General features: G+C 35.6%; 59 protein-coding genes, 1 tRNA gene and 2 pseudogenes (2 of these 62 only partly in view). 29 read left to right on the forward strand and 33 right to left on the reverse strand.

The window, feature by feature from the left end; all coding sequences use genetic code 11:
- Positions 1–4919 carry the 3' portion of a beta strand repeat-containing protein gene (locus CINF_RS06030; RefSeq protein ID WP_179974870.1) on the forward strand. The gene continues 4387 nt to the left of window position 1, outside the view, so the window shows 4919 of its 9306 coding nt (coding positions 4388–9306); its start codon lies beyond the left edge, outside the window; it ends in the stop codon at positions 4917–4919.
- 272 nt (positions 4920–5191) lie between these two features.
- Here the strand turns inward: CINF_RS06030 and recR are convergent, their stop codons facing one another.
- From recR to CINF_RS06045, 3 genes are all read right to left on the reverse strand, one after another.
- Complete coding sequence (gene recR / locus CINF_RS06035; RefSeq protein ID WP_179974871.1) at positions 5192–5752, reverse strand: recombination mediator RecR; 561 nt, start codon at positions 5750–5752, stop codon at positions 5192–5194.
- A gap of 286 nt (positions 5753–6038) precedes the next feature.
- On the reverse strand, positions 6039–7280 hold the full coding sequence (locus tag CINF_RS06040; protein ID WP_179974872.1) for an ArsS family sensor histidine kinase: 1242 nt from the start codon (positions 7278–7280) through the stop codon (positions 6039–6041).
- Positions 7281–7288: 8 nt separating this feature from the next.
- Positions 7289–7960, reverse strand: a complete 672-nt coding sequence (locus tag CINF_RS06045; protein WP_178695288.1) for a response regulator transcription factor — start codon at positions 7958–7960, stop codon at positions 7289–7291.
- A 115-nt stretch (positions 7961–8075) separates the two neighbouring features.
- Between CINF_RS06045 and dnaJ the strand changes: the two genes are divergently transcribed.
- From dnaJ to CINF_RS06105, 12 genes and pseudogenes are all read left to right on the forward strand, one after another.
- Positions 8076–9179: a molecular chaperone DnaJ gene (dnaJ, locus tag CINF_RS06050; RefSeq protein WP_179974873.1), complete on the forward strand. Its 1104-nt coding sequence runs from the start codon at positions 8076–8078 to the stop codon at positions 9177–9179.
- A gap of 50 nt (positions 9180–9229) precedes the next feature.
- A complete protein-coding gene (locus CINF_RS06055; protein ID WP_178695290.1) occupies positions 9230–9733 on the forward strand; it encodes a hypothetical protein in 504 nt (167 codons plus the stop codon).
- Between the two features lie 21 nt (positions 9734–9754).
- Positions 9755–11185: an acetyl-CoA carboxylase subunit A gene (locus CINF_RS06060; RefSeq protein ID WP_178695291.1), complete on the forward strand. Its 1431-nt coding sequence runs from the start codon at positions 9755–9757 to the stop codon at positions 11183–11185.
- Positions 11182–11397, forward strand: a complete 216-nt coding sequence (locus CINF_RS06065; RefSeq protein WP_179974874.1) for a hypothetical protein — start codon at positions 11182–11184, stop codon at positions 11395–11397. The genes CINF_RS06060 and CINF_RS06065 overlap by 4 nt, the downstream gene beginning before the upstream one ends.
- A 140-nt stretch (positions 11398–11537) precedes the next feature.
- Positions 11538–11729 (forward strand): 50S ribosomal protein L35, encoded by a 192-nt coding sequence (rpmI, locus tag CINF_RS06070; protein ID WP_178695293.1) that lies wholly within the window; start codon positions 11538–11540, stop codon positions 11727–11729.
- Positions 11730–11803: 74 nt separating this feature from the next.
- Entirely contained in the window at positions 11804–12160 is a 357-nt protein-coding gene (gene rplT / locus CINF_RS06075; protein WP_178695294.1) for a 50S ribosomal protein L20, read from the forward strand.
- Positions 12161–12208: 48 nt separating this feature from the next.
- Positions 12209–12934 (forward strand): uracil-DNA glycosylase, encoded by a 726-nt coding sequence (ung, locus tag CINF_RS06080; RefSeq protein ID WP_179974875.1) that lies wholly within the window; start codon positions 12209–12211, stop codon positions 12932–12934.
- A 289-nt stretch (positions 12935–13223) separates the two neighbouring features.
- On the forward strand, positions 13224–14585 hold the full coding sequence (locus tag CINF_RS06085; RefSeq protein WP_179974876.1) for a sodium-dependent transporter: 1362 nt from the start codon (positions 13224–13226) through the stop codon (positions 14583–14585).
- A gap of 37 nt (positions 14586–14622) precedes the next feature.
- Positions 14623–15093 (forward strand): 6,7-dimethyl-8-ribityllumazine synthase, encoded by a 471-nt coding sequence (gene ribH / locus CINF_RS06090; RefSeq protein ID WP_179974877.1) that lies wholly within the window; start codon positions 14623–14625, stop codon positions 15091–15093.
- A pseudogene (gene nusB / locus CINF_RS08990) lies at positions 15094–15480 on the forward strand (transcription antitermination factor NusB); the annotation flags it as partial.
- 275 nt (positions 15481–15755) lie between these two features.
- A complete protein-coding gene (gene pyrF, locus CINF_RS06100) occupies positions 15756–16436 on the forward strand; it encodes an orotidine-5'-phosphate decarboxylase (RefSeq protein ID WP_179974879.1) in 681 nt (226 codons plus the stop codon).
- Positions 16437–16843: 407 nt separating this feature from the next.
- A tRNA-Ser gene (locus tag CINF_RS06105) sits at positions 16844–16935 on the forward strand.
- 101 nt (positions 16936–17036) lie between these two features.
- Here CINF_RS06105 and CINF_RS06110 read toward each other — a convergent pair.
- From CINF_RS06110 to CINF_RS06175, 14 genes and pseudogenes are all read right to left on the reverse strand, one after another.
- Positions 17037–17147, reverse strand: a pseudogene (locus CINF_RS06110) (DNA cytosine methyltransferase); the annotation flags it as partial.
- Between the two features lie 9 nt (positions 17148–17156).
- Positions 17157–18041: a tyrosine-type recombinase/integrase gene (locus CINF_RS06115; RefSeq protein ID WP_179974880.1), complete on the reverse strand. Its 885-nt coding sequence runs from the start codon at positions 18039–18041 to the stop codon at positions 17157–17159.
- Between the two features lie 11 nt (positions 18042–18052).
- The gene (locus CINF_RS06120) at positions 18053–19492 is read right to left on the reverse strand and encodes a replication endonuclease (protein ID WP_179974881.1); all 1440 of its coding nucleotides are present in this window, start codon (positions 19490–19492) and stop codon (positions 18053–18055) included.
- A complete protein-coding gene (locus CINF_RS06125; RefSeq protein ID WP_179974882.1) occupies positions 19482–19709 on the reverse strand; it encodes a hypothetical protein in 228 nt (75 codons plus the stop codon). Before CINF_RS06125 ends, CINF_RS06120 begins: the two co-directional genes overlap by 11 nt.
- Positions 19710–19719: 10 nt before the next feature.
- Complete coding sequence (locus CINF_RS06130) at positions 19720–20901, reverse strand: type II secretion system protein GspD (protein ID WP_179974883.1); 1182 nt, start codon at positions 20899–20901, stop codon at positions 19720–19722.
- Positions 20840–21985, reverse strand: coding sequence for a zonular occludens toxin domain-containing protein (locus CINF_RS06135; RefSeq protein ID WP_179974884.1), 1146 nt, complete (start codon positions 21983–21985; stop codon positions 20840–20842). The genes CINF_RS06130 and CINF_RS06135 overlap by 62 nt, the downstream gene beginning before the upstream one ends.
- The gene (locus tag CINF_RS06140) at positions 21985–22476 is read right to left on the reverse strand and encodes a hypothetical protein (protein WP_179974885.1); all 492 of its coding nucleotides are present in this window, start codon (positions 22474–22476) and stop codon (positions 21985–21987) included. Before CINF_RS06140 ends, CINF_RS06135 begins: the two co-directional genes overlap by 1 nt.
- Positions 22477–22487: 11 nt before the next feature.
- The gene (locus CINF_RS06145) at positions 22488–24599 is read right to left on the reverse strand and encodes a hypothetical protein (RefSeq protein WP_179974886.1); all 2112 of its coding nucleotides are present in this window, start codon (positions 24597–24599) and stop codon (positions 22488–22490) included.
- A gap of 10 nt (positions 24600–24609) precedes the next feature.
- Complete coding sequence (locus tag CINF_RS06150; RefSeq protein WP_179974887.1) at positions 24610–24828, reverse strand: hypothetical protein; 219 nt, start codon at positions 24826–24828, stop codon at positions 24610–24612.
- Positions 24829–24960: 132 nt separating this feature from the next.
- Positions 24961–25152, reverse strand: coding sequence for a hypothetical protein (locus CINF_RS06155; RefSeq protein ID WP_179974888.1), 192 nt, complete (start codon positions 25150–25152; stop codon positions 24961–24963).
- A gap of 39 nt (positions 25153–25191) precedes the next feature.
- A complete protein-coding gene (locus CINF_RS06160; RefSeq protein ID WP_179974889.1) occupies positions 25192–25653 on the reverse strand; it encodes a hypothetical protein in 462 nt (153 codons plus the stop codon).
- A 20-nt stretch (positions 25654–25673) separates the two neighbouring features.
- Entirely contained in the window at positions 25674–25817 is a 144-nt protein-coding gene (locus tag CINF_RS06165; RefSeq protein ID WP_179974890.1) for a hypothetical protein, read from the reverse strand.
- Between the two features lie 163 nt (positions 25818–25980).
- Complete coding sequence (locus CINF_RS06170; protein ID WP_179974891.1) at positions 25981–26196, reverse strand: hypothetical protein; 216 nt, start codon at positions 26194–26196, stop codon at positions 25981–25983.
- An 88-nt stretch (positions 26197–26284) separates the two neighbouring features.
- Positions 26285–26674 (reverse strand): hypothetical protein, encoded by a 390-nt coding sequence (locus CINF_RS06175; RefSeq protein ID WP_179974892.1) that lies wholly within the window; start codon positions 26672–26674, stop codon positions 26285–26287.
- 252 nt (positions 26675–26926) lie between these two features.
- Between CINF_RS06175 and CINF_RS06180 the strand changes: the two genes are divergently transcribed.
- The gene (locus CINF_RS06180) at positions 26927–27226 is read left to right on the forward strand and encodes a helix-turn-helix domain-containing protein (RefSeq protein WP_179974893.1); all 300 of its coding nucleotides are present in this window, start codon (positions 26927–26929) and stop codon (positions 27224–27226) included.
- Positions 27226–27672 carry a restriction endonuclease gene (locus CINF_RS06185; protein ID WP_179974894.1) on the forward strand — a complete coding sequence of 149 codons (447 nt, stop codon included), beginning with the start codon at positions 27226–27228 and terminating at the stop codon, positions 27670–27672. The genes CINF_RS06180 and CINF_RS06185 overlap by 1 nt, the downstream gene beginning before the upstream one ends.
- A 569-nt stretch (positions 27673–28241) precedes the next feature.
- Here the strand turns inward: CINF_RS06185 and CINF_RS06190 are convergent.
- From CINF_RS06190 to CINF_RS08890, 10 genes are all read right to left on the reverse strand, one after another.
- Positions 28242–31094 (reverse strand): DEAD/DEAH box helicase family protein, encoded by a 2853-nt coding sequence (locus CINF_RS06190; RefSeq protein ID WP_179974895.1) that lies wholly within the window; start codon positions 31092–31094, stop codon positions 28242–28244.
- Between the two features lie 77 nt (positions 31095–31171).
- Positions 31172–32191, reverse strand: coding sequence for a beta family protein (locus CINF_RS06195; RefSeq protein ID WP_179974896.1), 1020 nt, complete (start codon positions 32189–32191; stop codon positions 31172–31174).
- Positions 32191–32724: an ImmA/IrrE family metallo-endopeptidase gene (locus tag CINF_RS06200; protein ID WP_179974897.1), complete on the reverse strand. Its 534-nt coding sequence runs from the start codon at positions 32722–32724 to the stop codon at positions 32191–32193. Before CINF_RS06200 ends, CINF_RS06195 begins: the two co-directional genes overlap by 1 nt.
- Positions 32725–32728: 4 nt before the next feature.
- The gene (locus CINF_RS06205) at positions 32729–33250 is read right to left on the reverse strand and encodes a hypothetical protein (RefSeq protein WP_179974898.1); all 522 of its coding nucleotides are present in this window, start codon (positions 33248–33250) and stop codon (positions 32729–32731) included.
- The gene (locus tag CINF_RS06210) at positions 33247–33840 is read right to left on the reverse strand and encodes a sce7726 family protein (protein ID WP_179974899.1); all 594 of its coding nucleotides are present in this window, start codon (positions 33838–33840) and stop codon (positions 33247–33249) included. The genes CINF_RS06205 and CINF_RS06210 overlap by 4 nt, the downstream gene beginning before the upstream one ends.
- A gap of 460 nt (positions 33841–34300) precedes the next feature.
- On the reverse strand, positions 34301–35566 hold the full coding sequence (locus tag CINF_RS06215) for a restriction endonuclease subunit S (RefSeq protein ID WP_179974900.1): 1266 nt from the start codon (positions 35564–35566) through the stop codon (positions 34301–34303).
- Positions 35556–36317: a CAAX protease gene (locus CINF_RS06220; RefSeq protein ID WP_179974901.1), complete on the reverse strand. Its 762-nt coding sequence runs from the start codon at positions 36315–36317 to the stop codon at positions 35556–35558. The genes CINF_RS06215 and CINF_RS06220 overlap by 11 nt, the downstream gene beginning before the upstream one ends.
- A 131-nt stretch (positions 36318–36448) precedes the next feature.
- Positions 36449–37183 (reverse strand): hypothetical protein, encoded by a 735-nt coding sequence (locus CINF_RS08880; protein WP_205195794.1) that lies wholly within the window; start codon positions 37181–37183, stop codon positions 36449–36451.
- Positions 37095–37808, reverse strand: coding sequence for an HsdM family class I SAM-dependent methyltransferase (locus CINF_RS08885; RefSeq protein ID WP_205195795.1), 714 nt, complete (start codon positions 37806–37808; stop codon positions 37095–37097). Before CINF_RS08885 ends, CINF_RS08880 begins: the two co-directional genes overlap by 89 nt.
- The gene (locus tag CINF_RS08890; RefSeq protein WP_205195796.1) at positions 37781–38434 is read right to left on the reverse strand and encodes a type I restriction-modification system subunit M N-terminal domain-containing protein; all 654 of its coding nucleotides are present in this window, start codon (positions 38432–38434) and stop codon (positions 37781–37783) included. The genes CINF_RS08885 and CINF_RS08890 overlap by 28 nt, the downstream gene beginning before the upstream one ends.
- Before the next feature lie 212 nt (positions 38435–38646).
- Here CINF_RS08890 and CINF_RS06230 point away from each other — a divergent pair, with 212 nt between their 5' ends.
- The gene (locus tag CINF_RS06230; RefSeq protein WP_179974902.1) at positions 38647–39222 is read left to right on the forward strand and encodes a nitroreductase family protein; all 576 of its coding nucleotides are present in this window, start codon (positions 38647–38649) and stop codon (positions 39220–39222) included.
- A 116-nt stretch (positions 39223–39338) separates the two neighbouring features.
- On the opposite strand, the gene CINF_RS06235 is transcribed toward CINF_RS06230, so the two are convergent.
- The 6 genes from CINF_RS06235 to dsbI all read right to left on the reverse strand — a co-directional run bounded on the left by CINF_RS06235 (position 39339) and on the right by dsbI (position 44266).
- The gene (locus CINF_RS06235) at positions 39339–41048 is read right to left on the reverse strand and encodes a hypothetical protein (protein WP_179974903.1); all 1710 of its coding nucleotides are present in this window, start codon (positions 41046–41048) and stop codon (positions 39339–39341) included.
- Positions 41045–42244 (reverse strand): MFS transporter, encoded by a 1200-nt coding sequence (locus tag CINF_RS06240; protein WP_178697039.1) that lies wholly within the window; start codon positions 42242–42244, stop codon positions 41045–41047. The genes CINF_RS06235 and CINF_RS06240 overlap by 4 nt, the downstream gene beginning before the upstream one ends.
- 1 nt (position 42245) lies before the next feature.
- Positions 42246–42773, reverse strand: coding sequence for a hypothetical protein (locus CINF_RS06245; protein WP_179974904.1), 528 nt, complete (start codon positions 42771–42773; stop codon positions 42246–42248).
- Complete coding sequence (locus CINF_RS06250) at positions 42766–43032, reverse strand: AtpZ/AtpI family protein (protein ID WP_178697037.1); 267 nt, start codon at positions 43030–43032, stop codon at positions 42766–42768. Before CINF_RS06250 ends, CINF_RS06245 begins: the two co-directional genes overlap by 8 nt.
- 48 nt (positions 43033–43080) lie before the next feature.
- Positions 43081–43560, reverse strand: a complete 480-nt coding sequence (locus tag CINF_RS06255) for an N-acetyltransferase (protein ID WP_179974905.1) — start codon at positions 43558–43560, stop codon at positions 43081–43083.
- Positions 43561–43642: 82 nt separating this feature from the next.
- Complete coding sequence (gene dsbI, locus CINF_RS06260; protein WP_179974906.1) at positions 43643–44266, reverse strand: protein-disulfide oxidoreductase DsbI; 624 nt, start codon at positions 44264–44266, stop codon at positions 43643–43645.
- A 291-nt stretch (positions 44267–44557) separates the two neighbouring features.
- Between dsbI and CINF_RS06265 the strand changes: the two genes are divergently transcribed.
- From CINF_RS06265 to CINF_RS06325, 13 genes are all read left to right on the forward strand, one after another.
- The gene (locus CINF_RS06265) at positions 44558–48598 is read left to right on the forward strand and encodes a tape measure protein (protein WP_179974907.1); all 4041 of its coding nucleotides are present in this window, start codon (positions 44558–44560) and stop codon (positions 48596–48598) included.
- Between the two features lie 258 nt (positions 48599–48856).
- On the forward strand, positions 48857–49201 hold the full coding sequence (locus CINF_RS06270; protein ID WP_179974908.1) for a hypothetical protein: 345 nt from the start codon (positions 48857–48859) through the stop codon (positions 49199–49201).
- Between the two features lie 55 nt (positions 49202–49256).
- On the forward strand, positions 49257–49883 hold the full coding sequence (locus tag CINF_RS06275) for a DUF4376 domain-containing protein (RefSeq protein ID WP_179974909.1): 627 nt from the start codon (positions 49257–49259) through the stop codon (positions 49881–49883).
- Between the two features lies 1 nt (position 49884).
- Positions 49885–50241 (forward strand): DUF1353 domain-containing protein, encoded by a 357-nt coding sequence (locus CINF_RS06280; RefSeq protein ID WP_179974910.1) that lies wholly within the window; start codon positions 49885–49887, stop codon positions 50239–50241.
- The gene (locus tag CINF_RS06285; protein WP_179974911.1) at positions 50238–50588 is read left to right on the forward strand and encodes a hypothetical protein; all 351 of its coding nucleotides are present in this window, start codon (positions 50238–50240) and stop codon (positions 50586–50588) included. The genes CINF_RS06280 and CINF_RS06285 overlap by 4 nt, the downstream gene beginning before the upstream one ends.
- Positions 50533–50757: a hypothetical protein gene (locus CINF_RS06290; protein WP_179974912.1), complete on the forward strand. Its 225-nt coding sequence runs from the start codon at positions 50533–50535 to the stop codon at positions 50755–50757. Before CINF_RS06285 ends, CINF_RS06290 begins: the two co-directional genes overlap by 56 nt.
- 2 nt (positions 50758–50759) lie before the next feature.
- The gene (locus CINF_RS06295) at positions 50760–51095 is read left to right on the forward strand and encodes a hypothetical protein (RefSeq protein ID WP_179974913.1); all 336 of its coding nucleotides are present in this window, start codon (positions 50760–50762) and stop codon (positions 51093–51095) included.
- Positions 51088–51540 carry a glycoside hydrolase family protein gene (locus tag CINF_RS06300; protein WP_179974914.1) on the forward strand — a complete coding sequence of 151 codons (453 nt, stop codon included), beginning with the start codon at positions 51088–51090 and terminating at the stop codon, positions 51538–51540. The genes CINF_RS06295 and CINF_RS06300 overlap by 8 nt, the downstream gene beginning before the upstream one ends.
- 2 nt (positions 51541–51542) lie before the next feature.
- The gene (locus tag CINF_RS06305) at positions 51543–51965 is read left to right on the forward strand and encodes a head-tail connector protein (protein WP_179974915.1); all 423 of its coding nucleotides are present in this window, start codon (positions 51543–51545) and stop codon (positions 51963–51965) included.
- Between the two features lie 3 nt (positions 51966–51968).
- On the forward strand, positions 51969–53915 hold the full coding sequence (locus CINF_RS06310) for a sialate O-acetylesterase (protein WP_179974916.1): 1947 nt from the start codon (positions 51969–51971) through the stop codon (positions 53913–53915).
- Between the two features lie 11 nt (positions 53916–53926).
- Positions 53927–54322, forward strand: coding sequence for a phage head completion protein (locus tag CINF_RS06315; RefSeq protein WP_179974917.1), 396 nt, complete (start codon positions 53927–53929; stop codon positions 54320–54322).
- Positions 54270–55223 carry a hypothetical protein gene (locus CINF_RS06320; RefSeq protein ID WP_179974918.1) on the forward strand — a complete coding sequence of 318 codons (954 nt, stop codon included), beginning with the start codon at positions 54270–54272 and terminating at the stop codon, positions 55221–55223. The genes CINF_RS06315 and CINF_RS06320 overlap by 53 nt, the downstream gene beginning before the upstream one ends.
- Before the next feature lie 71 nt (positions 55224–55294).
- Positions 55295–57671, forward strand: the 5' portion of a protein-coding gene (locus tag CINF_RS06325) for a hypothetical protein (protein WP_179974919.1). The gene runs 155 nt beyond the window's last position; only the first 2377 of its 2532 coding nucleotides appear in the window; the start codon lies at positions 55295–55297; its stop codon lies off the right edge, out of view.

Consider the following 57671-nt stretch of genomic DNA (forward strand, 5'->3'; position numbering starts at 1 on the left):
TAACAGTAGGTCAAGACACCACGCTTAAAACATTCACAGCCGGCTCAGGCGATGATACTATCACCATAGCAAATGGCGGTAAGCTAAGTGGCGACAAAATAGGATTAACAAACGGCAACAATACACTAAATATAGCAAGCGGTGGTAATGTGAGTGCGCTTACAACTATTACAACAGGCAACGGCACTAATAAAATCACCATTGATAAAGACGCCACAGCCAGCCAACTAGCCAACATCAACCTAGGCAATGGCACTAACACCCTAGATCTTAGCGTTAGCGGAGCTACAAACGGCATTACCGTAAGCGGTGGCAGTGGCACTGATAATATCAACCTAAGCGGAACAAATGGCAAGATTGCTACCCTAAACGCCGGCGCAAACTCTACAAACATAAGCTTAAAAGCAAATGATAACACCATTACAACCATAAACGCAAACGACAAAGGTAGCACCATAAATATAGCCTCTGGCTCAGGCACGATCACAACCATAGAAGGCAAAAGTGGAGCCGATAGCATATCAATAGGCAAAGGCAACACCATCAGCGAGATCAAAACCGGCACGGGCGCTATTAGCATTGATGGCGAGGGCACTATCACCAAAGTAACAGTGAGCCAAAACGCCTCAGGCGACATTAGCATAGGCAACGGCACCAAAACCACAGTTAATGAGCTAGTCGCAGGCAATAACAGCACAAATCAAAATATAAATTTTGATCAAGGCTCAGTCATTACCACGCTAAAAGCAGCAAGTGGTGGCACCCTAACCCTAAACGGCAACGGCGAAGTAACTACCCTAAATCTAAGTGGTGCCACAACCGAAAACATCACCATAGCAAACGGCGCAAGCGTTAAAAATTTCACCACCGATCAAAATGGCTCAGACAATATAACCGTAGCAAATGGCGGTAAATTAGATGTTACCGATACTAGCAAAACCCTAAATTTTAGCGGTGGTAATGACAAGCTAGAAGTCCAAAGTGGCGGCGATATAAGCACCATTACAACAATCACCATGGGCGATGGCTCTGGCTCAGTAACCCTAAAAGATGGCGCAAAGGCCGATAAGCTAGCCACCATCAACCTAGGCAATGGAGATAACAACCTAGATCTTGGCATTAGCGGAGCAGCAAACGGCCTTACCGTAAGCGGTGGCAGTGGCACTGATACCATAAAAGTAAGCGGAGCAGGCAAAATCACCACCCTAAACGCTGGCCAAAATGCAACAAATATCGAGCTAAAAGATGGCGGCAGCATAAGCACCATACACGCAAATAACACCGCAAGTAGCACCATAAGCGTTTCAGGCTCAGGATATATCGATAAAATAGCAGGCAATACCCAAGATGATACCATCACGCTAGGCAAAGATATCACAGTAGGCACTATTGACGCCGGCGTAAATAAAACTACAACCATAAATGGCGGTAATATCACTACCCTAAGCACAAAATCGACAGGAAATGTAAGTGTAAAAGTAGATCAAAAAGCAAATATTAAAACCATAGACACTAGCTCAACAGGTGGGCCAGTAACAATCAGTGGCGCAAGCACAGTAGATAGCCTAACAGTAGCTGGCGAAGTAACCATCAGTGGCGCAAGCACGGTTAATAGCCTAACAACAACATCATCTGGCGCAATAACAATCAGCGGTGCTGGCACAACCCTAAAAAATGATTTAAACGGCAAAAGTGGCGCAAATAACAAAATCACCATAGCAGATGGAGCCAAAGTAGATGGCACTATAAATCTAAAAGCCGCCGGAGACGATACTCGTGGTGCTAGCACATCAGGTGATGTGGTAAATATCTCAGGCGCAAACACAGTGGTAAATAAAATCGACACAGACTCAGGCGTAAAAACTATCACCCTAGAAAACGGCACCATAAACACCATAGATGCAGGCTATAAAAAGAACGATATTTTACTAAGTGGCTCTGGCACGGTTAAAGAGCTAATCACAGGCGATACCGCAAGTAGCGATACCCACAAAATCCAAATCGGTGGTAATGATACAAGCAAAATGCTAAGCGTTGAAAAATTCACAGCCGGCACAGGCAAAGATGAAATCACCGTAGCAAGTGGCGGTAAAATTTTAAACCAAGAAATAAACCTAAACAATGGTGATAATACATTTAGCGTAAGTGGCGATATAAGCGGGGCTAATAAAATCCTAACAGGTAGCGGAGCAAACACCATCACCCTAAGCGATGGCGCAAAATTAAAAGACAATTTAATGGTAGATTTCTCAAATGCTGGGGATAAAGCAAGCACACTCGCCATGAACGCCTCAGGCTCTATTAGCGTTACAGCTAGCAAAAATACCACAATCAGCGTATCAGGGGCAAATACCGACAATAGCAAGGCTAAAATCGACACCCTAAAAGCAGGTACAGGTACCACTACAATTAATTTCACAGATAATGCTAAGATTAAAACTATCAACGCAAACGAGCAAGCAGATAGCACAATCACAGTAAGTGGCACCGGCACCATAGAAAACATAAGCGGTAGCGATACAAAAGACACCATAAACATCAATGATGCTAATTCTAAAATCACCAACCTATACGCAGGCGCAAGTGGCACAGATATTACTTTCTCAGGTGGCGCAACGATAACTACTCTAAATGTAAGTAAATCAGGTAGCGAGATTAACATACGCAACACAAGCACAACAGACGCTACTATAACTAAACTAAGCACAGCAAACGGCACAGGCACACATAAAATCGATGTAGATAATAAAGTTAAAATCGCAGGCTTTGAAGCAGGCTCAGGCGATGATAGCATAACCGTAAAAAGCGGTGGCACCATTTCGGCGACTTCGCTAGACTTTAAAAGTGGCACTAACACCCTAGATCTAAAAAGTGGCGCAAACATAGCAAGTCTTACAACCTTAAAAATGGGCGATGGTGGCAACGCTAATCTAACCATAGAAGATGGCGTAACATTTGGCACAAGCGCTTTAAACATTAGCCTAGGCACAGCCAGCAACGAGCAAGGCGCAAAAAACACCTTTACCCTAAAAGCAAGTGGCGATAAAATCACGCTAAGCGGTAGTTCAAGCCTTGATGACATCACCGTAGCAGGCAATAACGCCAAGCTAGGCACGCTAAACGCTGGCACAGGCACAACGCAAATCACCCTAAACGATAACGCCACCATAACCACCATAAACGCCAAAGACACAGAAGGTGGCACTATAAATATATCAGGCTCAGGTAGCATTACTACAATAGTAGGCAATAGCGGTGCAGATACCATCACCCTAAGCAAAGATATCAAGGTTACAACCTACACAGGTGGCACAGGCGATGATAATATCAACCTTTCGGGTGCTACTATCACCACCCTTGATACCAACACAGGCAACACAACCATTTCAGGCGATACCGCAAATCAAGGCACAGTTAATGAGCTAAAAACCACCTCAGGCGATTCTCACACTATCACAGTAAGCAACGCCACTATAAAGAAATACACAGCCGGACAAAAAGATGATACCTTGATAGTTTCAAACGGTGGAGTAATAGGCGATACTACTAACAACACACTAAATTTCAGTGGTGGTAATAACACCCTAATGGTTAAAAGCGGTGGCGACATAAGCAAGCTAAGCACAATCACAATGGGCGATAATGGCAACGCTAATATCACCATAGAAAACGGCGCAACGCTTGGCACAACAACTATCAATCTAGGCACAGCAACAACAACGAATGGCAAAAACACCTTTACGCTATATGCCAGCGGTGATAATCTAAGCCTAAGCGGTAGTTCAAGCTTAGACGAAATAACCGTATCGGGCAACACTGCTAAATTAAAAACAATTACAGCCGGAGCAAATCAAACGGATATTAAACTAGGCGGTTCTAGCTCTATTACCACAGTAGATGCAAACACCGAAGCAAACACTATCAATATAATAGCCTCAGGTTCAAGCACAACATCTAACCAAACAGGCACGATAGATAGCATAACAGCCTCTGGTTCATCCAAGCATATAATTAATATAAACGATAAAACTCTCGTTTATAGCTACTCTGGCAGTGGAAACAGCCAAAATGAAATCAATGTGAAAAAAGGTGGAGCTATTGGCGATATCACAACAGCTAGCGGTACTGATACAATCACACTTGAAGCTGGTTCGTTTTTTATGCTCAACAAATCAAACCAAGCTCCTACAATAAACACAGGCAGTGGCGATGATACTATCACCATAAATGGTATTTTAAGCACAACTGGCTCTAATGTTACAATAGACTTTGGCGATGGCACAAATGATACATTAGTATTAAGCGGTGATGCTGTAATTAGCAATAAAATTACTGCGATTAAAAATGTTAATAAAATCGATTTAACAAATTCTACTGCTACTAATATAGATTTTAGCAATGTAAGCGGTTCAGCCAATAGCGAAGTAACAATAGATAAAGTAAATTCAAATAGCACCATAACACTAAGTAAAGATAATAGCACAAAAACAAAAGTTGTGTTAGAAGGTAAAAATGCAACGATTTTAAATGTAACCTCTGGCGATAAGATAGATTTTAGCAAAGTATCAACCGAGCTAAGCACGGCCATAAACACAGGTAGCTTTACTTCTGCTAATACAACAGGTTCTAGTATCTCAGCTAGTGGCACATATGTATGGCATGAAGGAATGAATGATTTTAGCAACGCAGAACAAGTTAAAGCTAAAATCAAAGATGCCGCAAGCAATTTAACGAGCGGTCAAAAAGCCCTTGTCGCCATTAATAATAGCGGTGGCAATACCAACGATAATAAATCAGCTATTTATCTAGTAGAAGGTGGCAACAACAAAGAAATAACCCTAGATCTTTTAGGCATAGTAGGCCATAAAATAGACAACCAAGACAAACTAGCAGCAAGTGGCGTTATAGAGTTTAACTAATCCATAACTTAAACTATATCAAGCCTAAACTTAATATAGTTTAACCCTAAGCTTAGCCCACACGGGCTAAGCCTTTACTCTAAATCCTTTAAATTTCAAAATCAAAAAACAAATTTCAAAACTTGGCAAATTTCAAAAATAAATTTCAAAAAACACCGCAAATTTTAAAAAAGAAGTTTTAAAAGCGAATTTTAATAATGAAATTTTAAAAGCAAATTTAAAAAACTAGCAAATTTTAATAATAAAATTTTTGGTAATTTTAAAAAGAAATTTTAAATCCCGTTGCGGTCTTTTAAAGCCTTGCTAAGTGAGAGTGTATCAACATTTTCTAGGCTTACGCCAGTTGGAATGCCTTGGGCGATTTTAGTAAATTTTAAGCCAAATGCGCTTAGCTCGTTTTCTATGTAAAGCATTATGGCATCGGCATTTATGCCGGGCGTGAGCGCGAAAATCAGCTCTTTTGTGGCATTTTGCGTGATGGCTGCTTTTAGCCCCGCAAGCTCATCAACGCTTGTAAGCACGAAATATAGGCCATTATAAGAATGTGAGTTTTCAATGGTGATGATATCTTTTGGGTTTTCGACCACGCATAAAAGCTCGCACTCCCTGCTAGAATCTGCGCAAATATCGCATAATTCATGCTCACTTATAGCTCCGCAACGCTGACAATGGCGCAAAAATCTTATGGCCTCTTCTATGCTTGAAGCTAAATTTCTACCCAAAAACGGATCGCCCAAAGCCACAAAATAAGCGTATTTTTGCGCGGATTTTTTGCCAACGCCCGGCAAACGCGAAAAACACGCTACTAATTCATCAAATTTTTCACTTTTCATTAAACACCATTGATTTAAAATTTTATTTTTAAAGATTTTGATTAAAATTTGAGCCTTTAAAATTTGGCAAATTTTAAAATTTCAAAACACGCGCCCTAGCCTGCTAGCAAACTGCGCGCCACCACGCCCGCGAAACTGCGAAACGCAAATTTTAAAAATTTTAAAACACGCCCACAAACCCGCAAAACTCTGCGCGCCCGCCCGCAAAAACGCCACGCGCAAACGCCAAATTTTAAAATTTTAAAAACTCACGCCACGCAAAACGCAATCTTTAAAATCCCGCCCATTAAGCCTCGTCAAAAAACACGCTAAATACATGATAGCCGTCTTCATAAGCATAAACTAATTTAAATTTATGCAACTTACAAATAGTTTCAATGATATAAAGCCCAAGCCCCATACCGCTGGTTTTAGCGTTTTTCTCGCGCACAAAAGCTTGTAAATAATGCTCGATTGGGTATTTGAAGGCTTCGCCGCTGTTTTTGACAAAAATCTTTTTATCATCGCAACCGATGATGATTTTACCGCCATTTGCGTATTTTAGGGCATTATCAATTAAATTTTTCAAGCACAAACTAAATAAGGCAAAATCCACTTTTAGTAAAGGATTGTTTTCTTCATTTATTTGCACGCTTATACGCTCATCCCAGTTTTCTAGCATTAGCATATCGCGGGCTTGCTCTAAAATTAAGCTAAAATGGTATTCTTCGTATTTTAGCGCGTAACTTTTGCTAAGTAATTGCTCGATTTTGGCGAATTCATTTATTAGCATATTCAAGCGTTCAAATACAGCTATAAGGCGTTCTTTTTTATTTTCATCATCTAGCATTTCGCTGATTATGCGCCCTTTGCCAATTGGCGTTTTTAGCTCATGCATTATGGTGCGCAAAAATAACTGCCTAGAAACTAGCAAATCTTTAATCTTACAAGTTGCTCTATCAAACTCATAAGCAACCTCGCTTATTTCATCGTTTTTGTATTTTTGCTTGATGTGGCACATACTATCTAAATCGCCCTGGGCAAATCTTTTGATATTATTTCTTAGCTCTTTAAGCGGTAAAAGCGATAAATAAATAGAAATAAAAAGCCAAGCCATCACAAAAAAGCTAAGCAAAAATATAAAATATAAACGCCCGTTTTCATTTATACTTGTGCTTTCTAGCAAAATTCTAATGTCTTGGTTGCGGATTTGTAAATATAAATCATTTTTATATAGCAAGGTTTCTACTATGCCAATTGGGGTTTGGTTTGAGTTTAAAATTTCGGCATTTTTTAAAATTTGCTTTTTAGTGTTTTCGCTTTTTACATAGGCAAGGTCGAAGTTTTTAAAATACTCATCCCAGTTTTCAGGCAGGGTGGATTTATCATATAATGAAACTAGCCAAGCTATTGCGCGGATATGATCTGTGCGGATTTTATCGTGGAAATTTTCACGCTGTAAGCGCGTAAAAACTATAAAAAGCACACAAAGCACCACGACCCACACCAAAAAGATCATAGTAACTTGTGTGCGAATAGAATTATTCATTTGCTAATTTAGCCTATTAATTTATAGCCTATGCCACGCACTGAAAAAATATGTTTTGGATTTTTTGAATTATCGCCTATTTTGGTTCTTAATCGCCCAATGATCACATCAAGGCTTTTTGAATCTTTATCTTTTAAACTCTTACAATGATAAACTAATTGCTCGCGCGATACCGAAAAGCTATGTTGCTTAATCAAATACTCTAAAATTTCATACTCAGCCGGCGTTAGCGTTAGGACTTTATTATCAAAGCTAATCTCGTGGCGTTTATCGTCTATTTTAAAAATACTATCGCTTGCTTGCTCGCTTGATTGCGTGCTTTTTTTGTAGCGGCGGATTAAGCTAGTAATGCGCGCGTGCATTTCTTTTGGATCATAAGGCTTTGGCAAATAATCATCAGCACCGATTTGTAAGCCAATTACCCTATCATTTACATCTGAGCGCGCCGAACTTATGATGATAGGTATGTCGTATTTTGAGCGTATTTCTTTACAGACTTCAAGCCCATCAAGGCCGGGCAAGGTAAGATCTAAAATCAATAAATCAAAATTTTTGATCCCAGCACTTATGCCAAGGTAAGGATCTTCGTAATTTGTGATTTTGATGTTGTATTTTTCTAAATACTCAGTTAGTGCAGCTGCGAATTCGGTGTCATCTTCTATCATTAGAACATTAACCATGTTTAACTCCTTAAATTTTAGTGCGCTTATTGTAGCTAAAATTGCTAAATTCTAATATAAATTTAATAATTTTAGCTACAATCCCGGCTTTAATTTTATTTTTTAGGATTTAGCTTTGGAATTTGATTATTATGAAATTTTAGAACTCTCACGCACAGCAAGTGGCGATGATATCAAAAAAGCATACAGAAAATTAGCCCTAAAATACCATCCAGATCGCAATCAAGGCGACAAAGAAGCCGAAGAAAAATTCAAACAAATAAACCAAGCCTACGAAGTATTAAGCAACGATGAAAAACGCTCTTTATACGATAAATACGGCAAAGCAGGCTTAGAAAATAGCGGGTTTGGATTTAGCGATATTGATATTAGCGATATTTTTAATACATTTTTTGGCAGGCGAACCGCAAATTCCAGCAGATCGCGTAGCAGTATGCAAGAGATATATGAAGTGGATTTAGAAATTATTATAAATTTAGAATTTAACGAAGCTGTTTTTGGCTGTGAAAAAGAGCTAGAATACAGCTATAAAAGCCCTTGCGATACTTGTAAAGGTAGCGGGGCAAAAGACGGCAAAACAAGCTCTTGTGTGTATTGTGGTGGCGCAGGACAAATACAAATGCAACAAGGCTTTATGAGCATAGTTCAAACCTGCCCGCATTGCTATGGCAGTGGCCAAATGATACAAGATAAATGCGAAGAATGCGATGGCAAGGGCTTTATGGAGCAAAAAAATAATATTAAAATTTCAATCCCAGAAGGCATAGATAATGGCAATAGAATCCGCGTAAGTGGCAAAGGCAATGTAGGCAAATACTCCACAGGCGATTTATATGTGCGCGCAAGGGTAAAAGACCACGATAAATTCATCCGCCACGGCGATGATTTATATATAGAAATTCCTGTGTTTTTCACCCAGGCTTTATTAGGCGAGAGCATTAAAATACAAAATTTAAAAGGCGATGATTTAGATTTAAACTTGCCAGTTGGCACAAAAGATAAAAAGCAAATAATATTTGAAAACGAGGGCGTAAAAAACGCAAGAACCAAGAAAAAAGGCCGCCTAATCGCTCAAATAAAAATCAACACCCCAAATAGCATAAATGACGACCAGCGCGAGCTTTTGGTAAAATTACAAAACAGCTTTGGCATAAAAAGCGGGCAAACTCACGCTGGCGATGATGGAATTTTTGATAGAATAAAGGGCTGGTTTTCTTAAAAATAATTGCTTTAAAATTTGGCTTAAATTTTAAAGCGCAAAGGCAAAAAATGCAAAAATTAAAAGATTATATAATAAATAAAATTTTTTACATCAGCAAACAGCCGGTGCTTTTTGGCGATTTATTAAAGGCAAATGCGCTTTTTAATGAAGGTATGCTAGTAGATCCTGCTAAGCTAAATTATCGTTTTCGCTATGGCTTGCTTTATGGGTTTTATAGCGTGATTTGCGTGCTGATTTTGCTTTTTATGATAGCTCTTGTGCATGAAATTTTAAGAGAAATAGATTTTCATTTTTCTGTGATTTGTACCGCGCTTTTTACAGCTTTTGTGTTTTTGGGTTTTGATGCTTTTAAAATTTGGGCTAGGCGCGAGGTTTCACTAAAACAAATCAAAAAAGCCTGGGCCTTGCATTTTCCGTATTTTCCCTATGAAAAATATTCAAAAATCATAGAGCAAATTTATCACCAAGCACATCAAGATGAAATCCCACGAGGCAAGCTTGAAAAATACATCTTTGATAAATTAGTAGAATACGCACAAAAACAGCAATAAATCTCACAACAAAGGATAAAAATGTTTCAATTTGGCATACATAAAATTTTAATCGCAAACCGCGGTGAAATCGCTATTCGCATAGTAAGAGCGTGCAAGGATTTACACATAGCAAATGTCGCAATCTACACAAAACCAGATGCTGAATGCTTACATGTAAAAGTAGCTGATGAGGCTTATTGCGTTGGCGATGAAGCATTAAAGGGCTATTTAGATCCAGCCAAAATAATCGAAGTAGCCAAGCAATGCGGAGCCGATGCCATACATCCAGGCTATGGCTTTTTAAGCGAAAATTACGAGTTTGCCAAGGCAGTAGAGGATGCTGGGCTAATTTTAATTGGCCCAAAAAGCGAAGTAATTTATAAAATGGGCAATAAAAATGTAGCAAGAAATTTAATGAAAGAAAACGGCATTCCAGTAGTGCCAGGCACTGATCCGCTAAATAATTTAAGCATAGATAAAATCAAATCCTTAGCCAAACGAATAGGCTATCCTGTGATTTTAAAAAGCTCAGGTGGCGGTGGCGGGCGCGGTATTCGCGTGGTTTTAACAGAAAATGAGCTTGAAGAAAATTTTCAAAGTTGCAAGCGCGAAGCAAAGGCATTTTTTAATAACGATGAAGTTTTTATGGAAAAATATGTAGAAAAACCGCGCCACATAGAATTTCAAATTTTAGGCGATAATTACGGCAATATCATACATTTATGCGAGCGCGATTGCTCCATTCAGCGCCGCCATCAAAAGGTGATTGAAATTGCGCCTTGCCCTACAATGAGCGATGATTTACGCAAAAGAATGGGCGTAGCTGCTGTGGCCGCTGCAAAAGCAGTAGGCTACACAAATGCTGGAACGATCGAGTTTTTATTAGATGATTATGATCATTTTTATTTTATGGAGATGAATACACGCATCCAAGTAGAACACGGCGTAACCGAAGAAGTAACAGGCGTGGATTTAATCGCGCGCCAAATCCGCGTAGCAGCTGGGGAGATATTAGATTTAGAACAAAGCGAAATAAAAGCGCGTGGCACAGCCATTGAAGTAAGAATCACAGCAGAAAACGCACAAAAAGGCTTTGCCCCAAGCCCTGGCAAAATCACCGGCTACTTCCCAGCCCTAGGCCCTAGCGTGCGCGTAGATACGCATATTTACGCAAACTACGAAATACCGCCATTTTATGATTCACTCTTAGCTAAACTGATAGTAAAGGGCAGTAGTTATGATTTGGCTGTAAGCAAGCTTGAACGCGCGCTAGATGAGTTTAAGATTGAGGGCGTAATAACCACCTTGCCATTTTTACACGCGATTTCAAGGCGCAGGCATTTTAGAAAGGGCTTTTTTGATACAAGCTACCTTGAAGAGCGCTTAGATGATATTTTAGAAAATACAGCTAGCGAAGATAGCGAGATCATCGCAGCCATCGCAGCAGCAAAATTAAAGGCAGCAAAATGAATGATTTTTTAAGCGATTTAAAGGCTATAAAAGGGCAAATGATAAAACAAAACCCAGCACCAAAAGCCAAAAAAAATCCAAAACAAGATGAGTTTAAAGAAATTTTTAAAGACAAAACCGAGCTAACAGCCGAAAATAAAGAGCAAAAATTTAAACGCTTACAAGATGAATTTAGCGCGTTTATAGAGTATAACAATATAAAAAAGATTTAAAATTTTAAAATATTTGAAAGAAAAATTAAAATTTTAAAGGCTATGTAATTTTAAAATTTAAGGCGCAAATTTTTAGTTTTTACCTTGCTTTAAGCAAAATTAGCTACAATTTGCGCTCATTTTTTAAAAAAGGACAAGCGATGCCAAAGATGAAAACCGTTAAAAGCGCAGCAAAACGCTTTAAAATCGGTAAAAACAAAATCAAGCGTGGCTCAGCATTTCGCAGTCATATCCTAACCAAAAAATCACAAGAGCGCAAACGCAATCTTCGTGGCCCACATTACATTGACAGCACGAACGAAAAAGCCGTACGCGATATGCTTTGTAAATAGTTTTTGACCCCAGTCATTCAAACCGCCAAACTAAATGGCAAAGTCCCAAATGGGCGCCAAATTAAAGGATAATTATGGCAAGAGTTAAAACAGGCGTAGTTAGACGCCGCAGACACAAAAAAATCTTAAAATTAGCGCGCGGGTTTTTCAGCGCACGCCACAAACATTTTAGAAAAGCAAAAGAGCAATTAGAACGCTCATTGGTTTATGCTTTCCGCGATAGAAAGGCCAAAAAGCGTGATTTCCGCCGTCTTTGGATCATTCGCATCAACGCAGCTTGCAGGTTAAATGATATAAGCTATTCTCGCTTTATGAATGGGCTTAAAAAAGCAAAAATCGAACTAGATCGCAAAGTGCTAGCAAACCTAGCCATAAACGATGCTAGCGGATTTAGCAAAATAGTAGAACTTGTAAAACAAGCTCTAAAATAATTCACGGCGCTTTATGCGCCAAGCTCATAAAATTCGCCTTATAATTTAATGCAAAATTTTATCTTTAATGAAAATACCTTAAATTCTAATTTTACCGCAGAATATTTTTTTAAAAATTTACCGCCAAGCTGGCAAAATGTGCTAAAAAACGAGTTTAAAAGCCAATATTTTACTCAAATAATGCACAAGCTAAACACAAACAACACAAAAATTTATCCACCCAAAGAATTAATTTTTAACGCCTTTAATCTCACCTCATTTGATAGTATAAAAGTAGTGATTTTAGGCCAAGATCCTTATCACAAGCCAAATCAAGCCATGGGGCTAAGTTTTAGCGTGCCAAAGGGCGTAAAAATCCCGCCAAGCCTAGCAAATATCTTTAAAGAATTAAAAAATGATTTAGACATCGATACTAGCGCATTTAATGGCGATTTAACACCCTGGGCAAAAAGGGGCGTTTTATTGCTAAATGCTAGCCTAAGCGTAAGCCAAAACGCCCCAAATTCTCACGCTAATTTTGGCTGGCATAGATTTAGCGATACCATCATAAAAACCATAAGCGAGCGCAAAAATCATATAGTTTTTATGCTCTGGGGCAATTTTGCAAGGGCAAAATCTAGCCTGATTGATGGCTCAAAGCATTTGATTTTAGAGAGCGCGCACCCTAGCCCGCTAGCGCGCGGGGCGTTTTTTGGCTCTAAGCACTTTTCAAAATGCAATGAATATTTACAAAAAAACGGCATTTGCCCGGTGCAATGGGATTTAAGATTTTAAAATTTTAAATTATTTTAGCTAGTATTTTTTAAAAATTTTAAATTAAAATTTTAAATTTTTAGACCAAAAATTTGTAAAATTTTGCTAGATTTTGGCTGTGTAAATAGCGCGTTAATGGCATTTTCTAGCAGTATTTTAAAAGCACTAAAATATTTTTTATAAATATTTTAGAAAAAATAGCTAGAAAAAATAAAAAAAGCAAATTAATAATAAAATTTTAATAAATTTAAAATTTTAACAAGCCTAAACTTTCAAAAATATGCTATACTTCGCATTTTTAAGGTTTAAAATGCACGAAAAATTCTCTAAAATAGGTTTTGTTTTGGCTATGGCTGGCTCTGCTGTGGGGCTTGGTAATGCGTGGAAATTCCCCACGATGGTAGGCAATCACGGCGGTTCTGCTTTTATTTTATTGTATTTATTTTTTACTATTTTTGTAGCAGCTGTGGCGTTTTTGGCTGAATCTGCCGTTGGTAAATTAGGCGAGAGCGACACGGTTACGAGCTTAGAACGAATCGCGCCAAGCCATAAAAAAGCGTGGAGTTTGGGCGGATTTTTTATGATAGGTGCTGTGCTGATAGCCTCGTTTTATTTAGTGGTTATTGGCTGGATCGCGTATTATGTGGTTTTGAGTTTTACTACTTTGCCCACGCAAGCAAGCCAAGCGGGAGAAATTTTTAACAATCTAATCTCAAATAACGCCGCAATTGAAATTTTATGTTTTAGCGCGGTTTTTGGCGTGGTGTTTTACACGGTTTCAAAAGGCATAAAAAACGGCATTGAACGCTTAAATATGATAATGATGCCTATGCTTTTAGTTTTGCTTATTTTAATGTTGCTTTATGCCTGCTTTAAGGCTGATGGCTTTACTAGCGCGCTGGCTTTTATTTTTATCCCTGATTTTAATAAAATTTTTGATGCGGAGATTATCCTTCAAGCCCTTGGACTTGCGCTATTTTCGCTATCGATTGGGGTTTGTACTATTTCTACATATTCAGCTAGCTTAAATGAAGATACAAATGTATTTAAATCCGTGCTATCAATCATCGCCATAAATATCGCTGTGGGCGTAATGATGGGGCTTATCGTGTTTTCATTTATCCCTATAAATGCCAGCCAGTCAGCAGCTTCTGGGCCTGGGCTGATTTTTGTATCGCTTTTATCGTTATTTGGTAATCTTGGCATAGTTGGCAATGTGCTTGGGGTAATGTTTTTTATCTCTTTGCTTTTTGCTGGTATAACATCGGCTGTATCGATGATAGAGCCTTTTGTGCTTTATCTTATAAATCATTTTCATTTTACGCGCGTAAATGCCATACTTAGCATAGGCGCTTTTGTGTTTATTTTAGGCGTTCTTTGCGCGCTTTCATACTACGAACCTAGCGCAAATGCTTTGAGTTTTAGTTTTGGCGCTAATAAAGCAAAGCCATTTTTTGATGTGCTAGATTTTTTAACCTCAAATATCTTAATGCCACTTGGTGCGCTGTTTTTTAGCGTTTTTGTTGGCTGGGTGCTTAAAAAAGAAGGGCTTGTAATTTTATTTTCTAACTATGTGAGCGTGAGAATTTTTGAAATTTGGTATTTTTTACTACGCTTTATTTTACCGCTTGGCATTATCGCTGTGGCAATTTATAGCCTAGCAAAAGCCTAAAATATGCTATAATCGCAAACTTTTTTAAGGATAAAAGATGAAAATCATAGAAGGAAACCTAGCCTTAAATGGCAAAGAACGCGTGCTAATCATCAATTCACGCTTTAATCATATAATCACAGATAGATTAGTTGAGGGCGCAAAAGACGCCTTTTTACGCCACGGCGGCGATGAAAAAAACCTAAGCTTAATGCTTGTCCCTGGTGCCTTTGAAATACCACTAGCACTTGAAAACGCCCTAGCAAGCGGTAAATGGGATGGGGTTTGTTGCCTTGGCGCAGTGATTCGTGGCTCTACTCCGCATTTTGATTATGTGAGCGCAGAGGTAACAAAAGGCATAGCAAATGTAAGCTTAAAGCACGCAAAACCCGTAACTTTTGGCGTGCTAACTACCGACAGCATAGAACAAGCCATACAAAGAGCTGGCTCAAAAGCCGGCAACAAGGGCTTTGAAGCGATGACAGGCTTGATAGAATTATTAAGCTTATTTAATGGATTAAACAAATAAATGGCAACCAGACATCAATCCCGCTTTGCTAGCATAAGCTTGCTATACGCACATGAAATGGGGACTTTTAGTGATGAATTTTTAAACGAGTTTTTAGATGAGCAAAAAATCCGCAATGAGCCAAGAAACTTTACTATATCGCTATTTGAGGGCGTTTTAGCAAATCAAATAAATATAGATAATAAGTTAAACTCGCTTTTAAATAAATGGATATTAAATCAAATCGGTGCCATTGAGCGCGCTATTTTGCGCCTTGGCGCGTATGAGCTGATGTTTGCTAACACAGATGCTAAGGTGATAATAAGCGAGGCCGTAGCATTAGCTAGCGAGTTTAGCACCGAAAACTCGGTTAAATTAGTAAATGCCGTGCTTGATAAAATCGCCAAAAATCCACAACTTTTAAGCGCTGATGAAGTAGCAAAATTAAATGAAATTTTAAACGCCGATGATAGCTCTGACAAAGAAATTTTAAATAAAAATATTAAAATTTCAAAAGCCAAAAAAGAAGCTTTCAATAAAAATATCAAAATTTCAAACAAACAAAACAAAAAATCACCAAATAAACGCCCAAGCCAAAAAACCAATAACCCAAAAAATCAGCCAAATTCCTTTAAAAAACGCCCCGCCAAATTTCAAACAAAACGCGTAAAAAAGGACATAAAATGAAGCTTTGCGTAGCTCTTGATTTAGAAAGCAAAAAAGAATGCTTAGAACTTGCTAAATCTTTAAAAGGGCTTGATATATGGCTAAAAATCGGTATGCGCGCATTTTATAGAGATGGGATAAATTTTATAAACGAACTTAAAAAAATTGAAAATTTTAAAATTTTTTTAGATTTAAAGCTTTATGATATACCCAAAACTATGGCAGATGCGAGCTTTGAGCTAGCACAAATAGGCGTTGATATGATAAACTTACACGCAAGCAGCGGAGAAGCCGCAATGAGCGCGGTGATAGACCGCCTAAACCAAGCAAAAACCAGACCCTTAGTGCTAGCAGTTACGGCGCTAACTAGCTTTGATGATGCTAGCTTTAAGAGCATTTATAATGAAAACTTAAACAAAGCCATTTTGCATTTAGCTAAAATTTCAGCAAAAAGCGGGCTTGATGGGGTGGTTTGCTCAGCCTTTGAAAGCGCGCAAATCAAACAAGCCATAAGCAACGAATTTATAACGCTTTGCCCTGGAATTCGCCCTTTTGGCGAGAGCAAAAACGACCAAAAAAGAGTAGTAAGCTTAGAGCTAGCAAAAGAGCAAAAGGCAGATTTTATCGTAATAGGACGCCCAATTTATCAAGCAAAAGAACCACAAAACATAATAAAACAAATTTTAAAAAATATATAATTGCTTTATTTAATGATTTTAAGGCATTTTAGCGCACCTTGCTTTTCGTAAATACTGCGCTTTTTGCTTGATTTATAAATTATAATTAAATTAATTTATTAAAATTTTATTCATAAATTAATGCTTGAATATTTAGCAAAATACTGCTTATAATCTGCCAGAATGCGTGGTGATATTAGCATTAACTTGAATATATTTTTTTAAGTTTAGCTTTTTGAGATTAATGTATTATTTAGGTATTGTTTAAATTTTAATTTTTGCTTGCTTGGCTTATTTTAGAATTTAATATAAATTTTAATCACACATTTTAGCTATTTTATTTGAAATTTCTAAGCTAAGCTCTGGGCAAAAGATATTTTAAGCATAATGTAAGTATTGCTTAGTATAATTGCGCTTTTATTTTTACTGGACAGGTGGGTGAGTTGGCCGAAACCACACCCCTGCTAAGGGTGCAGGTCCTAACCGGGCCTCGAGGGTTCGAATCCCTCCCTGTCCGCCACCATTACGATTATTTCATACTTTCAAGGCAATTTAAAAATATTTTATCGCCCCTATGACTAGGCAATAGGATTATTTTAGTGTATTTTCTAGCTCAAATTAGGTTACGCACGCCTTAGTGTCAATCTCAATCGCCCACGCTGTGCTAAATCCTGCTTTTTTAAAACCAAGCTCAATCCCGCCAATGCCCGCAAATAAGCTACCTATTTTCATTTTTACTCTTTAATTTTTGTATAACACTAAATCTCGGTTAAAATCTTTTAAATTTTGATTTAAATAATTTACATAAACACTATAAATCATTTTTGGCGTAGAATGACCCATTAAACTTGCTAGCCTTACAGGACTGGCGTAATTATTTGCTAGCATAAAAGTAGCGTAAGTATGACGCATAGTATAAGGTCTGCGGTATTTTATGCGTAAATCTGCTAAAATTTGAGCCCAAAATGTTTGAAACACGCAACAATCTTTATACGGGCGGTTATACTGAGTCTGTAATAGATAAATTCTATCTTTATCCTTATTTATAAAATCTCTTAAAATATTTTCAAAACTCTTTAAAATAGGCACTTGTCTTTTGCTTTTTAAAGTCTTAGGTTCGTTCTCTCCAAAGCGTGAGCGTGTAGCATTGATATTTATTATTAAATTGTCTAAATCAATATCTTTAATTTTTAAAGCTAATATCTCACCCGTTCGCATACCAGTAAAAAATCCCAAATATAAAAATATTTGAAAATTCTTAGTATATTGCTTGCTAGCTTGTAATATTGCTTGGACTTCACTATCATTAAATGGATGAATTTTTGGTGTATCGTGATGTAAATTTGCTAAATGTATTAAAGGATTTTTACTTATTACTTCATCTTGTAAAGCTAGCTGAAATATTTGTGATAATGCGCTTATATAATGTTTTTTACTTTTATTGCTTACATCATCTATTGAATTAAGCCAAAGTTTGATAATACTAGGTTTAATCTCATTTATTTTCATATTTGAAAAATAACAAAGCCTATTTTTAACTATACCACAATTTTTATCATAAGTGCTAGCTCTCCAATTTTGCTTACCAAATTTCAAGTAAAGCTCTGCGTAATAATCAAAAGTCATATTTTTATCCTTTAAAATACTTGAATTTCGCTTGAATTATTTAAATTGTGTAAGCCATCAATTTCAAGCTTAATATTAAAATAATCTAACATTGATTGTTTAAGTGTTTTTATAATTTTTAAGCGTTTATAAATTTCATTTTCTACTAGCGCAAAATGCGGAGTATTTTGCTTGCCTAAACTTATGTAATATTGAATTAAATCATAATTTTTAAGCCTATTTGGAAATTTTATTAAAAGAGGCTTCACTTTAAAATCTAACTTTTCTTTTTTAAAGGTTATTTTTACTTTTTTACTTAATGGACTATATAAAGCTTTTTGGTATTCGTGTAGCACTACGCCCTTAATGCTATGTTTAAAAATCCCGTTCTCATAATGAATAAGCTCATCATTAAATACATTTTCAAGTCTAAAATATTGCTTTTTAATGTCCCATTCGCAAATCCAATCAGCATTATTTTTTATAGTGCATAAATTATAAAAATCCTTGAAAAAAAAATTAATTTTTCTATAAATCCATAAAGGAATTTGATGTCGTGAGCTTATAAATCTACGCACTTTATACTTAACATACCAAGATGAAATAGCATTTAAATTTTTAGATTTATTAAAATTTACAAAACTTTTATTTATGTATTTTAAAATATAACCTGACGGATTATTTAAAGTCCATTGAAAACCGTTGATTTCGCCATTAAATATTTGCTCTTTGCTTAAATAATTAGTTTTTAAATTTTGCGATGCGTAAAAAATGTTTTTAAAAGTTTTTAATATGTAATCATGTGCGAACTCAGGGTAAGATAAAAGCGCATGAATGTGTGGCACGCCGTCTTTTTTGTGCGGCTCAAAAGCTCTTATGTAATATTTTTTAAAATTTTTATACTTAGTATGAATTCTCTTAATAAATGTATGCCACAAATGATTTAAAAGATTTATTAAATCATTTATAGTAAATACTTCGTCATTGTTTAGTTTTTCTGCTAAATAATAAGGTAAAAGCCTTTTATCTTGTAATTTAAAGCGTGAAAAATCGCCACGCAGAGCGTCCCTAAAACAACCATTTAATGTAATAGTCAAAAATGAAGTCTTTAAATTTTCATTAAAACAAAAATCTTGTATAGTATTTACTCGGTTATTAAGCTCAGCATAATATCTAGGACTAATATTTGCGCTTAAAGAACAATCAAGCAAGCTTTTAATTTGTCCAAACTGACTAATAAAGCTTTGATTTTCTAGCCACTTTCGTTGTCTTTCTACCTTTAAATTTGCGTTTTTAATATCAATTTTTGAAATGCCAAACTTAATTATTTCATTGTTTGAGTGAAAAACTGACATTTTTTTATTAATTTGACAAGGCGCTGCGCTTTTCGCGCCCGCTACTTCGTAGCGGCCGCTAGAAAGCGCAAGCACAGCGCCAGTATCTAAATCAAATAAATATTCATTATTTAACATAAACACCGACCTTATTATCATTAGAAATTAAAGAATTTTGTTTTTGGCTCTCATAAGCTAACACCTTACCATAAGAATTTGCGCTAGCAACTAAATCTAATAAGTTAGCAATAGAGCTTCTTAATTCGTCAGTGTCGCCATTTTCAAAATAGCAAGATATATCATCGCTAATAAGCTCTAATCTATAAACAAGTCTATTATAAGGTTCTCTATACATTCTAGCCACCTTAAAGAACTTCAATGCTAATGCTTAAAATACTTTCGCTCAACTCTTTATTTTTAGTGCTAAAAATATATTGTAAGATAGGAATATCTTTCAAAATAGGAATGCCCTTTTTAACATCAATGTTAGTGCTTTGATTTATACCGCTTAAAACGATTATTTCGCCTTTTTTCAGCCTGTAATTTGATTTAAGCTCTTTTTTGCTAGTTTTAGGGGTTAAACTATCTCCCGTGCTTAGTAAATTTTCATAAATAAGATTCAAATCTACATCTATCATGTCGCCAACTATTACAGGCTTTAATGTTAGTTTTAAGCCGACATCTCTATATTCATAAGTATTTTGAGTTTGAACGGCAGATTGAGTATAAGTGCTAGTATTACTTAAAAAAGGCAAATTTTTAACTGAACTAAAATTTACTTGTATATTATTTTTAGCCACTAAAAAAAGCGAAGCTTTAATTTTAGTAATATCATTCTTATCTAAAAATTGTAAAACACCATAAAATTCATTGCTTTTTTTAATAACATTGCTAGATTGAGTGTAAGGAACAGTAAGCATATTAAAAAATAATTTAAAATCTTTATGCTCTGATAATTCTAAAAGCGAATTAATCTCAGTGCCACGCTCTTTTAACACATTAGTTTCAGTTTCTAAAATCGTAATTTTAAAGCTTACTTGCTCTTTTTCTTTTGTGTCAAAATTTGGCAAATAACTTATAATTTCACTAAATTGCTTTTCACTAGCTTTAAAAACAGCTGAATTATCTTGCGATATATAAGTAGCGTTTTTTTCATACAAACTAAGAATAGAATTTAACTCATCAAAACTATTGCCAGAAAGTTTAATATAATAAAGATTTTCATTAATAGATGAATTTTCTAAGCTTTCATTATTTACAGCATTTTTTTGATTATCTGTTAAATTATCTATAAAATAAAAATCATCTAATTTTAAAAACCTTAAACCTTGAAGCTCAACCATTTTCTTAAATAAACTCAAAGAAATTTTAGGATTTTTACTACTTGTAAAAAAAATATAATCATCAGGGACAATCGAGCCACTAATTAAAATTTGAGTTTTATTTTCTACACTTGCTAAATCAGCAAATTGTAATAAATTAGACTTAACGATTTGAGCTTTGAGAACCAAAGCCAGCAAAAATGCTATTATCAGAATTTTTTTCATCAGTTTTACCTTTGTATTCAATTTTTAAAGGCTTAAAAACATCATTTTCTAAAAGAAAAGAATATTTAATAAGACCAGAAGTTAATTGTCTAGCAGAGCGATAAAGAATGCGAGTATCATGTATAAGTTTAAAAATTAAATCTCTATCGTATTCATTAATAGAATTTTCAAAAATACAATAAGAATAAGAACAAGTAAAAACAAAATAATAAGAAAGCAATCGCTCTTTATTTTCTAAATTTTGATTAAAATTTTTAACATATTGAGATAAATCATTTTTTGGCAAATTTTGTGCTTGAGACGAAATTTTATTTTCAGGTTGTTTAATGTTTTGTGTATCTGGCGTAAAAAAAGCAGACATAATAACTTTAAAAATAATAAAACAAAAAATAAAAAGAACGAAAGCAATTAAAAAGAATTTTTTTACAGCACTTTTACCTACGCCGTTATTGCCACTATGATAAAGATTAAAAATTTTTTCGTCAAAATCAATATGTAATTTTTTAATTAAATCTTTTTTATACAAATTTGCGGTAGTGTATTGTGAATATCTAAACTTTTTAGAAAATAACCTATGCGAACTATCACTAGCTTTATAAAAGAATTCAGCAACATTTTTATAACAAGGCGCAACTAAACTAAGACTTTGTGTTATAAAATATAATTCTTGGTATAAATGTCTATGATAAGTAAGCCACCAAACCAAAACATCATCAGCATTATTAAAAAAATTATGTATCTCATCAATTACAAATAAAGCTTTATATAAATCTAAATCTTTTAGCAATTCAATTAATTTATTATCGTCTGCTTTTTCAAAAACATAGGAATTATAAACTAAGCTTATTTTTTCGTAAAATTTGTCATATTCAAATTTTTTAATTTTATCGCTTGATTCAAAATTAAACTGATTTATATTTGTGTATGCTACAACAAAGTCTTTATCATCTTTTTTATCATTCTTTTTTAAAATTTTGTCTAAAAAATTAGGCTTATTTTCTTTTATAAAATAATCATATAAAATTTTAACGCCAAAAAAAGTTTTACCTGAGCCGGGATTGCCAACAATGTAAGTAATTGCCATTACTTACGACCTTTAATAGAATTTGCGCTAGCACCAGAGCTTAAATTGAAAAATTCTAATAAAAAGCCTACAACAAGCTGATAAGCCTTAGCAAGCAACAAATAAGTAAATAACGCCAAAAAACCAAAATACAAAGGACTTAACAAAGTCCAAGAATCATCCAAAGCTTTAAAAAATCCTATACTGTTTAATATATCAGTAGCTAAGCCCAAAATATCATTTTCACCGCCACCATTTTGAACAGTATTTATTTCATTTAAAATTCTTTTTACTAAATCATAAATCTTTTTTATAAAATTTAAAAAACCAGTAAAAACTAAAAACATTACAGAAAAAGTGCCTGCCTTAATCAAAGGCAAAAGCATAGATGAAAAAAAAGAACCTACACTGATTTTATCTAAAAACCTAGTTAAAAAAGTAACTGCTATACTACTTAAAAAACCAATTAAACTACCACAAAAACCCCAAATAGCAGCAAAAAAAGCAGGCATAAATAATCCCCTTATTTAGAATGTAATGCTGGTAACAGCATAACTATCAATCTCAAAAAAGAACCTACACCAATAACCAAAAAACTAATAAAAAATACAGCATAAGTAATACTAGACATTTTACTAAGTGGCTCGCATAAATCAATCGTAGCAGTAGAAATGCCAAAATCATAACTTCTAGCACAAGAATTTACATTTTTATGTTTTATAGGACTATTTATAGCAGATTCAAACTCTTCAATAGCACTTTTTGCTGAACTATCAAATTCTTTTAAAAAGCTTTCAAAATCTGAAAATATGCCAAAAAAGCCATCAAAAAAACCATTACTAGCTTTATCAATAGAACCTTCTACATTGTCTAAATCACCTGTACCATAATCAATACCACCATAATTACCACCAGAGCCTGAACCGCCAGAACCATCATTGCCAGAGCCATCGCCGACAGAACCATCACTGCCTGAGCCTGAGCCACCAGAGCCATCGCCGCCTGAGCCTGAGCCACCACCGCCAGAGCCATCACCGCCAGAACCATCGCCGCCAGAACCATCACTGCCTGAGCCTGAGCCACCAGAGCCATCGCCGCCTGAGCCTGAGCCATCGCCGCCAGAACCATCACTGCCTGAGCCTGAGCCACCAGAGCCATCGCCGCCTGAGCCTGAGCCACCAGAGCCATCGCCGCCTGAGCCTGAGCCTGAACCTGAGCCTGAGCTAGAACCACCAGAGCCATCGCCGCCAGAACCATCACTGCCTGAGCCTGAGCCACCAGAGCCATCGCCGCCTGAGCCTGAGCCTGAACCTGAGCCTGAGCTAGAACCACCAGAGCCTTCACCGCTAGAGCCACCACCACCAGGATTAGATATTTCAGGTATTGTTATACCTGCGTTACATTGAGTATTTAAAATTTCAGCACCTTTACGGGCATAAATATCATTTGGATTAGCGTTTAATCTTGAAGTATATTCATAAATTTTTGCTTTGGTAGCAAGGCTATCACAATTATCAGGGTCTTCTTCTTTGTCAAAATCAGGCAAATTAGATTCAACCTTATCATTAGTTAAGCAAATTTTGTCAATACCAGAAAGAGTAGAAGGATTTTTCGTGCTATCTAGCCAAAGCTTATGATCAAACACAATATTGCCATTACCGCATTGTAAAACACAAGATGATGAGTTTAAATACTCGTTAGGAACATTTTTAGAACCCCAATCTTTATATTGCCAATTCACAACTTCAATAGAACCACAATTAACGCCATCAGGACCTTGAACACACGAACCGCTAGAAAAAGATTTTAAACCATCGCCAATAGAATGCCCGATATAATCACTATTATTAATAGTTTTACAATAACATTTAAAACGATCTACTCTATTTGTAATAGTTTCGCAACTATCTACACATTGATTTAAATTTTGAGACCAAAAAAACCCTTTGGACTCATCACAATTTGGAACGCATTCGCCAGTGTCAGTATTAATTTTATTAGGTAAAGAACAACCAGTAAATAAAAAAGTAAAATTATATGCATTTTCATTAGCATCAGAAGCTAAGAAATTTGAATAACCACCATACAATCCAGATCTATTTTGAGGAATACCTAAGCCAACAAGATTTACTGTATAATCTGATTTATAATAAGACTTATCTTTTATACTCCAATCTGGCAAAGTAGGCGTGCCAGAAGAAGCATTTTCGTAAAAATATGAACTCCAAACAGTGCAAACATTATCACTATAAGCAGCTAGGGTAAATTCATTTTCTTCATAACAAGCAAGTTGATCAACTACATTATCATAATCATAAGAAAGGGGCAAACATCTAAGAGAATTTATACTATCAAAAGTTATGCCCCAAGGATTTGAAGGAATACTAGTATTAAAATTCGCATAAAAATATCGATTAGCAAAAAGAATATAATATGCAAATGTATCATTACCGCTTTGGAAAGAACGACCCTTAAAAATAGAAGTAACTTCACTAGTTTTATGAATAACTTCTATTGTTCTATTTTTAAATTTATTTATACATTTTGATAAAGTTTCAGGCAAAACAATATTATCAGGGCGAGCACCATAAACAATACTATTTAAAATAAATAAAAATAATAAAATTTTTTTCATTATATTTATACTATTGAATGCGTATTTTTAAACCGCATCTTTCATTAAATTTGCGGGCAAAAATTTTTGAATACTCATCATTTGGATTTTCTTTTAAAGAATTTAGAATAAACATTAAAAATTTTTCATTCTTACAAAATTCTTTATAATCGCTTTTTATTGATGAAGCATTTAATAAACTTAATTTTAATACCATTAAAACAAAAAAAATTTTTATACATTTTTTCATAAAAACCTACTTTAATAATTTATTTGTAAAAAGCGTAAAAGCTAACAAAACAGGTAATGCCGACACAGTAAAATAAAAAAAGATTGTAAAAAAATAATCAAAAGCAGGAACATCTAAAATATTTAGCATATTCTATGCCTTTGCCAACAAAGATTTTAAAATTCTTTGAGAAGTGCAAATAAGCTTAAACATTTTTAAACAAATCTCAGCATGCTTATTTTCTTTTAAATTCATAAAATACTCATATCTCAAATAATAATTAAAAGCTAAGTCATCAAGCTCTTTTTCATAAAAAAGATGCTCGTAATGAAATCTATTAAGCATAAAATTAAAACCTTTCTAAATTTTAAAGGGGTAAAAATTTTAATCAATCAGAGAAAAATAATCAGTCTTAAAACTATCATCAAAATTGCCAAAAGAAACAAATTTTTTTAAATTTTGGTAACTTTCTAAACAAAAATCACAATAACTAGAAGGCATTTCATATTGTTTAGAATCAATAGCCAATCTATGAAAAGTACAAGTGCTAAGAACTAAACCAACAAGGACATTAAAATAATGCGCTGGATTTTCATACATAGTTACTTTATAATTATTGTGAGAAATAATTTTATGTTTAAAATAATCTTTAATGTTAAAGCAATAGTAAAAAAAACATTCTTTTTTTTCTGGGTTATAAACAGGAAAAGCAGTTAAATTACAATATTTTGATTCTTTTTTCATTTCAGGTAAAAATTCGCGCGCAACTTTTAAATACTCTTCATTAAAAACATAATAAAATTTTTGAAAATCAACAAATTTAACCAAATCGGTTTTATTATTCATCAGTGTAACCTTTTAAAAAATTAAGCTTTTATATTAGTAACAATATAAAAACTAATAAACATAAAACAAAAACCAACCAAAATACCAGTAAGAGACATTAAAAAAGCATAATCACTCATCAACAAATCAGTTAAAATATGTTTATTACTTTCTAAATTATTCATTTTGTTAATCTTTATTTAAAACATTAAATGCAAAAAGCACAGACTTAGCAGCAGCGCAAAAAGCAATAAGAACACCAAAATAACTATTTATAAATAAACCAAATTTAACAAAAGATATATCCATAAAATGCCTTCTATGCCCTGCAAAAGCAGAGCATTAAAATTAACGAATAAGAGCAATGCCTTTTTTAGCGGCCCACATAACAGCGCAAGCAGTTATTACTAAACCTGCAATGCCCATAAAAGTATCAGTGCTCAAAGAACCTGTAACAGAGCCATCAGTGTTCATAGTAACAGCAGCAGAAGCACTACTAGCAACAGCAGAAACTAATGCAACACCTGCAAGAATTTTAGTTTTTAAACTAGAATTTTCTTTCATCGCTTAACCTTTCAAAAAAAATTGACTATCACTGCCAGCATCGTTAATAGCCTTAATCAAAAGCCCAAAAAAGGGCTTTTTGTTAAAACTATTTAGAAATTGATTTTTTCTCAGATAAATTTTTAACATTTACTACAGACACTTCAAATGAACCATCATTGCGCCTTACAGGCAAATCAGCTTCTAAATATATAGGGCGTTTATTAATTATTTCTTTTTGTAATTGCATTGCTAAATTACCTGCTTCTTTATCATCAGGGCAAGAAATTTTAAAGCTTAATTGTCTATCAAAACTATTAGCAAAGCCTGTATCAGTATCGATTGTATCGTTTTGAATAATGTTAGTGCAGATGATTCTAACACTTGAACCATAATCGACTATTTCGCCTGAGTCGTTTTTAAACTTGCCTGATTTAACGGCTTTCACATAGCCACCTAATACTTCGTAAGAGATTGTGAATTGATGCTGCAATATCATCAGTTATCCTTTAAATTGCGTTTATTTCATCAGTGTAACCATAATGACTAGCCGCACTGATGATAAAAGGACAGCTAGTCAAAAGAGTAGTTTAAAGACCTGCTCAGGTCAAAAATTTGCTTAAATTCGTATTTTTTAGCTAAAATAAAGTTAAAAAACGAAATTTAAAGCGAAATTATGCGAAATTATGCCTAAAAAAAAAGGAAATGTCAAGTAATTTTTTAAAAAAAATAAAAAAAAGGTGTGTTTAAAATGGAAATTGCTAGAAAAATCAGAGAAAGTAGAGAAAGAAAACGAATGACCCAGAAAGAATTAGCAGAAAAAATAAGAATTACGACTAAAACACTACAAAATTATGAAAATGGCTCCACTAAACCAAACAAAGCTATTTTAGATGAAATTTTAAAAATATTAGAAATAAGAGAAACTAACGAAAAAGAACAAGAACAAGAAAACGAGCTTTTAAGATATTTCAGAAAATTAAATGAAATAGAAAAAGAATTTTACATAGCAGATATGAAAACAAGAATTTTAAAAAAGGAAATTGAATAATGTTAAAAATAATTATATTCTTAATAAGCCTAGCTACTATAATTTTAATTTTTATGGCTTTTAAAAAAAAGAAAAAACAAGAAAATAAAATAATAAAAGGAAAAGAATACGAAACAAAAATAGCAAAAATATACGAAAATAAAGGATTTAAAATTTTTTATAACGGAATCTCAAAAGGAAAAAAAGATGAAGGCATAGATTTAATTGCCTGGGCTGATGATGAAGTAATTTTGATTCAATGTAAAAACCACGAAACACAAATAAAACAATCAACACTTAAAATTTTCTACGCAGACACTCAAATGTATATAATAAACCACGAAAAACAAATAAAAAATAGAAAAGTAATTAAAAATTTTGTGTCAAATTCTAGCCTTAATTACGGGGCTAGAATTTGGCTAGAAAATAACAAAACAAGTATAGATTTTATTCAAATACAAGCATAAAATAGGGTTCGAATCCCTCCCTGTCCGCCACCAGTTCTTTAAAGTTGTTTTCAAAAGCTTTCACAAAATGTTTTTTAAGCCCGATTTTTAGAGCGTTTTGCTAAAAAGTTGCTTTCAGTTTGTTTCATTATAATTCAGGTTACAATCCAGCACCAAAGCAAAATTTTAAAATTTTTGTCACCCTTTTTCAAAAAAAAGGACAAAAAATGAAACTTACAAACGCGTCTATAAAGGCATTAGTGCCAAAAAAAACCATATATTACAGCAGATGAAATAGCTAAAAACTTAAACTTTCAGCAAGGACTATTAAAGAACATTTCACCATTCTAAAAGCAAAATTTAATAGAGTATTTTGGTAGTAAAAAAACGGATATTAGATAGTAAAAGGCTAGCATAATTACTAAAATTATTAACTCATTACAAGTGTAAAAGCATGGGGTTAAAACCACAATTCTAGCGATTATATCGCGCTTTTGCATAGTTGTAATTTTTAAATTACAACTATGCTACAACGATGAAAATATTTCCTGCTTTATTTTACTACCCTTTATTATGTTTATTATTTATACTCATCTTTTTTGGATGTTGTTATAAATATCATCTGAAAGTGGTGCAAAAATCTCATTCCTATAAATATCGTTGTCCAGCAACGCACCATAAAAAGAGCTAAAATTCTCATAGTTACTTGTCAAAATATCTACAACTTCATCATTGTAAAGTTTTGTAAAATCACTTTTAGTATTATTTTTTGCTCCGCTTTGTAGTGTTTCGCTATTTAGTAATTGATTTGTGATGTCTATTATTGCTTGAATTTCTGCGTTTTCTTCCGCGCTTAGCCCTAAGTTTTCATTGATTTTTCTTATTATATTTGAGAGTAGATCTAGCTTAGATGTTTTGATTGTCATCGCCCCAAATGCGCTAAGCTCCATTACCGGATCTGATATCACTTTTACTCCCGTATAAGTTTCATTTTCTAGAACTTGGACATCTTCTATGCTTATATTTATTTCTATATTCTCGCCATTTTTTACGACTTCTACCATATGTCTTAGCAAAATATCTATAAAAACATATCTATTTTTTAGCTCATCGCTAAAAGTATCACCAAAAATGAGTTTTAAACGCACATAAATATTTAAATACTTTATAAGCAACCCTTTAAATTCTTGTTTGTGCTTGTCATCTAGCTTATTTATTTCACCTACTACTTTTGTAAAATACGATTTTATCCTACTTTGAGCTTTTTTACCCATAGTAGCAATAGCATTTGCTACGCTATATTCATCAAGTGGCATTAAGATATTATATCCATCTATCTTTGCGCTAATATCAATCAAATCAGCCATATCAATTCCGTCTTTTAGCCAAGTGTGCGTATAATACGGCGCAAAGCTCTCCATAATATCATCAAATTGATTTACAAAATCAAGCACAAAAGTAGTTTTTTGTGGATATTCAGGGCAAATTCTATTTAGGCGCGAGAGCGTTTGAACCGCACTTATGCCTTTTAGCGTTTTTATCACATACATCACGCAAAGCTTGTTTTGGTCAAAGCCAGTTTGATATTTGTTTGCTACAAAAAGCACCCTTCGCTCATCTTTGTCAAACTCTTTTGGCAAAGCACTCTCACTTATGCCATTTATCCCACGCTCGCTTAACACTTCGCCATCTATCACTACTTCGCCACTAAATGCTATCAAAGGCTTAAAATCATATCCTTTGCTATCACAATAGTCCTTAAACGCTCTAAAATACCTTATCACGCTCTCTATATCCTCACACACCACCATAGCCTTTGCCTTAGCGCCCAGCAGAGCAGAGCCACTACCAGCAAAATGCTCGGCTATCACGCCTACACGCTGTTTTATGATATCACTATTATTTTTGATTATATCTCTTATTTGGCGTTTTGCTTTGCTTTCTTTTACTTCTTTATCATCTTCGTTTAGCGCTATTTTATAAAATGTATTAAAAGTAGTATAGTTTTCTAACACATTTAGAATATAGCCCTCTTCTATGGCTTGTTTCATTGAGTATAGATGAAATGGCACATAAAAGCCACTTTCGTTCTTTTGCCCAAATATCTGCAAGGTGCTAGACTTTGGTGTAGCTGTAAAGCCAAAAAGACTGATATTGCTAGGCTTGCTCGCACCGCCAAAATCACTACTTAGCGTATCTAGTAAAGCCTCCATATCTCCACCGCTCGTGCTTGAGTGCGCCTCGTCTATTATCACCGCACTTCTTATGTCAAAGTTTTTTAAATCATCTTTGATATACAAAAACTTTTGTATAGTAGTTACTATTATTTTTGTATTGCTTTTTAGTGCTTCTTTTAGCTCTGCTGAGCCACACTTATCGTCTAGGGTTTTGATAAAACCTTCTTGGTGTTTTAGCTTTTTTATCTCATCTTGGAGTTGTCTATCTACTACCTTTCTATCAGTTACTATTATTACACTTTCAAAGCACACAGAGCCATTTTTGTATAGACCACTTAGTGCGTATGCTAGCCATGCTATGCTTTTTGTCTTGCCTGAGCCTGCGCTATGCTGAATTAGATAGTTTTTATATTCATTGCTAGATAGGATATCGCTTTGTATTTTATTTACTAGATCCATTTGATGATAGCGAGGGAATATCATCATGCCATTTTCTTCAAATATAAAATTTACTATTAAGTTTATGATATTATCTTTTACTAGCACTTCTTCCCATAGATACCACACATCACTTATTTTATCATCTCTATTGTCATTTCCTGCGCCTGTGCTACTGTTCTTGCCTTTGCCTTTGTTAAAAGGTAGAAATTTTGTCCCATAGCCTTTTAGCTCTGTGCTCATATAGCACTCGTGTAAATCCAGCGCAAAAAACACCACCGCCCCAAGCCTAGCATCAAATAGTCTTGTAGTTGGGTTTCTATCCTCTTTATACTGCTTTATAGCGTGTTCTACGCTCTGGGCTGAGTAATTGCTTTTTAGCTCCATACACGCAAAGGCTATACCATTTACAAATATTACAAGATCTACACGCTCTTTATTGTCCTTATCAGCATTTACTTCTTGCATTATGCTTATTTTGTTTTGCTCGTATTTTTGTGCTAAATCAGCGTTAAAGCCTGATCTTTGTCTATCATAAACTAGCTTAAAATCATAGCCATTTATATCCACACCATTTTTAAGGCAGTATAAAATTCCCTCTTTTATGATATATTCATTTATTTTTGCGATTATTTCATCATCACTTAGATTTAAAGCATTTAGGGCTTTTTCTTGCGTAGCTTTTAGAAATTCCAAAAGCAACTCTTTATCCATTGCTAAATTTTTATCATAGCATGTAGCACTTCGCTCAAAAATTCCATTTTTGGCAAATTCTTTTATTATATCAGCTTGATATTGTGTTTTTTCATCATATATAGTTTTAGCCATTTTATCTCCTTTGGAATTATATTTAAGTAACTCTTTTAGTTTAGTTTTGATTTTTTTAATAGCAATGCTGATTGCTATTAAATTTCTAAGCTTTTTGCTTCTACTAAATTTTTCATTTTATTTAATGTTAAACTCATATAAATATTCATTCTAACTGAAATCCAAAATGATGGACTTTTCCCAAAAATAGTACCATATTTTGCAGCATCCATAAAAAATTTGTAACCCCAATTATCTACTATATTAAGTTTTCTTATAATTTCATTTTCCCAGAGTGTTTGAGCGATTTTTATATATGCTTCTTCGGTACTTGTCACTTCATCTGTCCTATTTTTTTTATAATAAACTACTGCTTCATTATTATTTATAACTGGAATATCAATTCTAGGAATCCAACCCCTGGCCTTCATGTCGTATCTTATAGGATAAGTACAGCCATAATCACCATAACAATATTTGCTAGATAAATTTTTAATATAATACTCTTGCTCGTTTAGTTTAATCTTCCCCTCATTCTCAGACAAAGTTTTTGGAAAGCTTGAAGCAAGATAAATTAGACTTTTAAAATTTTTTATATCATTAGCTGTATTTAATTCATTATATTTATCCAAGCAGTCTAAAATTAAAATAATCTTTTTGCGATTATCAATAATCTTTAAATACTCATTTAAATTTTCATCAACAGGTAGTCTTAAAGCAAGGGTTTCGAACTCATCTAAATTTAAAATTTGCTCTTTTACATCATCACTTTTATCGGAAGCAAAGTGAATGCAAGGAATTAAATTTTTAAAATCTTTTTTATATTTTTTTACAAATTCAACCCATTTTTTAAAACCATTATTTGGGGATAGAAAATCTCTAATTTCGTTGTTAATCAAATTTTCTTCTGTGGAAACATCTAAAATAAAATGAATATCCTTAAAATCTTCTTTTAACTCATTCATTTTTTTATCAATACTTCCAGTAAGATTATTTTTACTTATGCGTGACTTTGTAAGTGCTAAAATAGGTAAAATTCCATTTTTATTTTCTAATTTTGAAAAAGCTCTCAATTCTGAACTTCTAGTTTTTAAAGCTGGGAAATAAAAATATTTCATCAATACTCCTTTATTAAACCAAGCCTATAAGCTCTATATTTTGCCGCCGCTGCCGAAACGCCAAAATGTTCTGCGATATCTCCTAACCTAGTTTTTCCACTTTTAATAATATTCAAAAAATCATCTTTTGGCATTAAAAGTTTTGCCGCAAACTCGTTTGCTTCAAGTTCTTTTTGATTTTTTGTATTTTCGCTTCTAAATAGTGCCACATCTTTTATGCTTTTATTATCTATTAAATATTCTCTATGCATACAATAATGCCCAAACTCGTGAGCCAATGTAAATCTTCTACGCTCATAAGAATGGTATTTGTTTATTGTAATTATAAATCCATCACCGATATATTCAATCATACCACTAATTTCTGAACTTAAATCATCATCAATAACCTCAATATTATCAAAAGTATTAACATAAGTATAAATATCAAATGGTGTTAATGTTATGTTCTTATCTTTTGCGTCTAAAAGCATCATATCCCAAGTTATTATTTTTGTTTCTTTTTTCTCTTTTTTACTTGATATAAATGCCATATTGCTATCCTTTAATCTGACTGTTGTCAATCTTTATATATTCATCTCTATGAGAATCTTCTTTTCCTTCTAGTGAAGACAATCTTCGCTCTATATCATCATATTTACTATCCACAATGCGTTTAATTTCTTGAGTTATAAGTTCATTTTTTCTATCCTCAAATTCATTAGATTTAAAATATTCATCTATTCTATCATTCATTTGATCATTGATTTTGCTCCTTATATACACAAAAGATAATAGTGCAAAAGTTCCTAAAAGTGCAACTGTAATCATTAAGATATTTGAATAAGTGCTAGTATAAATTCCAAAATAATCTTTTGGAGAAATAATTTTATTTTGTGTAATCAATGTTTCTAGTGTTGAATTTAAGTCCATTGTTACATTCATTTCATTGCTGACAAAATAGACATCAGAAATTTCTTTACTTAAAAAATGCCAATGCATTAAAAAGCATATAATAGTATAAGTAAACAAAATTAAAAAACTTATCCAATTTAAACTTATCACATTTAATTTTGTCACGCTAATTCCTTTAAGTAAAATCTATTTTTTAAAAGAAAAAAATCTCTTTCATTTTTAAATGCTTCAAAACACTCCAAATAAGCTTCTTTTAAATCTTCAATTAGTTTCTTTTTAATTTCTTTTTGTGAAAAATTCTTAGATATAAAATTATACATTTCAAACACATTTTTTTTATTTTTTGCTAATTTTTGAGCACTACTCCTAGAAAGCAAAAGTGCTCTACAAAAAGAGCTTGGTTTATTTTTTAATGGTTTTTTTATTAAAGCAAATTTACCGCAATCATGTAAAATAATTCCTATTCTTTTATCTTCAAATCTAGCTATTTCTTTTTTAAACTTTTTATCCAAAACCAAGTAAAAATAATCAAATGTTAATAAATAATCCATAATCTGTCCATCAATTCTGCGCAAATCATCTCTAGCTGTCTTAATCTCATAAGCAATCAAATTATCCCCATTTAACAATATTAAATCGGCAATTCTTTTCGCCTTTAAAAAAGGTATTCCACTAGCCATTAAATTAATATTTTTATATTTTTTCAGTAACCAACATGAAAATTTCTCACAAAAATCGTATTCACAATCAAACATAAAACTACCTTTTACACACTCAAATAAAATAAATTTTTATTATTAAATATAAATTTTTACTCACTCCACTCATTTTTTTTATAAATTCCAAGAATGCTTATTTTATCATTAGAGTTCTTTGCGAAATTTTTTCGCTCTTTCTTTGCTGTCTTTTGCGATACAATAAAAAATATCTTGCATTTCACTCTCAAATCGTGGTGTGGTGGTTATCGCCATTTTTCCATCTCTTTTTCAAACTCGCTAAAAGGTCTAGTCTTGATCTGGCCTAATTTGACTGCTGCAACATCAGCTTCATAGATTTTATATCTTTCATCGTTAAAGCTTTGTATTTTTATCTCTTTGTCGTCTTTGCGTGCTAAATTTGAGCAATACTTGCGATTTGTTCTAATAGTGCATTATCAGCTTTTATCATCAAACCTCTCATTCTAACTCCTTTTTGATTTTTGAAATTATAGCAAATTTAAATCTCTTTTTTACCTGTTACACACTCATATATCAGGGCTTTTTTGTATTCTTTTAGAGTTTTTATTTGCTCTTTGTAGTTTGCGCTTAAATTATCGATTTTCTCGCATTTTTTATCCAAAAACCCTGCAATTTTTTCTTGCTCGGCAAGTGGGGGATAAATTACGCTTATATTATTTAAAATTTTATTATTTATTATAGGTAAAGTATTAGTAGAAGCCTCTAAAATTATTTTATGTTTTATAAAATGTAAGTAATAAAGCAAAAATTTAGAATTTATATTAAATGGTACTAAAGCTGTAATTTGTTGATTACAATAACTTTTTTCTAACAAATAACCAATTTTTCCAACAGTAGCACCTATACCAATCAATAAAATTGTATTACTATAAAATAAAGAAAAATTACTAATTTTTAAAGATTTTTCAGTTATAAATTTATCAGCTTTAATGTTAAAATTTTCATCAATATTTGCTGGTGTTATCCAAGGATAGCCATTATTTTCAACATTTATACCAAAACTATTATTAGGTGTTCCGCCTGTTTTTAATTTCGCTATATACTTGATTTTTGAAATCTCCCAGTGTTTTGGGATTTGCCCTATCCAAGGAATTCCGCTATCTTTAAATTCTAAAATTTTAGGATTTAGCCCTTTGGTTACGCATTGTGTGATAAGGGCTTTTTTGTACTCTGCTAGGCTCTTTATCTTTTGTTCTAAATTCTCTATACTGCTATCAATACTAGCGCACTTTTTATCCAAAAATTCTGCAATTCTCTCTTGCTCGTTAAGTGGGGGATAAGGCACTAAAATATTTTTCATATTACCCCAGCGAGTACTCCATAAATCATCCACAATTCCATTGCCATATTTATAAAATTCATCAGCAAATAAAGTCGTGTGAAAAAGCCAATCAAAATATTTAGAATTCATATTTTGTCTAGGCTCTAAAACAATATTGATTAAAGACACAGAACCATTAAACTTTGAAATTCCGCAAGAGCCACGACGATCTAAACGGCTATTTATCACAAAATCACCTATTTTAACAAGTTTTCTATTATCTCCATTATCTGTTTTTGCTGCATTTTCTAATTGTGGCAAAATTCCTTTTTTGGTAACTGAAAGTGGCTCAAAATCTTTATCACTTACTTTTTGATTTCTTTGTGAATATAAATGATTTATTTTTGTTACTTCCCAATGTTTTGGAATTTCGCCTATCCAAGCAATACCGCTATTTTTAAAGTTAGTATTTTTAGTATTCATATTTTAAGTTTATCCCATATTCTAAATTTGATATTCCATTAAAAGCATCTTTAAGATTAAAATCAAGCCTTAGAAGTAGAATTTCTATATTTGTTATGATTGACTTTGCTTTGACTTTTGGCGGTCTGTTATGAAATATATTATTTCTTTCTTTTCTAATGCGAGAAAAAGTATTTAAAAGATGTTCTTTTGTGCCAAAGCTTGGTAAATTTTGATTTTTGTATTGTTTTTCACCAGCGAAAATAGGCTGAAAAATTGCCCAGTTATTATCTATAATATTTTCTAAATCCCCTAGCATAAATAAATCAAGCACTTCAAAACTATTTGCTGTTTCTAAAAAATCTTCATTTAGCTTATTTATTTTTACTATATGATTTACTTTTTTAATAAGCCATAAATTTAAGCGATTTACAAACCAATCATCTTTTAAATCAGGGTTTGAGCTGTAATTTTGCGATAAAATAAAAGCCATTTTTGAGCGAAGTGCTGTTTCAAAAATATGAATAATCAAAAATAATGCGTGATGAGTTTTTATGCGTTTATTATAAATACTAATAACCAAATCAAATATATTTTCTATATTTCCATGTTTTTTTATGAAAATTCCAGCTTCTTTTGCGCTACCTAGCAAATATCCATTGTGTAACAAGAATATTGATTTTTCTAGTTTTTCAAAGCCTTTGAGATTTGAGCTTTCATCAAAACCGATATTTTCACATAGCTTTTTATATGCTTGCGTTTTTAGATACAATTTCTTATCCTTTTATAATCTTGTAAGAAAATTTATCATATAATCCACGCAGTTTAGGGATCAAATCGCCATGACTTAGGTGAATACTCGAAAGAGATGATACTCTAAGCTTTTTTATATTATTTCTTTTATTACTCATCAAAAAGCCCATTTTCAAGCTCTTTTGTTTCTTTTTCTAATCTTTGGAATTCTAGTTTTATTTGCTCTGTGCTTTTTGGGCTTTGGTATTTGTAGAAATAGCGAGTAAAGGGGATTTCTGCGCCGATTTTGTTTTCATCAAAAGCCTTTGCCCCTTTTAAGTGTGGCAAGACTTCTTTTTTCATATATTCATCAATATCGGCATTTATGTTTATTATCTCGGAGTCTTTTGAGTCTTTGTCGTATAGAATTTCGCCTTTTTTGTCTGTTTGAATATCTGCGTTTTCATCATCACGGCTTAGGGCGGTGGCGATTTTTTCTAGGGTTTTGGCGTCATTTTCTAAAACTGCTTTAAGCACTTTTATAAACTCGTCTTTGTTTAAATACACTTTATGGCTTGTTTTTGCTTTTAGCTTTTGCGTGATATTTTCGCAAAGCATTTTTGCGCCTTTTTGCTTTTCTAGCTCTTTTTGCTCTTTTGGGCTTAGTTCGTCTTTGGCTAGTAGGTCTGCTAGCTTGCTTTCATTATAAAATGCGCTTGGTAGATTTTCTAGGCTTTCATCTGTGATAGAGTAGCTTTTTTGAAGTGGGGTCATAATGGTGTATTCTTTGTAGATAAACTCGCTATTTGAGTAAATTTTACATAAATTTGAGTTTTGAAATTCTGTGTAGATTTTGATTATTTGGGCGATGTTTTCTTTGCTTAGCTCGTTTCGTTTGTTTCCCATGGCTTTGCGAAGTTTGAAAAAAAAGTGAGCTAGCATCTATTAAGGCTAGTTTGCCTTTGCGATCCTTAGGCTTTTGTTTTCTTAGCACCCAAATATAAGTGGCTATGCCTGTGTTATAAAAAAGCTCAGTAGGCAAGGCGATAATAGCATCTATATAGTCGTTTTCTAGTAAATAACGGCGAATTTGGCTTTCGCCTGAGAGTGTATCACCGCTAAAAAGAGGCGAGCCGTTTTGGATAATGGCGATTTTGCCATTATCTTTTATCCTTTCTAAGGCTGATTGCATAAAAAGTAGCTGAGCATCGCTTTTAGCTGGCAAGCCTGCTAGAAAGCGAGATTTTTCTTCAAAGGCTTTTTTTACAGCATATTCTACGCCATCTTTTGCCTTTTCTCCACCCCAGGGCGTGCCAAAAGGTGGATTTTCTATGATGAAATCAAATTTTTCATTTGCGAATTCATTATTTTTTAAAGTATCAGTTTTTAGGATATTTTGCTCTTTTTGACCTTTGATTAACATATCGGCTTTACAAATAGCATAGGACTCGCCGTTTATCTCTTGTCCGTAGAGATAAACTACGGCGTGTTTGTTTTTTTCTTTTATGGTTTCGTTTGCGACTGAGAGCATACCGCGCCTGTGCCACAAGCTTGGTCTAGCACAGAAATAACTCTATTTTCTCCGCTAACATCAGCATCAAAAAGTAGAATTTCTACCATAAGAGCGATGATATCACGCCCTGTGTAGTGGTCGCCTGCTTCTGCGTTTTCGCTAAATCTGCGTATAATGTCTTCAAAGATGTAGCCCATTTTGTGATTTGGCACGCTTGCTGGGTCAAGGTCTAGCTCGCTAAAAGCCTTTACTATGCTAAAAAGGCAGTTTTCTTTATGCATTTTTTCTATTTGTTTTGGGAAATCTAGATTTGCTAGTATTTCTTTTATATTTGCGCTAAATCCGTCAATGTAGTTTAAAAGATTTGCTTTTATGTTGTTTTGGTCGTTTAGTAGCTCTTTTAGATCAAAACGGCTTGTGTTATAAAAGTTATATCCGCTTGCTTTTTCTAGCACAGTAACTGGACAGCTAGCATCTGCGCTAAACTTGGTTAAAACTTTGCTTTTGGTATCAGCCAAAGCACACTCAAAACGGCGTAAAATCACCATAGGGATAATGACATCTTTGTATTTGTCGCTGGTGTATGCGCCACGGAGTTTATCGGCGATATTCCAAATAAAATTTACTTCTTTGCTGATGTCCATTTTTTACCTTGTTTTAGTGGTTTTTTTGATATCATAGCATAATATGGAGCAATTATAAAAGAGATTTTGGGCTTAATGTTTGCCTAAAAAAACTAAAATACTTTTTAAAATTTCAATTTTACTACTTTTTGCAACATTTAAAATTTACATTTAAAAAATATATTTTTTTCTTTGCTACAATGCAAGGTTTAATTTAAAATTAAGGAGCGAAAATGCAGACTATCGATGCCATTTATGCGCGCCGTTCTGTGCGCAAATACCAAAACACAATGCCAAGCGATGAGCAAATCACAACGATTTTACAAGCTGCTTGTATGGCACCATCAGCTACGAATTTACAGCCGTGGTATTTTGTCGCGGTGCGCTCAAATGAGAAAAAAGCCGAGCTTTTAAGCTTTATGGAAGGCGTAAGCGAAAAAATGCGCCCGATGCTTGAAGAGCGTTTTAAGGATTATCCTGAGGTTATTAAAGAAACGCTAACTTTTATGAAAAGTCTTGGCGATGCGCCTGTTTATGTGCTGGTTTTTGAGCAAAAAAATTACGAACATAAAAATTTTGCCGTGCTTCAAAGCATTAGTGCTGCTACGCAAAATCTAACCATCGCTGCTGCTGATTTAGGGCTTGGGACTTGCTGGATGACAGCACCTATCCAAACCGGTTTTGGCAAAATCATAGCCCAAAAATACGCCCCAGATAAAGGCGAAATGATAGCTATGCTTACGCTTGGTTACCCTGCAACACAGCCTAAGGCTCCAAAACGCAAAGATGATAGATTTGTGATTATTTAAGCCAAATTTTAAAATTTCATCTTTATAAATATGGCTTTTAGCAAGTTTGGCTAAAAGCCACTAGTATTACCGCGCCCAAATTTTAAAATTATCTTTTAAAATTTTAAACTTTTAAACTAAGCTTTTACATTATAGCCAAGCTCGATTTGCTCTACTTTTTCATAGGCGTTTTGCGTGTTTTTATTGCTTAAAAAAAAGCTATTTATGATTAGCCCTTGCGCGCTTATGGCTTGTTTTAGTTCGCTTGTGCGCGCTAAAATCATATCCTTAAAATCAGCCTTTGCGGTTTGAATGCTGATGTCTAAATATTTATTTTCACTAAGTCCTAAAACCACGCTTATATCGCCAAATTTTATAAAATTTAGCTCAATTCTTGCATAAAATCTGTCTTTTTTCCCGCGTTTAAAGGCTACTTGGGAGCTAGCTAGCTCGTCCCAGGTGTATGGCAGGTAGGTTTGGATTGAGTTTTGTGCGTAGCTCATTAGCTGGTGGATTTCGATTTGGGTTAGCATTCTATTTACTGCTTGGTTTATGTTTTGTAAATTTTGAGTTTGTGAGCTTTCGCGCAGGTTTAAAAGCACGCTTTTTAAATCATTTTGTAAGTTTTTTAAGGCTTCGTTTGGTTCATTGGCTTTTATTTTGCTAAGTTCTTTTTGGGCTATTTTACTAGCGCGCTCTAAGCTTTTAATCTCGCTTAATTCGTTTTTTATATTTGCTAGTTTTGGGTCTATTGAGGTAATTAGGCTATTTATGCGGTTTGCGATGGCGCTAATTTTGCTTTGGATATTTGTGCCGTTTATATTTTGGCTAATGGCTTGATTTAAAAGATCTTGTGGCATAGCTTTAAAATCCTTATTTAGCATATTTTGGGCTAAATTCTGGGCTGGATTTTGGCTTTGGCTTGTTTGGTTTTGGGCGTTGTTTTGATTATTTAGGGCGATTTTATAGTTTTTATCGCCGTTTTTTAGCATTTCAAGGGCGGATTTTAGCTCATTTGCGTTTTGGTTTATTGCTTGGCGGATTTGCTTGGCTGGTTTTAAATTTTGTGCTTCAAGGTTTAGATTATTTATGCTTTTCATTATTTCATCTAGGTTTTTTTCTAGCGTGTTAAAAGCATTGATTGATGAAGCACTTGGCTTTGGATTTTGGCTTAATTTATCTAAAAATTTTACTAAATTTTCAAATTTATTAGCCCCTTCAAGCAATAAATTAAGCGCCGAATGCTTAATAAGCGCGTTTTTAGCATTTTTACTAGCGCTTAAAAGCTCGTTTAGATCGTTTAAATTTTTACTAGCGCTCGCATCATTTGGCAGATTTAAAATGCCCATTTTTAATTCATTTGAGCTAACATTTTTCATTAGGCTAATTAGCTCTTTTATTTTGGCTGGAAAGCTTTGTGGTTCTAGGCTTTGAGCGATTTTAGCTTCAAGCATTATGCCTGAGTTTTGGATATGATTTGTAAGGCTTTGGGCTTTGATATTGTCTATTGGCTTAATGAACTTTTGTAAGGCCTGTGTAAATTTTGATAATTCTTCGTGGTTTTTTAGCTCTTTTAATAATTCTTTTATATCGCTTGCTAAATTTGGCGCAACTTGTAAGGCTTTGCCATTTAGGCTTTGTTCGCCTGATTTTAGGCTGTTTAAGAGCTTGTTTGTGAGATTTGCTAGCTTTTTATCAATTAAAGCACTTTGCTCATCAAGTATATCGGCTTTTGAAAATAAGCTTTTTGGGCTTTGCTCGGTGGTAGTTTTTTCGCTTTTACTAGTTTTTTTATCTTTTAATTCTTTATCAATTATTGGCTGGTTTGGTTGATTTACTATAATCATTTTACTTGGCTTGAAAATATTTTAAATCGCCTTGTAAATGGCGTTCGTTTGTCTTTTTGCACGCTTTTATTAAAGCTAGCAAAAATTACCAAAAAACTAAGCGCAAAAGCATAAAAATACATAAAGCCATCTGCGCCAAAAATTTTCATCAATTGGCCTATTAGTGGCGTTGCTATCAAGCTAGCTAATAAATAGCTAAATAACTGCGCCCTGCCAACTTCTACACACATTGTTTTATCTTTTATCTCATCATTTGCCCTAGCAAGCGCAAGCGCATAAAGCACGAAAATCCCAGCACCCAGCGGAATAATCAAAACATAGCTTAAAATTCCATTTGGCTTTAAAAATATAAAACCAAGCACAGCAGATAAAGAGAGCAAGCAAGCTACAATCATAGCATTTTTGCGCCCAAATTTATCGCTTAAATTCCCAAAAAACAAATGCGATAAAAATCCGCCCATCATTCCTAAAATAATCACCATCGCTGCGCCATTCTCGCCTAATCCACTAAGTATAGCCCAAAGCGTTGCCATACTCAAAAAGCCATTTATACAAAATCCGCCTATAAAGCTAGCTATTAGCGCAAGGCTAGGCACTGCGTAAATATTTGGCATACTAATTTTTGTAGCGTTTGGAATGCTAGGACTTTTAATGCCCAATAAACTAAGCGGAACAAAGCCTAAAACAATGAAAATAGCACTAATTATAAGCACATGGGCTGCGCTTAATTTTAAAGCAATAAAAGCTGCACCAATAGCAAATGAGCTATAAAATAAAACCTCATAAATTGCAAGCGTGCGAGAGCGAATTGAGTTGATTATGCGAGCATTTATCCAGCTTTCTATTACTAGCACAATGCTATAATAAGCAAAACCCATAAAAAAGCGCAAAAATCCCCATAAAATTAAGCTATCGCTAAAAACACCAAGCAATGCAGAAAGCGCAAAAATAGCGTTAAACACGCTAAAAGCTCTAATATAGCCCACGCGTGCTAAAAGCCACTGCGCACAAAATGTGCAAGTTAGCGCACCAGCGAAAAAGCACGCATTTACAATGCCTATGCCAAGCTCACTAGCATTTATGCGCGCTAGCAAAACCCCAGCCGAGCTTACCAACAAGCCATCAGCGATAAAAACAAGCCCGCCAGCCATCATCAAGGGAGCAAGAGATAATAAAATTGCTAAGGTAATATTCAATTTAATCCTTTAAAACATTAGCTAAAAGCGCGCCAAAGGGCATTATCGCAACGCCAGCTAAAAAAGATATCGGCTCAAAAAGATTATTTTTAAGTAGTCCAAAAAAACAAAGCACCAAAAGAGCATAACCCGCCAAGCGCAGTGGCCCAAAAGCGCCAATAAACTCATACGCACTAAATGGAATTTTAGCTTTTGTGGGGTTTTTTGCGTTTGGATCATTAAAATTTGGCTTAGTTTTTGGGGTTTGTTCTGTTTTATTTGGGGTTTTAGTTAAAATTTCATCATAATTATTTTTGCTAAGCTCATCAATTTCATCGTCAAAAATTTCATCATCAATATCGTTAATAAGGACATTTTGCGCTTTTAATTTTACGCGTTTTGCATAGCTATAAAAGCTAGCAAGAGCTATTAAAAAAGCACAAATCAAGCCAAGCTGAGAATTAAGAATATGAATAGCTCCAAAATACGCACACACGGCTATCAAAGCCAGATCCAGCCCAGCATAAAATAAAGCAAATTTTTTAAGCATTTTCGTTTTTTGGATTATCATTTTTACAAGGATTTTGATTTAGCTCATCGTAGCTTTTTTGCTGAGATTTATACGCTTTATAGACATTATTTATAGCAGCTGCTACGCCTATGAAAATGCCAATACCAAGGGCGAGATTTGAGCCTGTAAGGCTTCTTGCCCACCAGCCAAGCCCAAAGCCTATAAGCACGGCTACTACGATAGAAATCCCAAGACTTAGGCTATTTGCAGCAGATACTAAATTTTGTGTTTTTGTCAAAGTAGATCCTTTAAATTTTGTTAGTTAAATTTTAATTTATTGTAAATTTTAACTAGTGATATTATTAAAATTTACATCAATGATAAGCGCGATTTCATCGCAGTTTGGAAAGTGTTTGCATTTAATGCAATCGCTCCAAATTTTTTGTGCTGGCAGATCTTTTTTATCAATTTCTTTAAATCCTAGACTTTCAAAAAATTCGCGCTGATAAGTTAGAGTAAAAACTTGTTTTAGCTCCAAATCACAAGCTTTTTTTAAATGCTCATTAACTAATGCTCGCCCAACTCCCATGCGCCTTGCGTTTTTATTTACGATTAGGCTGCGGATTTCAGCAAGCTTGGCGTTTTGAACATGCAAAGCACAATATCCCAAAAGCTCGTTTTCATCGTTAAGAGCTAGTAAATATGAGCGGATATTTGTGGCTACTTCGTCATCGCTTCTTGCTAGGATTATGCCACGGGCTACTTCATCTGCTACTAAATCTTGCATGCGCGCTATATCGCTTAGTTTTGCTTGTAAGAGTTTCATTTTGATCCTGCTAAATTTGGCGCGATTTTACTGATTTTTTTATAATGATTAAATAAAATTTGGCTAAATTGTGATTTTGCTTTTAATCTCGCGCCTTAAAGCTAGCAAAAACCATGCAAAATCCCATTATGAAAAGCAAAACAAAGCCAAGCCCAAAAGCAAAAAGCGTACAATGTGCCATATTTAAAATTTTAAATTGCGGTAGCAAAAACCAACCATCGCTGTATAAATTGATAAAATAGCTTTGAATATCGCTTAAATGGACATTTGGCGGCACTGCTGGGCTATCGATACCACAGCCACCAGTTGGCAAAAACAAGCTAGGCCACCATTCATCAAATTTTAAACCAAAAGGATAATGCGGATAAAGCGAGCAGTTTTGCACGCCAAAGGGATTTTCGCTTTGGATTGCGTTGTGGTTATTTAATAATTTAACGCTACACATCATGCCAAAAATACAAGCAAAAAAGCCAAAAGCATAGCCAAAAAGTCTTAAAATAATGATTTTTGGGTTAATACAAGCTACAATCCCGCCCAAAGCCATACACAAAAAAGCAAAGCGAATATAAACGCATTGTTCACAAGGTGGCATATATAAATAATGCTGAAAAAACGAATGCGCGATGATTACAAGCAAGATCGAAGCAAAAGCCATCAAAAACCAAATAAATCTTTGTTTTTGCCAAGTTGAAATTTTATTTATCATAATGAATTGCTTTCAAGATAAAAAAAGCATCAGTGGTGGCTCGGCCACCCCCGCAGCTAGCCTTAAAAATGTTGATTTTATGGGCTTTTGCGCTTGCTAGGCTTTTTGTAGTGGCTAATACGCTGACTAAAAGCCTAGAAGCTAAAATCCCGTTTTTCATATTATATTAACATTATCTTAATTTAGATTTAGCCTCCATAAAAACGCAAATTTTTCTTTTATTCGCCCGCAAAAAATTGCCAAAATCCTTTTAAAATTTTAAAATTTGCCTAATCAATTAAAGGTAAAAAAATGGGATTAAATCTAAAAGCATTTTTTAGTGTTGATACAAAAAACGCGCAAGCTAGCTTAAAGAATTTCACTGAAAAATTAAGTTCGTTTGACAAAATGAGCGCAAAAGCGCGCAGGGGCTTACAAAATCTAGCAAACGCAAGCTTAGCACTTCAAGGCGCGGTAGCACTTGCTAGCGCGGGGTTTAATAAAATTAGCTCAGCCACAAGCGCATTTATAAAACGCGCGGATGAAATGGGCGCGCTCCAAGCAAAATTAAAGCAAGTTACATCATCGCAAGCTGAGTTTAACGCAGTTTATAGCGAAGTTCAAAAAATCGCAAAAAGCAATTATTCATCGCTTGCTACAACTAGCGATTTATACATTCAACTCTCGCAATCTCTCAAAGAAATAGGTTATAGCTCTAAGCAAGTTTTACAAGTTAGCGATACGCTAAGTAAAGCCTTAAAAGCTGGCGGGGCAAGTGCTGATGAAAGCTCGCGCGCAATAGCGCAATTCAATCAAGCGATGAGCGTGGGCAAACTTCAAGGGCAAGATTTTAAAGCGATGATACAAGCCGCGCCGTCCTTGCTCAAATATATGAGCAACGCGCTAAATGTGAGCTCAGGACAACTGCGCGAGATGGCAAGTGCTGGCGAGCTTACAGCAGATAAGATAGCAAGCGCGTTTTTAAATATGAGAGAGAGCGTAGAGCAAGACTTCGCCGCAATGCCTACGAGCGTGGCGGATAGCTTGGTGCTTTGGGACAATGCGCTTAGCGGCTTTGTCGATAAAATCAACATTAGCATAAGTGCCACAGGCTCTCTTAGCTCTACAATTACTTACTGGGCTGAAACGCTAGAATCTGCGTCATCTACAATCGCTGCTTTTGTTAATAATAGCATTTATGGATTATCGCGCGCGTGGATTGGGCTTGAGGGGATTTGGGACTCGTTGATTTTATCGGGGCTTGATTTGCTCTCAGTGATGAATAAACTAAATTTTAGCGATAGTGCAGATGGATTGTCTGCGTGGATTGACGAAAAGCGCGCAGAGCATAGCTTAGACAATATCGCGCAAGAATTAGAGAGCTTAGACAAAATCACAAAAGAAATCGATTTACAAATATACTCAAAAGACAACGCCACCGCTGATAAACGCGCACTTGAAGCCACATCGGGCGCGATAAAACAAGTAAGCCAAACAGCCGTGGCAAGCGAGAAAGACATTCTAAAAGCAAAAACGCAAGCACTTAACGCGCAAATTGCTTATTATAAAGCTATTAAAGATTACGCTGGGCTAAATAAAGCAACGCTAGCAAAATACGAATTAGAGCTAAGCGAGCAAGTAAGTGCTGGCATTTTAAAACGCTCACAGCTTTATGAAATGCTCGCAGCCAAACGCATAGAGCTTGAAAAGAGCGCGCAAGATGAGATTATTAAAATTCGCAATGCTGAGCTAGACGATGAAGCGCGCCACTACGAAATTTTAGGCGATTACGCTAAGCAACGCGAAGCTTTATTAAAAAAAGCATCTGCTCTTGCGAATGATTATGTGAAAAAATACGCGCTCACATCGCAAAAAGAAATAAAAGCTGTAAATGCTTATTTTCAAAAAGAGAGCTTAAAAGCTATTGAGAATGTAGAAAAAGGCTTTAATGGCGCGGTAGAGAGCGTTTCAAGCTCTTGGGAAAATATGATATCAACGATGAGTAAAGAGATTGAAAACGGGCTTTTTGACGCGCTAAGTGGCAAAGGCAAAGAAGCGTTTTCAGGGCTTGGCTCGGCTCTTGCTAAATCGTTTTTAAGTCCTTTTGCTAGCGCGTTTAGTCAAGGCGTTGGCGGTCTGCTAAATGGCGCGATGGGTGGCGGAAAGCTCGCAAATATCGCAACACAATACGGGCTAACGCTTAAAGACGGGGTCTATTCAGGCTCAATTAATGGCACTGATGTTGAAATTTTGAGCGATGGCACGATTAAAAAAGGCAACGCGATATTTTCACAACTTGGTTTAAGTGATAGCACCGGCAACGCAATATCAGGCGCACTAAATATCGCCTCGGGGTTAAAATCGGGGATTGATTTATTTACAAATGGCATTTTTGGCGGGGTCACTAACTTAACCGCGCCTATTTCAAATGCATTCGCAAATCTTGGCTTTGCTGGGGCTAGCTCGTTTGTTAGTGAATTTGGCGTTGGGATTGGCTCTGCTTTTGACTTCACATCTTTTGGGCTTGGAAATATGGGCTTTGGCTCGGCTTTTAGCGGTGGCACGGCAATGGGCGCAGGCGCATTGCTTGGCGGTGCTGGGCTTGGCTATGGGGTCGGCTCTCTTGGTGATATGCTTTTTGGGGCTAAAACAAAAGCCGGTGCCCTCGGCGCGATTGGCGGCGCGATTGGCACTGCGATTTTGCCGGGCGTTGGCTCAATTATCGGCTCGCTTTTAGGCTCAGTGGTGGGCGGAATTTTTGGCTCAACTAAGCAAATCGATGCGGGCGTAAGCATAAAACAAGGATTAAATCTAACGCAAGCTGGGCGCGTAAATGCTAGCAACGCGCAAATGTTTAGTAAAGAGCAATACAAATCTTGGTTTAGCAAGAGTGAATCAACTAGTTACAGCGCGATTGACAATAAAACGCTCTCGGCTCTAAATAAGACTATTAGCTCGCTAAATAGCGTGTTAGATGATATAAAAGATAACGATTTGATGATTAATAAGGGCGACTTTGGCAAAAATTGGGGCATTTATAAAGAGCTTTTACAATCTAGCGCGCTCGCTTTTACTTCTTATGAAAAAGGGAATTACACTTGGAAAGATTGGTATTTGGGCTATGATAAAGAAGAAGATGCTCTTAAAAATCTAATAGAGCAATTAGCAAAGTATAAGCAAAACTCAATCGAGCTAAAATTAAATAATAATTCAATAAAAGCTTTTGAATACGCAAGCGAATCAGCAAATAAGCAATTTAAAAATTTGGGCAAATCGCTTGGCGCGTTTGGCGATGAAATATCAAGCGTTACGCAAATATCGGCAGAGTCTTTTAGCGCGCTTTACGAGCAAGCAATAAAAACTAACTTCACGCCCGAAAATGTGGAAGCGTGGAATGAGCTAGTAGAAGCTTACAACAACGCAAATAAAGCTTTAAAAAGCTATTTACAAGCCTTGCGCGAGTTTGACAAGGGCGTATATAGCGCGCTTAGCGGGATTAAAGCCGCGTTTGGCGATGATACGAGCTTATTACAAATCCAATCAATAAAAGCTAGCTTTAAATCATTAAATAACGAGCTTGGCACGGGACTTAGCGACATTTTCGCTGCGGCAACGAAGTTTAGAAATATGAGCCATTCGCAAATGAGCGAATTTTTAGCAACTGATACAAGCCAACGCACCGAGCTAGTAAATTACGCTACGCAATACGCGCAGGCAGGGACAACCGCGCTAAACAATGTAAAAACGCTAATTGAAAACTACAAGCAATCAGTAAAAACACTTGATGCGCAAATAGCAACGATTAAAGACAATCTAAAAACAACGCAAGATAATATCGATAAGCAAATCGAGCAATTAAAGCTCAAAAATCAACAAGACAAGCTAAAATCTGAGCTTACAATCTTACAAGCCCAACAAAAGCTTTTACAAAAATTTAAATCAATCGCGGATGATTTAAGAATGCAAGTATTCTCAGTAAAAGAAATTGATGCGCTTTATTCATCAACGCTCGAAAAAGCCCGTGCGGATTATAGAGCAGGCAATTTAGACAGCGAATCATTTAACAATCTCCAAAAAGTAGCCTCAAAGCGCGGGGCAAATTTAGAAAATTCGGCAAGCTCAGCTGAGCAGTACCGCTTTGATATGTTACTGATGGCAAATGAGATAGAGAATTTAGCGGGTAAAAATGAAGTAGAAAATGTAGAATCCAAAATTAAAAAGATAAACGCGCAACTTGATAAGCTCTCAAGCGATTTAGGCACGAGCTTTGAAGCTCAGCTTAAAGCACTTGAAACATCGCGCGCTGAGGCTCTTACATCAGCTAACAATCAAATCGCAGCAATAGGCGAGTAAAAAACAACGCTTGAAACAACGCTAAGAGAGCAAATAAGCGTTTATACCGAGCTTTTTGCTGAGCTTGGCGGGTCTTTTAAATCTAGTTTTAGCGAGCTAGTAAGTGCGCTTGGCTCTAGTTTTAGCTCTATTGTAAGCAAGCTAGAATCTATCAAAACATCATCAAGTGCTAGCTCGTCAAATAAAAAACAATCCCGCGATGATAAAATAAACGCGCTTTATAATAAGTATTTAGAGCGCGATGCGGATAAGCCGGGCTTGCGCTTTTGGAGCGATAGCTCGCTTAGCATTTCGCAAATTGAAACAGCTATTAAAAACTCACAAGAAGCCCTAGCACTTAAAAAATTAAAGCCATTTGCTAATGGCGGGATTGTAACGCGCGCAACGCCCGCGCTTATTGGCGAAGCAGGCTACCCAGAAGCCGTTATCCCGCTAAAATCAGGCAAAATCCCGGTGGATTTTGGCAGCAATCTTGGCACAAATCTTGGCGCAAACGCTAACGCTAATAAAATTTTAGAAAAAATAGCAAACGATATAAGAGAAATAGCCTTCACGCTAAGAAATGTTAGCGATGGCGAGGCGCTTTATACAAAAGCTGGCTAGCTACTTGCTAAATTCTTTTTGATAGTTTAAAATTTTGAAAAATAAAGGTTTAAAAATGGCTTATTTTAAGTATAAAAACGCGATTTTAGGCGAGCTTGGCAGAGCAAGCGAAACAAGAATATATCTTAATACTAGCAAAATCGGCGCAGAGGTTTATTTAGCAAATGATAGCTTTAATGAGTTTAATTGCGCGCAAATTTTTGGCAGTGATGATGAAGTGCTAAGCTTTAAGGCGAGCCAGCACAGCGCGCTCAATTTACAAGAAATAAATGAGAGCGAATTTACCACGCTAAAAAAAACTAGCAAAACTTACGCAGATGAGCAAAGCGAGCTAGCCCGCGCAAAAGAGCGAAAATTACAAGAAATTCAAAGGGCGCGTGATAGCTTGCTAACTGACAGCACGCTTGAAATAGCGGGGCTTGGCACAATCAACGCAGGGCGCAAACATTTACAAAATGTAGAAACGCTTATTAAGCTAGCCACCGCGCAAAAGTTAAAAGAAATTGATTTTATAATGTTTGATAACTCAATGAAAAAGATTAGCTTAGAGCAATTAAGCGCGATTGATTTACAAATGAGCGCGCGCGCAATGAGCGTTTATAGCCAAGCGCAACTCTTAAAGATGAGAATTAACAACGCGCAAAATATTAGCGAAGTAGAAGCTATCGCTTGGGAGAATTAAAATGATAGAAAAAGTAATAGTGCGCCCCGTAGGAAAAGACAAATTCGAGCTTTACGCAGATTTTCAATGTATGCTAGGTGGCAGGTCTTTTACAATCAAAAAAGGCTTTATCACCAATGGCGCAAATATCCCGCGCGCATTTTGGAGCATTTACCCTCCAAATTCGCCAGAGTATTTAAGCGCGGTAGTGCTCCACGATTATTTATGCGAAAAAGCGCGCCTTGGCGGTTACACTTATAAATTCGCCGATGAAGCGCTAAAAAGAGCACTTGGGGAGCTAAAAGTTAGCAAGTGTAAAATTTTCATTTTCTACTACGCGTGCAGATTTTTTCATAAAATTTTAAGGCGGGTAAAATGATGAATTTTAGCTTTTTTGCGGGCGTGGTCGTTATGTTTTTATTTATCTTTGGCGGCATTTATGTGAGCTTTTTAAATAGCAAGATTGAAAAGCTCTCACAAGATTTAAGCCTAAGCGCATCAGCAAATAAAAATCTAGCACATAGTTTAGACGCAAAGGCGCAAGAATTACAAAATTTAACCAAAATTTTAGAATCAGCAAAAAAGAAAAACGAGAAAGAAAGAGCACATGTTGAACGCGTTAAATATAAGATTATCAAAGACAATAATGCTACTTGCGTTAATGCTGTTAATGATGTTTTTAAACGGTTGCACGCACGAGATAGTAACTACTCAAATGCCCATTAAGCGCGCAGATATTAGCTCTCTTTTAAACATCAAAAGAGATTTTAATTACACAGCAAATAACGAGCAAGAAGCCGCACTTTTAGTGTGGGATTTATATCTATACACACAAGAGCTAAGCTCAGCACTTGAAAGTTGCGTTGAACTTCATTATAAAAATTTTAAGGACTAAAAATGGAAACAGCAAACGGCTTAATAGATATAGCAAATAAAGCTGAGAATCTCTCAATTGTGGGCATTTTGGTGCTAATTATTGCTTGCGGGATTTATTATAATTTAACAGTTAATAAATCCCACAACACAATGCTTACATCAATTCTAACAGCAATAAACGCGCTTATTAGAGATAACGAAGAAGCGCGCAAATTGCGCGAGAAAGAGCTAGAGCTAGCAAGAGAGCGCAGAGAGAGATTTAGTGAAAAATATCAATCAGTGCTAAGCGAAATCACCAAAAACACGCAAGATATTAAAGAAAAAATAACGAATTTAAGGATAAACAACAATGGATGAATTAAAACAATCAATCATTGAAAACGAGGGATTTAGCGCAAAAGTCTATAAAGACACACTAAATAACGACACGGTGGGTTTTGGCTTTTTGTGTAGCGCGCTCACGCCTGACGAGCTTGCGCTTAATAATTACCAGCTAGAGCCAATGGAGCGCGAATCCGCAGAGCGAATTTTAGATTTAAAGCTAAAAAAATTAAAGGCTGAGGTTTTTAAAACTTTTGCTTGGCTAAGAAATCAACCAGATCCCGTAAAAGATTGTGTAATTGAGATGTGTTATCAAATGGGCATTAATTCAGTGAAAAAATTTTACACCACGATGGGCTTTATCAAAACATATCAATATGAGAAAGCTTACGAATACGGGCTTAAATCACTTTGGGCTAAGCAAACGCCAAAGCGCGCAAAACGCGTGCTAGCTAAGCTTTTAAGCGCGGAGCAGGAGTGAAAATGAATGATGAAAAGCTAATTTTTGATATAACGCTTGACGAAGTTAAGCAGTATTTGAAAATTTTAAACGATGATGAAAATGAAGTGATTAAAATTTGCTTTTTTGGCGCGGTTGGGTATTTTGAAACTTACACGCAAAGAAAGCTAAGCGAGTTTAGCGAGTTACCGCGCGAAGTGCGCCTGTGGCTACTATATAAATGCGCGGGATTTTACGAGATAAGAGCCAGCGCAAGTGATGCGCGCGCAAATCTAGTAGATAGCTCACACATCGATATAATGATAGATTTTTACCGCAAAAGCCCTATAAGACTAGGGCTTAATGAGCTTGACAGGATACAAGCGCAATTATCCGCGCAAACTAAGCTTTTAAAACAAGCTTACGCGCAAATTTTAGAAATTAAAAATCAAAAATCCAAGGAGTAAAAAATGAGTTTTAACAAAGAATTAAGCGAGCTTTTAAATAGAGTTGAGAGCTTAGAAAACTGGTGCCAAGGTGCGCAAAGTGGCGTTTTTACGCGCCCGCAAACGCCAAGCGCGAATGTTGATTTAAGCAATTATTTTACTAAATCACAAAGCGATGAGCGATACGCAAAAAAAGGCGAAATTAGCTCATCCACAGCTGGCGCAAAAGGCGATAAGGGCGATAAGGGCGAGCCGGGCGAAAAAGGCGCAGACGGCGCAAGTGCTGGCTTTGGCACGATTAGCGCGGAGGTAGCACAAGCAAATGAGCTAAGCGTTGAAGTAACCGCCACTGGCGAAAATACCGCAAAAAATCTAAATTTTGTTTTCAAAGGCTTAAACAATGTGGCCGCGCAAGCTAGCGCAAAATCTTATGAAAAGTTTGTTATTGTGGGCGTTTGGGGGCAATCAAATGCTGTGGGCTATGATGAGAGCGTTGCCACGCTTTATGATGTGCCAAAATATGAAAACAGGCTTTTTCAAGTAAGTTGTAGAGATGATAAGCTAAATATCGAGCCTTTAACGCTTTGTGCGAAAAACATTCAAAATATGGAGAGCGATGTGTATAATAAAAGTGTATTCACCGCGCAAATCAAAGAATCTCGCAAGGTTTTTGGGCTAAAAGACGGGCGTTACACAAAAGGCATTCATTTGCCACTAGCAAATCTAATCGCATCCGCAATCCCTGACGACTACGGCGTATTAATCGTGCCGGGCGCATACGGCGGACAATCCATTACGAGCTTTTTAAAAACTACTACTAGCTCCACAGGATGTGCTGGCGGGTATTACGCAAGATTTATAAAAGCGATGAAAAAAGCACTTGCTCAAGGCGCGCAAGCAGATAAAAACATTTTAGCTGGCATAATTTGGTGCCAAGGCGAACAAGATTCGGGTGAGCTAAGCGGGCTTGCGTATAAAGAAAAATTCTCCACTTTAATAAATGATGTAAAAACGGATTTAGCAAGCTTTGCTAATAGAACAGCTTTTAATAGCTTAGATAAACTTTGGTATTGCTACGAATACCCACTTCATTTCAAAAATCAAAAATATGGGCGCGATATTTTAACAGCGCAAAAAGAGCTTTTAGGGATTAGCAACTATGTAAAAGTAGATGACAACCACCCAACCAACACAGCCACCTACACATCAGCTATCAAAGAAGCTCACTACGGGCAAAACTATTTTAGAACCCACATCGCCCCTAGCGTTTTTGAAAAATTAAAAGAAAATGGCGCGCTTTTAAGTGCTAAAATCTCAGAGCCTGAATACATTGCTAAAAGTGAATATATAAGCAAAATTGACGAGCTAAGCTCTACAATATCAATTCTAAAATCTAATTTAGAGATTTTGAGCGGGAGCTCTAACACTCCAAAATGGCGAGCAACCAAAATAAGCGATTTTGAGCGGTTTATAGGCACTGATAAAGATATTAAAATCAGCGATACATCTATTGATTTTAACGCCCAGCACGCAGGAATTTTGCTACCCCAAAATGCTAAGGGCGTAAAATATACAGCAGATTTAGTAGCGCAAAATAAACTGCTTTACATCGTAACAGCGATTTATCAACAAAAAAACATCTCACGCGCGCTAGCTACTGAGTTTGACGCAAGTTTTCAATACGAGTGGATAAATATCAACGCAAATTACGACAATAAAGCTTTTCAAATTAAAAAAGCCGATAATTCTAATTTATCAAAAGACGAGCTAAACGCGTTTTTTACCCACAACGGCACATTTACGCTAATATTTAATGACGCTAAAACTGAAATGACTTGCACCAAAGATGGCAGCGATGAAGTGCTTAAATTACAGCTACCACACGCAAGCGATTGGATAAACCGCTTAGGCTTTGTTGGCTGGACGGGCTTTACTTCGCGCGGTATTAAAAACTTACAAATTTTAATCTAAACGGCGTAAAAATGAATATTGCTAATTTAAGATATAAGCTAGCTTTTTACACTTTTAGCGAGCAAATAAGCTCGCTTGGCGAAACTATTAAAAAGCCCTGCTTTTTGTGCGAGGCGTGGTGCGAATTGCTAGCTTTGAGTGGAAGTGAGCTAGATTTAAACGCGATTAATTCGCAAGTAACGCGCTTTAAAATAATCACGCGCGCAAATCGAATGCTCCACTCGGGGCTAATCGCTCGCTACGGCGTGGGCGAGAATGCGCGCTATTTTGATATTAAAAGTGTGATTGACGAATCAGGCAAAAATAAGTGTTTTGTGATGGTAGCTGACGAGCTAGCAAGGCGCGAATTGCTAAATGATAGCGTTAATGAGCGCGATTTTTGGGGGGTTGATAATGCTAGTAGTTGAGCCTGTGGATTTTGAGATAAAATCCACATCCGCAGTAGATGAAAGCTTGCCGATTTGGAGCGCAAATTTGGCTGTCAAAAAAGGGCAAGATTATATCTATAACGGCAAAAAATACCGCGCAACTAAGGATTTTACATCTAGCAAAAGCCCCGATTTAGATACCGAGAATTTCGTTGATTATGGAGCTACAAATTCGCGCGCTTTTAGCGATGAGCTTTTACACTCGCAAACCACAGCAAACGGCGATTTACTAATAACAATCAATGTAAAAGAGCGCGTAAGCGCTATAGCGTTTTTAAATTGTTATTGCTCGCGCATTGAAATACCAAATTTAGATATTCGAGGCGCAAATGGCTGGGTTAAAAGTTGGTGGGACTACTTCTTTGCGCCTGTTGGCTTTAATGCGCTAGTGCGTGAGTGTGGGAGCTGGTGGCAATATTTTTATGGCGGATTTAGAGTAAAAAAAGATATATTTTTTAAACTGCCCGAGATGAGCGGGGAAATTCAAATCATTTTACGCGCACAAGATGGCAAATCCGCGCTTGGAATGCTAATTGTGGGCAATTCGCAATACATCGGCGAAACGCTAATTCAACCTGAAATTTCTGCTATTAGTTACGCAAAAAAGACAACTGACGAATGGGGCAATTCAGTAGTGAGAAAGGGCAAAACAGCAAAGCGCGCGAATTGTATGGTAGTAACGCAAACAAAAGATGCTGATAGAATTGTAAATGTGTTAGATAATGCTAGAAATCGCGGATTGTCGCTTTTTGTGGGCGATAGTAGAGCCTCAGACGGGCTTGATAGCTTAACGATTTTTGGCATTTTAAGTGATTATTCGCTGCGCGTAAATGCACACGATTATAGCGAGCTTGATTTGAGCTTTGAGGGTGTGATTTAAAATTTTGCCTTTTTCTTTACAAAATCCTTTTAAGAATTTAAAATTATCAAAATTTTAAAAAGGTGAAAAAAATGGCAAAGCAAATTACACAATTACCAACCCCACCAAGCTCACGCGACACATCCAACTTTAACGACCGCGCAGACGCGTTCGTTCAAGCACTGCCAAAATTCGCAACTGAAACTAACGAATTAGCGCAAGAAATAAGCCAAATCAGCGCGCAAAATCAATCCGCGCTACAAGCCACAAAACAAGAAATTACAACTCTTAAAGAGCAATTTGCTAGCGAGCTTACGACAACTATTCAAAGCAACGAAATGCGCTTAAATAATCTTGCTAAATCATCGCAAGATACACTAAGCGATTTGACAAGACAAGCCCAAGCAAATTTAAATAACGCAATTAGCGCAAAGCAAAACGACTTAAAATCTATCATTGATAGCGCAAATGCTAATCTTAACGCACAAATCGCCGCAACCGGCACCGGCACTGGCGGGGGCTTTAAATACAAAGCAGATAGAAATCCATCTATTGCCGAGCAAAACGCGCAAATTGGCGCGCTTTGGCTAAATACATCCACCGCTGAATTTTTTATTTGCGAGAATGCCGAAATTGGCGCGCAAGTTTGGCGTGGCTCACAATCAACAATCATCAGTCAAAACAACCAGCCAACCCCGCCAACCAACACCGCAAATTTTGTTAAAGAGCTAAGTGCTAACACTAGCTATTCTTTTGTATTTTCAGGGGCAACTGACAGTGATGGCACGATAGAAGCTTACGAAGTTAGCGAAATATCATCGCCCCTGCTTGAAGTAAAAAACAAACGCGTAAGCGCAGGCTCGCCCCACGAGTTTGTCGTTAAAGCAGTTGAAAATGATACAAATATTAGTTTTAAAGTAGCCGCGGTCGATAATGCCGGCGCGCTAAGCCCGCGAATTGCGATTAATCTAAAACTATTATCAAATCAAATACCAACCGCGCCAACCAACACAGGCGATTTTGCTAAAACAATAAAAGCAAATTCTACTTATAGTTTTGCGTTTTCGGGAGCAACTGACCCTGATGGCTCAGTTACTAGCTACATCGTCCAGTCTATCTCTCAGCCTAGCCTAGTAGGCGTAGAGTCCGCAGAAATTAGTGCGGGCAATTCTCACAAATTCATTATCAACGACATAAGCGTAGATGAAACGCGCGTAAGCTTTCAAGTGCGCGCAAAAGACAACAGGGGCGCGCTCTCAGAGCCTGTGAGAATTGAAACATCCATTAAAAAAGACAAAACTATTTATGGCGAGCTTGGCGGATTTGGCGCGGGGCTTGCTTACAATAAAGAGCACGCGCTTGAAAATGGGCTAATAGCAATGATTGATAACGACAATCCACAATCGGCAAATTTTGCCAATTGGCAAACCCCAGATGGCTCAGTGTTCGTTCAAATACCTTGCTTTTGGTATAAAGTCGATTTAAATACGCGCATTAAAGAGCTTTACGATACGCCCGAAATTTCAATATCTTTTGAGTCAAAACCGGGCTACATTCGCCACTATGGCTTTGAAAAAAGCGATGGCACAGCGTATGATTTTGTTTATGTGAGTAAGTATTTAATATCAAACAGCGCAGGTTGGCGCACTGGTGGCAAAGCGTGCTTTAAGCCGGGCTGGGCTGTGTGCTCTTGGCAAGCAAGTAGCAAAATCAAAGATTCATTTGAGTGTAACACAATTGATTTTTTACAGGGGTATAATTCATCCATCCAAAATAACGCGTTTTTTATAGATGCGGTAAAGCAAGTAAATGAGCGCGTATGTCTGCACTCAGCATTTTTGCGCGGGGCGCATTACTTGTTAGCAGAAGCCCATAAGCAAGCCTGCGTGAAAAAATACGAAACAAAAGAAAAAGTCCCCGAAAATATTTGCGCGTATTTAAATAAATCCCTGTTGTTCGCGCAAAAAACATCAGTTGATAAAAAATATACAATGTATTACACTAAGGAATGTCGGGGGCGTCAATACTCGACCCAGCGCGTTGGCGCATATGCTACAGGGCTTGATACGCGTGCGGGCTATACTTGCCATAACGGGCAAGCGTGCGGGATTAGTGATTTTGGCGGGGGATATAGTGAGTGCGATTTAGGCATTTTAACGATTTTAGATCAAACTTACGCACTCAAAGGCTTAGATTTATTGCCCCAAATTACGAGCAAAAACGCCTCCACGATTAGCAGCGATTACGCGCAAATAAGCACCACGGGGCGAAACGCCACGGGGCGCGCAGGCAATAGCAACGCCGGCACAAACCCGATTTTTGCGTATTCTAATCTAACGCAAGATAGAATGCTTGATGGCGCGCTATTTACGCTAAATACCGCAAAAAGCGAGCTTGGCACATATGCTTATGGAGCAATGAATTTTATTGCCCCAGACACCACGCAACGCGATCCGCAAATTCGCGCTT

Origin of the sequence: Candidatus Campylobacter infans (assembly GCF_013416015.1) — a bacterium.
Taxonomy (GTDB): domain Bacteria; phylum Campylobacterota; class Campylobacteria; order Campylobacterales; family Campylobacteraceae; genus Campylobacter; species Campylobacter infans.

Coding starts and splice junctions, on each gene's coding strand:
- CINF_RS06290 (WP_179974912.1), top strand. CDS start 50,533: ATGATGTTTTTAAACGGTTGCACGCACGAGATAGTAACTACTCAAATG.
- CINF_RS06055 (WP_178695290.1), top strand. CDS start 9,230: ATGCAAAAATTAAAAGATTATATAATAAATAAAATTTTTTACATCAGC.
- CINF_RS06300 (WP_179974914.1), top strand. CDS start 51,088: ATGGATGAATTAAAACAATCAATCATTGAAAACGAGGGATTTAGCGCA.
- CINF_RS06085 (WP_179974876.1), top strand. CDS start 13,224: ATGCACGAAAAATTCTCTAAAATAGGTTTTGTTTTGGCTATGGCTGGC.
- recR (WP_179974871.1), bottom strand. CDS start 5,752: ATGAAAAGTGAAAAATTTGATGAATTAGTAGCGTGTTTTTCGCGTTTG.
- CINF_RS06140 (WP_179974885.1), bottom strand. CDS start 22,476: ATGCCTGCTTTTTTTGCTGCTATTTGGGGTTTTTGTGGTAGTTTAATT.
- CINF_RS06130 (WP_179974883.1), bottom strand. CDS start 20,901: ATGAAAAAAATTCTGATAATAGCATTTTTGCTGGCTTTGGTTCTCAAA.
- CINF_RS06200 (WP_179974897.1), bottom strand. CDS start 32,724: ATGGCATTTATATCAAGTAAAAAAGAGAAAAAAGAAACAAAAATAATA.
- rplT (WP_178695294.1), top strand. CDS start 11,804: ATGGCAAGAGTTAAAACAGGCGTAGTTAGACGCCGCAGACACAAAAAA.
- CINF_RS06165 (WP_179974890.1), bottom strand. CDS start 25,817: ATGAATAATTTAGAAAGTAATAAACATATTTTAACTGATTTGTTGATG.
- CINF_RS06195 (WP_179974896.1), bottom strand. CDS start 32,191: ATGAAATATTTTTATTTCCCAGCTTTAAAAACTAGAAGTTCAGAATTG.
- CINF_RS06170 (WP_179974891.1), bottom strand. CDS start 26,196: ATGAAAGAAAATTCTAGTTTAAAAACTAAAATTCTTGCAGGTGTTGCA.
- CINF_RS06135 (WP_179974884.1), bottom strand. CDS start 21,985: ATGGCAATTACTTACATTGTTGGCAATCCCGGCTCAGGTAAAACTTTT.
- CINF_RS06065 (WP_179974874.1), top strand. CDS start 11,182: ATGAATGATTTTTTAAGCGATTTAAAGGCTATAAAAGGGCAAATGATA.
- CINF_RS06230 (WP_179974902.1), top strand. CDS start 38,647: ATGCAGACTATCGATGCCATTTATGCGCGCCGTTCTGTGCGCAAATAC.
- ribH (WP_179974877.1), top strand. CDS start 14,623: ATGAAAATCATAGAAGGAAACCTAGCCTTAAATGGCAAAGAACGCGTG.
- CINF_RS06265 (WP_179974907.1), top strand. CDS start 44,558: ATGGGATTAAATCTAAAAGCATTTTTTAGTGTTGATACAAAAAACGCG.
- CINF_RS06160 (WP_179974889.1), bottom strand. CDS start 25,653: ATGAATAATAAAACCGATTTGGTTAAATTTGTTGATTTTCAAAAATTT.
- CINF_RS06060 (WP_178695291.1), top strand. CDS start 9,755: ATGTTTCAATTTGGCATACATAAAATTTTAATCGCAAACCGCGGTGAA.
- CINF_RS06150 (WP_179974887.1), bottom strand. CDS start 24,828: ATGAAAAAATGTATAAAAATTTTTTTTGTTTTAATGGTATTAAAATTA.
- CINF_RS08890 (WP_205195796.1), bottom strand. CDS start 38,434: ATGGACATCAGCAAAGAAGTAAATTTTATTTGGAATATCGCCGATAAA.
- CINF_RS06295 (WP_179974913.1), top strand. CDS start 50,760: ATGGAAACAGCAAACGGCTTAATAGATATAGCAAATAAAGCTGAGAAT.
- dsbI (WP_179974906.1), bottom strand. CDS start 44,266: ATGATAAATAAAATTTCAACTTGGCAAAAACAAAGATTTATTTGGTTT.
- CINF_RS06305 (WP_179974915.1), top strand. CDS start 51,543: ATGAATGATGAAAAGCTAATTTTTGATATAACGCTTGACGAAGTTAAG.
- CINF_RS06235 (WP_179974903.1), bottom strand. CDS start 41,048: ATGATTATAGTAAATCAACCAAACCAGCCAATAATTGATAAAGAATTA.
- CINF_RS06175 (WP_179974892.1), bottom strand. CDS start 26,674: ATGATATTGCAGCATCAATTCACAATCTCTTACGAAGTATTAGGTGGC.
- CINF_RS06255 (WP_179974905.1), bottom strand. CDS start 43,560: ATGAAACTCTTACAAGCAAAACTAAGCGATATAGCGCGCATGCAAGAT.
- CINF_RS06180 (WP_179974893.1), top strand. CDS start 26,927: ATGGAAATTGCTAGAAAAATCAGAGAAAGTAGAGAAAGAAAACGAATG.
- CINF_RS06245 (WP_179974904.1), bottom strand. CDS start 42,773: ATGCTTAAAAAATTTGCTTTATTTTATGCTGGGCTGGATCTGGCTTTG.
- rpmI (WP_178695293.1), top strand. CDS start 11,538: ATGCCAAAGATGAAAACCGTTAAAAGCGCAGCAAAACGCTTTAAAATC.
- CINF_RS06320 (WP_179974918.1), top strand. CDS start 54,270: ATGATAGCGTTAATGAGCGCGATTTTTGGGGGGTTGATAATGCTAGTA.
- CINF_RS06145 (WP_179974886.1), bottom strand. CDS start 24,599: ATGAAAAAAATTTTATTATTTTTATTTATTTTAAATAGTATTGTTTAT.
- CINF_RS08885 (WP_205195795.1), bottom strand. CDS start 37,808: ATGCTCTCAGTCGCAAACGAAACCATAAAAGAAAAAAACAAACACGCC.
- CINF_RS06045 (WP_178695288.1), bottom strand. CDS start 7,960: ATGGTTAATGTTCTAATGATAGAAGATGACACCGAATTCGCAGCTGCA.
- CINF_RS06155 (WP_179974888.1), bottom strand. CDS start 25,152: ATGCTTAATAGATTTCATTACGAGCATCTTTTTTATGAAAAAGAGCTT.
- CINF_RS06115 (WP_179974880.1), bottom strand. CDS start 18,041: ATGACTTTTGATTATTACGCAGAGCTTTACTTGAAATTTGGTAAGCAA.
- CINF_RS06185 (WP_179974894.1), top strand. CDS start 27,226: ATGTTAAAAATAATTATATTCTTAATAAGCCTAGCTACTATAATTTTA.
- CINF_RS06120 (WP_179974881.1), bottom strand. CDS start 19,492: ATGTTAAATAATGAATATTTATTTGATTTAGATACTGGCGCTGTGCTT.
- CINF_RS06215 (WP_179974900.1), bottom strand. CDS start 35,566: ATGAATACTAAAAATACTAACTTTAAAAATAGCGGTATTGCTTGGATA.
- CINF_RS08880 (WP_205195794.1), bottom strand. CDS start 37,183: ATGGGAAACAAACGAAACGAGCTAAGCAAAGAAAACATCGCCCAAATA.
- CINF_RS06275 (WP_179974909.1), top strand. CDS start 49,257: ATGGCTTATTTTAAGTATAAAAACGCGATTTTAGGCGAGCTTGGCAGA.
- CINF_RS06125 (WP_179974882.1), bottom strand. CDS start 19,709: ATGTATAGAGAACCTTATAATAGACTTGTTTATAGATTAGAGCTTATT.
- CINF_RS06310 (WP_179974916.1), top strand. CDS start 51,969: ATGAGTTTTAACAAAGAATTAAGCGAGCTTTTAAATAGAGTTGAGAGC.
- CINF_RS06285 (WP_179974911.1), top strand. CDS start 50,238: ATGATGAATTTTAGCTTTTTTGCGGGCGTGGTCGTTATGTTTTTATTT.
- CINF_RS06210 (WP_179974899.1), bottom strand. CDS start 33,840: ATGTTTGATTGTGAATACGATTTTTGTGAGAAATTTTCATGTTGGTTA.
- CINF_RS06190 (WP_179974895.1), bottom strand. CDS start 31,094: ATGGCTAAAACTATATATGATGAAAAAACACAATATCAAGCTGATATA.
- CINF_RS06280 (WP_179974910.1), top strand. CDS start 49,885: ATGATAGAAAAAGTAATAGTGCGCCCCGTAGGAAAAGACAAATTCGAG.
- pyrF (WP_179974879.1), top strand. CDS start 15,756: ATGAAGCTTTGCGTAGCTCTTGATTTAGAAAGCAAAAAAGAATGCTTA.
- CINF_RS06315 (WP_179974917.1), top strand. CDS start 53,927: ATGAATATTGCTAATTTAAGATATAAGCTAGCTTTTTACACTTTTAGC.
- CINF_RS06040 (WP_179974872.1), bottom strand. CDS start 7,280: ATGAATAATTCTATTCGCACACAAGTTACTATGATCTTTTTGGTGTGG.
- ung (WP_179974875.1), top strand. CDS start 12,209: ATGCAAAATTTTATCTTTAATGAAAATACCTTAAATTCTAATTTTACC.